The organism is Citricoccus sp. NR2 (genome assembly GCF_027594385.1).
GTDB lineage: Bacteria > Actinomycetota > Actinomycetes > Actinomycetales > Micrococcaceae > CmP2.
In genome coordinates this window covers 3200881-3258551 of sequence record NZ_CP115154.1, presented here as the reverse complement: position 1 = coordinate 3258551, position 57671 = coordinate 3200881, and the positions used below count along the sequence as shown (strand labels likewise).

51 protein-coding genes and 1 tRNA gene (2 of these 52 only partly in view) are annotated in these 57671 nt (G+C 63.3%); 28 read left to right on the top strand and 24 right to left on the bottom strand.

The window, feature by feature from the left end:
* The 4 genes from O1A05_RS15345 to O1A05_RS15330 form a co-directional block, all read left to right on the top strand.
* A protein-coding gene (locus O1A05_RS15345; protein ID WP_270106023.1) for a heavy metal translocating P-type ATPase crosses the window boundary here: on the top strand, positions 1 to 1576 show its 3' portion. Its footprint begins 641 nt before the window's first position; only the last 1576 of its 2217 coding nucleotides appear in the window; the start codon falls outside the window, past its left edge; it ends in the stop codon at positions 1574 to 1576.
* A gap of 16 nt (positions 1577 to 1592) precedes the next feature.
* Positions 1593 to 1904, top strand: coding sequence for a metal-sensitive transcriptional regulator (locus O1A05_RS15340; RefSeq protein WP_044494528.1), 312 nt, complete (start codon positions 1593 to 1595; stop codon positions 1902 to 1904).
* Between the two features lie 568 nt (positions 1905 to 2472).
* Entirely contained in the window at positions 2473 to 3510 is a 1038-nt protein-coding gene (gene glsA, locus O1A05_RS15335; RefSeq protein WP_333481990.1) for a glutaminase A, read from the top strand.
* A 430-nt stretch (positions 3511 to 3940) separates the two neighbouring features.
* A complete protein-coding gene (locus O1A05_RS15330) occupies positions 3941 to 4246 on the top strand; it encodes a transposase (RefSeq protein ID WP_270106022.1) in 306 nt (101 codons plus the stop codon).
* Here the strand turns inward: O1A05_RS15330 and O1A05_RS15325 are convergent.
* The 3 genes from O1A05_RS15325 to O1A05_RS15315 all read right to left on the bottom strand — a co-directional run bounded on the left by O1A05_RS15325 (position 4238) and on the right by O1A05_RS15315 (position 5318).
* A complete protein-coding gene (locus O1A05_RS15325; RefSeq protein WP_270106021.1) occupies positions 4238 to 4408 on the bottom strand; it encodes a hypothetical protein in 171 nt (56 codons plus the stop codon). The genes O1A05_RS15330 and O1A05_RS15325 overlap by 9 nt on opposite strands.
* A gap of 220 nt (positions 4409 to 4628) precedes the next feature.
* Positions 4629 to 4704, bottom strand: a tRNA-Arg gene (locus tag O1A05_RS15320).
* A gap of 8 nt (positions 4705 to 4712) precedes the next feature.
* On the bottom strand, positions 4713 to 5318 hold the full coding sequence (locus O1A05_RS15315; protein ID WP_270106020.1) for a hypothetical protein: 606 nt from the start codon (positions 5316 to 5318) through the stop codon (positions 4713 to 4715).
* 135 nt (positions 5319 to 5453) lie between these two features.
* Between O1A05_RS15315 and pcrA the strand changes: the two genes are divergently transcribed.
* The 3 genes from pcrA (at position 5454) to sucD (ending at position 10242) form a co-directional block, all read left to right on the top strand.
* Positions 5454 to 7967: a DNA helicase PcrA gene (pcrA, locus tag O1A05_RS15310; protein ID WP_270106019.1), complete on the top strand. Its 2514-nt coding sequence runs from the start codon at positions 5454 to 5456 to the stop codon at positions 7965 to 7967.
* Between the two features lie 166 nt (positions 7968 to 8133).
* Positions 8134 to 9297: an ADP-forming succinate--CoA ligase subunit beta gene (sucC, locus tag O1A05_RS15305; protein WP_270106018.1), complete on the top strand. Its 1164-nt coding sequence runs from the start codon at positions 8134 to 8136 to the stop codon at positions 9295 to 9297.
* A 24-nt stretch (positions 9298 to 9321) separates the two neighbouring features.
* Positions 9322 to 10242: a succinate--CoA ligase subunit alpha gene (sucD, locus tag O1A05_RS15300; RefSeq protein WP_270106017.1), complete on the top strand. Its 921-nt coding sequence runs from the start codon at positions 9322 to 9324 to the stop codon at positions 10240 to 10242.
* Between the two features lie 86 nt (positions 10243 to 10328).
* Here the strand turns inward: sucD and O1A05_RS15295 are convergent, their stop codons facing one another.
* From O1A05_RS15295 to O1A05_RS15285, 3 genes are read right to left on the bottom strand one after another with little or no spacing between them, the layout of a single operon-like run.
* Positions 10329 to 11093: a peptidyl-tRNA hydrolase gene (locus tag O1A05_RS15295; RefSeq protein WP_270106016.1), complete on the bottom strand. Its 765-nt coding sequence runs from the start codon at positions 11091 to 11093 to the stop codon at positions 10329 to 10331.
* Positions 11090 to 12124 (bottom strand): aldo/keto reductase, encoded by a 1035-nt coding sequence (locus O1A05_RS15290; protein ID WP_333481989.1) that lies wholly within the window; start codon positions 12122 to 12124, stop codon positions 11090 to 11092. The genes O1A05_RS15295 and O1A05_RS15290 overlap by 4 nt, the downstream gene beginning before the upstream one ends.
* 43 nt (positions 12125 to 12167) lie before the next feature.
* The gene (locus O1A05_RS15285) at positions 12168 to 13304 is read right to left on the bottom strand and encodes a VIT1/CCC1 transporter family protein (protein ID WP_270106015.1); all 1137 of its coding nucleotides are present in this window, start codon (positions 13302 to 13304) and stop codon (positions 12168 to 12170) included.
* Between the two features lie 141 nt (positions 13305 to 13445).
* Between O1A05_RS15285 and O1A05_RS15280 the strand changes: the two genes are divergently transcribed.
* Complete coding sequence (locus tag O1A05_RS15280) at positions 13446 to 13832, top strand: YidH family protein (protein ID WP_270106014.1); 387 nt, start codon at positions 13446 to 13448, stop codon at positions 13830 to 13832.
* Positions 13829 to 14155, top strand: coding sequence for a DUF202 domain-containing protein (locus tag O1A05_RS15275; RefSeq protein ID WP_270106013.1), 327 nt, complete (start codon positions 13829 to 13831; stop codon positions 14153 to 14155). The genes O1A05_RS15280 and O1A05_RS15275 overlap by 4 nt, the downstream gene beginning before the upstream one ends.
* 35 nt (positions 14156 to 14190) lie before the next feature.
* Here O1A05_RS15275 and O1A05_RS15270 read toward each other — a convergent pair whose 3' ends face one another.
* Positions 14191 to 14634 (bottom strand): pyridoxamine 5'-phosphate oxidase family protein, encoded by a 444-nt coding sequence (locus O1A05_RS15270; RefSeq protein ID WP_270106012.1) that lies wholly within the window; start codon positions 14632 to 14634, stop codon positions 14191 to 14193.
* Positions 14631 to 15548, bottom strand: coding sequence for an inositol monophosphatase family protein (locus tag O1A05_RS15265; protein ID WP_270106011.1), 918 nt, complete (start codon positions 15546 to 15548; stop codon positions 14631 to 14633). Before O1A05_RS15265 ends, O1A05_RS15270 begins: the two co-directional genes overlap by 4 nt.
* A 95-nt stretch (positions 15549 to 15643) precedes the next feature.
* Between O1A05_RS15265 and O1A05_RS15260 the strand changes: the two genes are divergently transcribed.
* The 4 genes from O1A05_RS15260 to O1A05_RS15245 are packed head-to-tail and all read left to right on the top strand — an operon-like array spanning position 15644 to position 19243.
* Positions 15644 to 16153: a MarR family winged helix-turn-helix transcriptional regulator gene (locus tag O1A05_RS15260; RefSeq protein ID WP_270106010.1), complete on the top strand. Its 510-nt coding sequence runs from the start codon at positions 15644 to 15646 to the stop codon at positions 16151 to 16153.
* Positions 16146 to 17585: an MFS transporter gene (locus O1A05_RS15255; RefSeq protein ID WP_270106009.1), complete on the top strand. Its 1440-nt coding sequence runs from the start codon at positions 16146 to 16148 to the stop codon at positions 17583 to 17585. Before O1A05_RS15260 ends, O1A05_RS15255 begins: the two co-directional genes overlap by 8 nt.
* Before the next feature lie 31 nt (positions 17586 to 17616).
* Positions 17617 to 18774, top strand: a complete 1158-nt coding sequence (locus O1A05_RS15250) for an App1 family protein (RefSeq protein WP_270106008.1) — start codon at positions 17617 to 17619, stop codon at positions 18772 to 18774.
* A complete protein-coding gene (locus O1A05_RS15245) occupies positions 18767 to 19243 on the top strand; it encodes an acyl-CoA thioesterase (protein WP_270106007.1) in 477 nt (158 codons plus the stop codon). The genes O1A05_RS15250 and O1A05_RS15245 overlap by 8 nt, the downstream gene beginning before the upstream one ends.
* Before the next feature lie 72 nt (positions 19244 to 19315).
* Here O1A05_RS15245 and gdhA read toward each other — a convergent pair whose 3' ends face one another.
* A complete protein-coding gene (gdhA, locus tag O1A05_RS15240; RefSeq protein ID WP_270106006.1) occupies positions 19316 to 20656 on the bottom strand; it encodes an NADP-specific glutamate dehydrogenase in 1341 nt (446 codons plus the stop codon).
* Between the two features lie 193 nt (positions 20657 to 20849).
* Between gdhA and O1A05_RS15235 the strand changes: the two genes are divergently transcribed.
* Positions 20850 to 22157 carry a cell division protein PerM gene (locus tag O1A05_RS15235; RefSeq protein ID WP_270106005.1) on the top strand — a complete coding sequence of 436 codons (1308 nt, stop codon included), beginning with the start codon at positions 20850 to 20852 and terminating at the stop codon, positions 22155 to 22157.
* 17 nt (positions 22158 to 22174) lie between these two features.
* Here O1A05_RS15235 and O1A05_RS15230 read toward each other — a convergent pair whose 3' ends face one another.
* Genes O1A05_RS15230 through O1A05_RS15210 form a run of 5 tightly spaced genes read right to left on the bottom strand, consistent with a single transcriptional unit; the run spans position 22175 to position 25891 of the window.
* Positions 22175 to 22588: a hypothetical protein gene (locus O1A05_RS15230; RefSeq protein WP_270106004.1), complete on the bottom strand. Its 414-nt coding sequence runs from the start codon at positions 22586 to 22588 to the stop codon at positions 22175 to 22177.
* 4 nt (positions 22589 to 22592) lie between these two features.
* Positions 22593 to 23648, bottom strand: a complete 1056-nt coding sequence (locus O1A05_RS15225; protein WP_270106003.1) for an ABC transporter substrate-binding protein — start codon at positions 23646 to 23648, stop codon at positions 22593 to 22595.
* Positions 23649 to 23694: 46 nt separating this feature from the next.
* The gene (locus tag O1A05_RS15220; protein ID WP_270106002.1) at positions 23695 to 24375 is read right to left on the bottom strand and encodes an ABC transporter permease; all 681 of its coding nucleotides are present in this window, start codon (positions 24373 to 24375) and stop codon (positions 23695 to 23697) included.
* The gene (locus O1A05_RS15215; RefSeq protein ID WP_270106001.1) at positions 24372 to 25022 is read right to left on the bottom strand and encodes an ABC transporter permease; all 651 of its coding nucleotides are present in this window, start codon (positions 25020 to 25022) and stop codon (positions 24372 to 24374) included. Before O1A05_RS15215 ends, O1A05_RS15220 begins: the two co-directional genes overlap by 4 nt.
* Positions 25019 to 25891: an ABC transporter ATP-binding protein gene (locus tag O1A05_RS15210; RefSeq protein ID WP_270106000.1), complete on the bottom strand. Its 873-nt coding sequence runs from the start codon at positions 25889 to 25891 to the stop codon at positions 25019 to 25021. Before O1A05_RS15210 ends, O1A05_RS15215 begins: the two co-directional genes overlap by 4 nt.
* Before the next feature lie 7 nt (positions 25892 to 25898).
* Here O1A05_RS15210 and purN point away from each other — a divergent pair, with 7 nt between their 5' ends.
* The 3 genes from purN to mgtE all read left to right on the top strand — a co-directional run bounded on the left by purN (position 25899) and on the right by mgtE (position 29761).
* Positions 25899 to 26528 carry a phosphoribosylglycinamide formyltransferase gene (gene purN, locus O1A05_RS15205; protein ID WP_270105999.1) on the top strand — a complete coding sequence of 210 codons (630 nt, stop codon included), beginning with the start codon at positions 25899 to 25901 and terminating at the stop codon, positions 26526 to 26528.
* Positions 26529 to 26589: 61 nt separating this feature from the next.
* Positions 26590 to 28290 (top strand): bifunctional phosphoribosylaminoimidazolecarboxamide formyltransferase/IMP cyclohydrolase, encoded by a 1701-nt coding sequence (gene purH / locus O1A05_RS15200; RefSeq protein WP_270105998.1) that lies wholly within the window; start codon positions 26590 to 26592, stop codon positions 28288 to 28290.
* Between the two features lie 28 nt (positions 28291 to 28318).
* Positions 28319 to 29761: a magnesium transporter gene (gene mgtE, locus O1A05_RS15195; protein ID WP_270105997.1), complete on the top strand. Its 1443-nt coding sequence runs from the start codon at positions 28319 to 28321 to the stop codon at positions 29759 to 29761.
* 65 nt (positions 29762 to 29826) lie between these two features.
* Here mgtE and O1A05_RS15190 read toward each other — a convergent pair whose 3' ends face one another.
* A complete protein-coding gene (locus O1A05_RS15190; protein ID WP_270105996.1) occupies positions 29827 to 30345 on the bottom strand; it encodes a DUF4190 domain-containing protein in 519 nt (172 codons plus the stop codon).
* A gap of 294 nt (positions 30346 to 30639) precedes the next feature.
* Between O1A05_RS15190 and O1A05_RS15185 the strand changes: the two genes are divergently transcribed.
* Positions 30640 to 32856 (top strand): NADP-dependent isocitrate dehydrogenase, encoded by a 2217-nt coding sequence (locus O1A05_RS15185; protein WP_270105995.1) that lies wholly within the window; start codon positions 30640 to 30642, stop codon positions 32854 to 32856.
* A gap of 150 nt (positions 32857 to 33006) precedes the next feature.
* Here O1A05_RS15185 and O1A05_RS15180 read toward each other — a convergent pair whose 3' ends face one another.
* The 4 genes from O1A05_RS15180 to O1A05_RS15165 all read right to left on the bottom strand — a co-directional run bounded on the left by O1A05_RS15180 (position 33007) and on the right by O1A05_RS15165 (position 36695).
* Entirely contained in the window at positions 33007 to 33150 is a 144-nt protein-coding gene (locus tag O1A05_RS15180; RefSeq protein ID WP_270105994.1) for a hypothetical protein, read from the bottom strand.
* 201 nt (positions 33151 to 33351) lie between these two features.
* Positions 33352 to 34158 (bottom strand): ATP-binding protein, encoded by an 807-nt coding sequence (locus O1A05_RS15175; RefSeq protein ID WP_270105186.1) that lies wholly within the window; start codon positions 34156 to 34158, stop codon positions 33352 to 33354.
* Positions 34159 to 34166: 8 nt separating this feature from the next.
* The gene (gene istA, locus O1A05_RS15170; protein WP_270105187.1) at positions 34167 to 35750 is read right to left on the bottom strand and encodes an IS21 family transposase; all 1584 of its coding nucleotides are present in this window, start codon (positions 35748 to 35750) and stop codon (positions 34167 to 34169) included.
* A 234-nt stretch (positions 35751 to 35984) separates the two neighbouring features.
* A complete protein-coding gene (locus O1A05_RS15165; protein WP_270105993.1) occupies positions 35985 to 36695 on the bottom strand; it encodes a GAP family protein in 711 nt (236 codons plus the stop codon).
* Positions 36696 to 37029: 334 nt separating this feature from the next.
* On the opposite strand from O1A05_RS15165, the gene O1A05_RS15160 reads away from it, so the two are divergent.
* The gene (locus tag O1A05_RS15160) at positions 37030 to 38013 is read left to right on the top strand and encodes a condensation domain-containing protein (RefSeq protein ID WP_270105992.1); all 984 of its coding nucleotides are present in this window, start codon (positions 37030 to 37032) and stop codon (positions 38011 to 38013) included.
* Between the two features lie 116 nt (positions 38014 to 38129).
* Here the strand turns inward: O1A05_RS15160 and O1A05_RS15155 are convergent, their stop codons facing one another.
* On the bottom strand, positions 38130 to 39530 hold the full coding sequence (locus O1A05_RS15155; RefSeq protein WP_270105289.1) for an IS1380 family transposase: 1401 nt from the start codon (positions 39528 to 39530) through the stop codon (positions 38130 to 38132).
* A 183-nt stretch (positions 39531 to 39713) separates the two neighbouring features.
* On the opposite strand from O1A05_RS15155, the gene O1A05_RS15150 reads away from it, so the two are divergent.
* The 6 genes from O1A05_RS15150 to O1A05_RS15125 all read left to right on the top strand — a co-directional run bounded on the left by O1A05_RS15150 (position 39714) and on the right by O1A05_RS15125 (position 48465).
* Positions 39714 to 42677: a non-ribosomal peptide synthetase gene (locus O1A05_RS15150; protein ID WP_270105991.1), complete on the top strand. Its 2964-nt coding sequence runs from the start codon at positions 39714 to 39716 to the stop codon at positions 42675 to 42677.
* 69 nt (positions 42678 to 42746) lie between these two features.
* Positions 42747 to 43894, top strand: a protein-coding gene (locus O1A05_RS15145; protein ID WP_270107484.1) for an IS3 family transposase whose coding sequence is annotated in 2 segments (ribosomal slippage) — positions 42747 to 43017 and positions 43017 to 43894 — 1149 coding nt in all. Because the reading frame shifts where the segments join, the coding sequence is not laid out codon by codon here.
* Positions 43895 to 43943: 49 nt separating this feature from the next.
* Entirely contained in the window at positions 43944 to 46973 is a 3030-nt protein-coding gene (locus tag O1A05_RS15140) for a non-ribosomal peptide synthetase (protein WP_270105990.1), read from the top strand.
* A 53-nt stretch (positions 46974 to 47026) separates the two neighbouring features.
* Positions 47027 to 47215 (top strand): MbtH family protein, encoded by a 189-nt coding sequence (locus tag O1A05_RS15135; protein ID WP_270105989.1) that lies wholly within the window; start codon positions 47027 to 47029, stop codon positions 47213 to 47215.
* Between the two features lie 7 nt (positions 47216 to 47222).
* Positions 47223 to 47753, top strand: coding sequence for a GbsR/MarR family transcriptional regulator (locus O1A05_RS15130; RefSeq protein WP_270105988.1), 531 nt, complete (start codon positions 47223 to 47225; stop codon positions 47751 to 47753).
* A 103-nt stretch (positions 47754 to 47856) separates the two neighbouring features.
* On the top strand, positions 47857 to 48465 hold the full coding sequence (locus tag O1A05_RS15125; RefSeq protein WP_270105987.1) for a 4'-phosphopantetheinyl transferase family protein: 609 nt from the start codon (positions 47857 to 47859) through the stop codon (positions 48463 to 48465).
* Between the two features lie 65 nt (positions 48466 to 48530).
* On the opposite strand, the gene O1A05_RS15120 is transcribed toward O1A05_RS15125, so the two are convergent.
* From O1A05_RS15120 to O1A05_RS15105, 4 genes are all read right to left on the bottom strand, one after another.
* On the bottom strand, positions 48531 to 50072 hold the full coding sequence (locus tag O1A05_RS15120; protein ID WP_442867642.1) for an IS1634 family transposase: 1542 nt from the start codon (positions 50070 to 50072) through the stop codon (positions 48531 to 48533).
* Positions 50073 to 50329: 257 nt separating this feature from the next.
* Positions 50330 to 52243: a glutaminase A gene (glsA, locus tag O1A05_RS15115; RefSeq protein WP_270105986.1), complete on the bottom strand. Its 1914-nt coding sequence runs from the start codon at positions 52241 to 52243 to the stop codon at positions 50330 to 50332.
* An 84-nt stretch (positions 52244 to 52327) separates the two neighbouring features.
* The gene (locus tag O1A05_RS15110) at positions 52328 to 53317 is read right to left on the bottom strand and encodes an NAD(P)-dependent oxidoreductase (RefSeq protein WP_270105985.1); all 990 of its coding nucleotides are present in this window, start codon (positions 53315 to 53317) and stop codon (positions 52328 to 52330) included.
* 18 nt (positions 53318 to 53335) lie between these two features.
* Positions 53336 to 54814: a glutamate-cysteine ligase family protein gene (locus tag O1A05_RS15105; RefSeq protein ID WP_270105984.1), complete on the bottom strand. Its 1479-nt coding sequence runs from the start codon at positions 54812 to 54814 to the stop codon at positions 53336 to 53338.
* Positions 54815 to 55036: 222 nt separating this feature from the next.
* Between O1A05_RS15105 and O1A05_RS15100 the strand changes: the two genes are divergently transcribed.
* The 3 genes from O1A05_RS15100 to O1A05_RS15090 form a co-directional block, all read left to right on the top strand.
* Positions 55037 to 56290: an extracellular solute-binding protein gene (locus O1A05_RS15100; protein WP_270105983.1), complete on the top strand. Its 1254-nt coding sequence runs from the start codon at positions 55037 to 55039 to the stop codon at positions 56288 to 56290.
* A complete protein-coding gene (locus tag O1A05_RS15095) occupies positions 56287 to 57249 on the top strand; it encodes a carbohydrate ABC transporter permease (RefSeq protein WP_270105982.1) in 963 nt (320 codons plus the stop codon). Before O1A05_RS15100 ends, O1A05_RS15095 begins: the two co-directional genes overlap by 4 nt.
* 71 nt (positions 57250 to 57320) lie before the next feature.
* Positions 57321 to 57671: the 5' end (the start) of a carbohydrate ABC transporter permease gene (locus O1A05_RS15090; protein ID WP_270107615.1), read on the top strand. It continues 471 nt past the right edge of the window; 351 of the gene's 822 nt are visible here — the first part of the coding sequence; it begins with the start codon at positions 57321 to 57323; its stop codon lies off the right edge, out of view.

Sequence of the window (57671 nt, the reverse complement as noted above, 5' to 3'; positions counted from 1 at the left end):
GCTGGCAGCTCTGCTGCCGGACGAGGCGGAGAAGGTAGACGGCGACGACATCATCAAGGTCGCTCCGGCAGACCTTCGGGTCGGCGATGTCGTGATCGTCCGGCCAGGCTCGTCGGTACCCGCCGACGGTCGGATCGTCGACGGCTCGGCCTCGATGGATGAGTCGATGGTCACCGGCGAGTCCAAGACCGTGCGCCGCGAGAGCGGCGACCACATCGTCGCAGGAACCGTCGCCACCGACTCCGGGCTGCGCGTGGAGGTCACCGCCACCGGCGACGACACCGCCCTGGCCGGGATTCAGAAGCTCGTTGCCGATGCTCAGGCGTCGTCGTCTCGCGCGCAGCGGATCGCCGACACAGCTGCGGCCTGGTTGTTCTGGTTCGCCCTCGGGGCCGCAGTGATCACCGCGATCGTATGGACACTCGTCGGGATGCCCGATGCCGCGGTCGTGCGCACCATCACGGTGCTGGTGATCGCCTGCCCGCACGCCCTGGGCCTGGCGATCCCGTTGGTCGTCTCCATCGCGACCGAGCGGGCGGCCCGTGGCGGGGTGCTCGTCAAGGATCGCCTCGCGCTGGAGTCGATGCGCACGGTGGATGCGGTGCTCTTCGACAAGACCGGCACGCTGACCAAGGGTGAGCCCACCGTCACCGGTATTGACCCAGTCGCCGACCGGAGCGAGGACGAAGTTCTCGCCCTGGCCGCAGCCGCCGAATCCGACAGTGAACACCCGCTCGCCCGCGCGATCACTGGAGCCGCGCGGGCGCGCGATCTGGACGTGCCGAGGGCCAGTGAGTTCTCGTCCTCGCCCGCGGTCGGGGTCAAGGCGACCGTCGACGGCACCGTGATCGAGGTCGGCGGCCCCTACCTGCTCGAACAGCATTCCGCCCGAGAGCTGCCGGTGGCGAACCACTGGCGGGAGGAGGGCGCGATCATCCTCCATGTGCTCGCCGACGGCGAGGTCATCGGGGCACTGCGGCTGGCCGACGAGATCCGGCCCGAATCCCGCGACGCCGTCGACGCCCTCCACGCACAGGGCGCGCAGGTGGTGATGATCACCGGCGATGCCCAAGCCGTCGCCGACACAGTCGCCAAGGACTTGGGCATCGACCGGGTCTTCGCCGGCGTGCGCCCCGAGGACAAGGCCGCCAAGGTCGCAGAACTCCAAGACGAGGGCCGCAAGGTCGCGATGGTCGGCGACGGCGTAAATGACGCCCCCGCCCTCGCCCAGGCCGACGTCGGCATCGCCATCGGAGCAGGCACCGACGTCGCCATCGGTTCCGCCGGCGTCATCCTCGCCTCCTCCGACCCGCGCTCGGTACTCTCGATCTACGAGCTGTCACGCGCCTCGTACCGCAAGATGAAGCAGAACCTGTGGTGGGCCGGCGGTTACAACCTCGTGTCCGTGCCCCTCGCAGCGGGTGTGCTCGCGCCCATCGGGTTCGTGCTTCCCATGAGCATCGGCGCAATCCTCATGTCCGCCTCCACCGTCGTCGTCGCCCTCAACGCCCAGCTGCTGCGTCGCCTCGACCTCACGCCCGAAGCGAGCACCAACCGCATCCTCGACCGCTCCTGACCCAAAAGGAAGAACTATGACGAATACGGCACCCGTGGCAACGACCGGCCACGGCTACATCAGCGACAAGAACCAGTACCTCGCCCGGATGAAACGCATCGAAGGCCAGGCCCGTGGCATCCACCGCATGATCGACGAGGACAAGTACTGCATCGACATCCTCACCCAGATTAGCGCCATTACCTCCGCGCTAAATACGGTCGCTCTGGGTCTGCTCGATGACCACCTCAAACACTGCGTCACCGACGCCATCCAAGCTCAGGCAGACGACGCGGAGCAGAAGCTCCGCGAAGCCTCAGCCGCCATCGCCCGCCTCGTGAAGTCCTAACCACAGGGACCACCGTCAATGAGCATCGCCACCCGCGTGCTCCCTACGTTGACCGATCGCTGGCACCTCGGGCTTCCTGCGCCGGTAACACCCTGGTGGACTCCCTTGACCGCCATGTACTGGCATAGCTTGCCGTGACCGTGCCTTTGACGGGCGTATCCGATGCGAAGCTTCGAGCCGCTCACAGCTCGGACTCGCACGGTGAAGCGCCCTGGGTCTGGCGGGACGTCACCGAGGTAGCCGTGGAGGCGCTGTCCCGAGCAGTTAGGGAAAATGCTTACGGATGCTACGAGTCGGCTTGGTGAGAGAATCCCACGTCGCCCGTCTAGCGGTAATCCACCAAGTTCACAGAGTCGGTAGGCTTTTCGGGCCCATCGAGGATAACCAAACTCTCGGGCAGGCGTAAGACGTCACTTATTAGAGGCGTTCTGGGCGAGCCGAGTAGGACTTCATATGCTGCAGCGGCAGTTCCTCTGTGTGTGATGTTCGCGATCGGAGACGGCGGAATTGGCGCGGCAATGCTGTCGTGCATCGTGTGGCGTGGCTGTGATCTCAGTATGCTTGAGCCATGTCGAATCATCCGAAGAATCCGGTCTTGTTCCCGTACGCGCGCGATCAAGGTCACTTGGAAACTGACGTGGTCTCCACGGGAGACCTTCCTGAGGCAGCGGTCGTTGAGGACATGATGCAGCAGACGTATGAGCTGCACGTGGATCTGTCGGAGGGGACTGTTGCGAGTTACATTCCGAAGCTGGCTGAGGCGGATCCTGGGTGGTTCGGTTTGACGCTGGCCTCGGCGACGGGGAGCAGGTTCAGTAGTGGTGATTCGCAGCAAGAGTTCTCGATTCAGTCGATCGCTAAAGCCTTCGTTTATGCGCTGGTCTGTGACGCCGTGGGCCACGAGGAGGTGCGTGAGCGAATCGGTGTCAACAACACGGGGCTGCCGTTTAACTCGGTGATGGCTATCGAGTTGAATGAGGGTCACACGATGAACCCGATGGTCAACGCTGGCGCCCTGGCCACGACGTCCCTGGTTTCCGGGTCGACCTGGGATGAGAAGTGGGAGTTCATCCTCCAGGGGCTTTCCGCTTTCGCCGGCCGTGATCTGGAGCTCGACGAAGGGGTCTACGCCTCCGAGATGGAGACGAATATGCGCAACCGCAGCATCGCTCGGTTGCTGCAGAGCTATGGTCATATCACCGTTGATCCGGCTCGCGTGATCGAGCTTTACACTCGGCAGTGCTCGCTGCGTGTTACTACGGAAGTTCTGGCGATCATGGGAGCGACGCTGGCAAACGGTGGTGTCCATCCGATTACCGGGACACAGGTGGTGGGTGCTGATGTCAGCCGGGACGTGCTCTCGGTCATGGCGAGCACCGGCATGTACGAAGCCAGTGGCGATTGGCTCTTCGAGATCGGGATGCCGGGTAAGAGCGGAGTGGCCGGCGGCATTGTCACCATCGCCCCGGGCAAGGGCAGTCTTGCGACCTTTTCTCCACCTCTTGATGCGGCAGGGAACAGCGTGCGCGGGATTCACGCGACTCGGCACCTTTCCCATAAGCTCGGCTTGAATCTGTTCTCCTCGGCAGCCCGAGCTCGCCAGTAGAAGATGTGGCCTCGGTATGAATCCGCTCATCACGGTGGGAGTGTTCTCACAGTGTGCATCTGCGGACGACAGGTTGGTGCCGGAGGACTGTAGGCCAGTCGGGGAGACTGGCGATCAAAGAGCGCGATGACGTGGCTCCGCTGGGAGTGGGGAGTCAGCGTCGGGGTGTGGGTGACGTACTCAAATGTCAATGCTAGCGGAGACATCGGCGAGATCGGCATAATATGGCACCATGCCGATCTCATCATCAGGACCGCGAAGTCTCAGCCAGCGTCTTCGCACGGAATCGGGTTCGGCGGTGCTTCTTGTTGCCGTCACAGTGATCGCCCTGTTGTGGGCGAACTCGCCGTTCTCGGACACATGGGGCTGATGCAGGGATAGGTGACATCTGATCTGGCTAGCCGATGGTTGGCCTGGAAGGATTGTCATCATGCCTAAGCCCTATCCCCGAGAGTTCCGCGACGATATTGTCCGGCTCGCTCAGAACCGGGATGAGAACACCACGATCTCCCAGATCGCCTCGGACTTCGGGATCCATGTCGGCACTTTGAACAAGTGGCTGCGCCAAGCCGACCTCGACGCCGGCAACACCACTGATCGCAAGCCCGGTGCCACCAGTGATGAGAAGGCGCAGCTGCGGGCAGCGAACCGCAGGATCAAAGTCCTCGAGCAAGAGTTGGAGGTCATGCGATGGGCCGCTGCCTACTTCGGGCAGGCTCAGATCCGGTCAAAATGAAGTACCCGCTCGTATGCGATCTGGCCGCCGGCCCAGGAAGCCGAGAAGATCATCGCCGTCGCCCTGGATCTGGCCGAGGACTGCGGCAAGGCCTACCGCCACGCGCCCGAGCATCTGAAGCGCGAACTCAATAAGACCTTCTTCACCAAGATTCTGGTGCATGAGACCGATCAGCCCGGTGACTTCGAGCTAGAGGGGCAGCTGGAGCCGCCGTTCGATGTGCTCTTCAGCGCCGAGACTCGCAAGGCTGTGGCCGAGATTCAGAAGGCCGAGAAGAGCCAGCGTAATAGCAAAAACGAAGCGCCGACCCCTGAGGATCGGCGCTTGGATTCATCTGTAGCGGCGGCACCCGAACGCACTATTACGTCGAATATCACGCTTATGGTGCCCCAGATAGGATTCGAACCTACGACCTACCCTTTAGGAGAGGGTTGCTCTATCCCCTGAGCTACTGAGGCGCACCGCACTAGTCTACAGAACCGCGCCGCTGGAAGCGCCGGATGAGCAGGAGCACGAGCCAGACCATCAGCACCGCGAGCAACACCCAGCGCAACTGCGTCAGCAGGCTGGCCGTGGCGACGGCGTCGGCCGTCAGCTCGTGCAGGGCCCGCTCGATCGCGATGTTCTCCCAGATATCGACGACGGCGAAAATCACGCCCGAAGCTAAGGTCACCCAACGCAGAGGAACGCTGCGCAAGGACCAGGCACCCACGACGGAAACAGCCAAAGCCACCGTGATCGGGAAGATCATGCCAGCCGTTTTGTGCACCCAATTCAACTGCCCGAGTGCGTCGTCATCCATCACCGCGGCCAAGGCGGTGACGTCTTCGAGGGAGTAGCCGGTGATCCGGTGGTCCAGCATGGAGAGTTCACCGGTCAGCTGGGTCATCTGCTCAAGAACAAGCCCGTGGTAGTAGAACGCGATGAACGCGAGGGTGCCCAGCAGTGCGATGATGAGCATTCCGGGACTGCCCTGTTGCTGGCCGGAGCGCTGAAGGTCATCCCGAGCCTGCGTGACCGACATGCGGGGCCGCTCGGGCCGGTTCGGTCGATTGTCCTTCGAGCGTGCCACAGTACCTCCGGATGCAAGATTCGCAACGTCATCCACATTGCCCCACCATTCTACGGGGGTGCGGTGGCGGGCTCCTGTGGAGAACTCGCCTGAGACGTTACCGTGTCCGTCGAGGGCACTAGACTGGTGGGCATCATGGCTCAGGATCATCAGACTTCATTGCCCGGTTTCTTGCCCGCTTTCACCTCCCGCCCGGGGACGGCGCTGGCAGACCCGGAATTCACCACGGACCCCGAAGCTGTGGATGCTCGGTCGACATCGGACGATGCCCTGGTTAATGGACTCAACGATCCTCAGGCCCAAGCCGTGCAACACACCGCCGGTCCGCTCCTGATCGTCGCCGGCGCCGGCTCGGGCAAAACCCGGGTGCTGACGCACCGCATCGCCTGGCTGCTGGCCACCGGAGCCGCGCGTCCGCATGAGTTCATGGCGATCACCTTTACTAATAAGGCCGCCGCCGAAATGCGCGAGCGCATCACCTCCTTGATTGGGGCGGCCGCCCAGCAGATGTGGATCTCCACTTTCCACTCGTCGTGCGTCCGGATTCTGCGCCGCGAGGCCACCCACGTGGGGCTGAAATCCAACTTCTCCATCTACGACTCGGCGGATTCACTGCGCCTGGTCACCACCATCGCCAAGCTGAACGATCTGGACCCGAAGCGATTCGCGCCCAAGGGCCTACTCAACAAGATCAGCGCGCTGAAAAACGAACTCATCGACGCCGACTCCTTCGCCTCTACCGCGGCGGCCGACCCGTACAACCAGGCCGTGGCGACAGTGTATTCGGAGTACGCCTCCCGGCTGCGCCAGGCCAACGCCATGGACTTCGACGACCTCATCGCCACCACGGTGCACATGTTTGAGGCATTCCCGGCAGTGCTGGATTACTATCGACGCCGCTTCCGGTTCGTGCTGGTTGACGAGTACCAGGACACCAACCACGCCCAGTACCGGCTGGTGCGATTGCTCACCGGCCCCGCAAACGAGCCACAGGGCGTGGAAACACCAGGCGGACAGCTCACCGTCGTGGGTGACTCGGACCAGTCGATCTACGCCTTCCGCGGTGCAGACATCCGCAACATCGTCGAGTTCGAACAGGACTACCCGGACGCGACCACCATCAAGCTTGAGCAGAACTACCGCTCCACGCAGACCATCCTGGACGCAGCAAATGCCGTGATTTCGAAGAACCCGGCGCGGACCAAGAAAAACCTGTGGACCGCCGAAGGCCCGGGGGAGAAAATCATCGGCTACGCCGCTGAATCGGAAACCTCGGAAGCCGACTGGATCGCCGGCAAGGTCGATGAACTCATGGACACCGACGGGATTCGCCCCGCGGACATTGCGGTGTTCTACCGCACCAACGCCCAGTCGCGTTCCCTGGAAGAGCGGCTGATTGCCAAGGGCATCCCGTATCGTGTGGTCGGCGGCACCCGGTTCTACGATCGTAAAGAGATTAAGGACGCGCTGGCCTACCTGCGGGTGATCGACAACCCCGACGACGACGTCAACCTGCGCCGGATCCTCAACGAGCCCAAACGCGGCATCGGCGACCGGGCCGAGGGCGCGGTGGCTGCCCTGCAGCAGCGAGAGCGCATCACCTTCATGGAGGCCCTGCGCCGTGCCGAAGAAGCCCCCGGGGTGGCGACGCGTTCGGTGAAATCCATTGTCGGATTCGTGCAGCTGATGGACGATCTCAGCGAAATTGCTGAGACGCAGGGGCCGGCCACCGTGCTGGAAGCGGTGCTGGAGCAAACCGGAATGCTGCAGAATTTGCGCGAATCCGAGGACCTGCAGGACGAATCCCGCGCCGACAACCTTGGCGAGCTTGTGGCCGTGGTGCGCGAATTTGAGAAGACCCACGTTCAGGGCACCTTGGGGGAGTTCCTCGAGCAGGTGGCGCTGGTGGCCGACGCCGATCAGTTGCCCAGCGCCCCCGACGCCGAGGGTGAACGACTGGCCGATCAGCTCGGCCAGGTCACCCTGATGACCCTTCACACCGCCAAGGGCCTGGAGTTTCCGGTGGTGTTCCTCACCGGCATGGAGCACGGTGTATTCCCCCACTCGCGCTCCATGACTGACGAGAAGGAACTAGCGGAGGAACGTCGCCTCGCCTATGTGGGGCTCACCCGCGCCCGGAAACGGCTGTTCCTCTCGCGCGCCGAAGCCCGTTCTCTGTGGGGGCAACACCAATTCAACCCGCCCAGTCAGTTCCTGGGGGAGATTCCGGAAGAGCTGATCGAATGGGAACGCGTGGGACGCACCAACCCCGGGTCCTTCGGCGGCGGTTCCGTCGGCGGTTTCGCCTCCCCGGGGTCGCGCTACAACCAGCGGTTCACCGGCTCGCACTGGGGTGCATCGACGTCGAATTCAAACTATGGAGGAGGCGGCCGCGACGAGGACGGCAACCGAGAGGTCATTCGCCCGGCAGCACGCTCCGGTACGGGTGGTCCTCGGCGTCGTGTGGACGAATCCAAGGAGCTGATTTCGCTGTCGGTGGGTGACCGCGTCAGCCACGCTAGTTTCGGCGAAGGCCAGGTCACGGCGCTGACCGGATCGGGTGATAAGACGGTCGCCACGGTGGTGTTTGGCGGTACGGAGAAGCGCCTGCTGCTCCGCTATGCGCCGCTGACGCGAATCGAGTCCTGAGAACAGCGTCTTATCACCGCCGAAACCCTGCAAACTCGGCGCGTCTGGTCTAAGGTTGGAGAGGACGATCCGGCGTGACCGGATCCTTCTTGAGCGCACAGGTTTCGGGGTGTCCTCGATCCACCGCTCATCATCCCTATAGTCAAGGCAGAAGGACTTAATTCCCGTGGACCTGTATGAGTACCAGGCACGCGATCTGTTCGAGGCACACGGTGTTCCCGTGCTGGCCGGCATCGTGGCGCAAACCCCGGAAGAAGCCAAGGCTGCGGCCGAGAAGATCGGCGGAGTCACCGTCGTGAAAGCTCAGGTCAAAGTCGGCGGTCGCGGCAAGGCCGGTGGTGTCAAGGTCGCGAAGACCGCTGACGAAGCCTATGAGCACGCGAAGGCCATCCTCGGCATGGACATCAAGGGGCACACCGTGCACCAGGTGATGATCGCCCAGGGTGCCGATATCGCGGAAGAGTACTACTTCTCCGTGCTCCTGGACCGCGCCAACCGCACCTACCTGGCCATGTGCTCGGTGGAAGGCGGCATGGAGATCGAGCAGCTCGCCGTCGAGCGTCCTGAGGCCCTGGCCAAGGTTCCTGTCTCCGCCCTGACCGGTATCGATGCCGACACCGCCGCGAAGATCGTGGCCGAAGCCAACTTCCCGGAGGAACTGCGCGGCCCGGTGGCCGACGTCATCGTCAAACTCTGGGACGTGTTCAAAGGCGAAGACGCCACCCTGGTTGAGGTGAACCCGCTGGTGAAGACCGGTGACGGTGCCATCCTCGCCCTCGACGGCAAGGTGTCCCTGGACGAGAACGCCGCGTTCCGTCAGGAAGGCCACAGTGCCCTCGTCGACAAGCGCACCGAGGACCCGCTGGAGGCCAAGGCCAAGGAGAACGACCTCAACTACGTCAAACTGGACGGCCAGGTCGGCATCATCGGTAACGGTGCAGGTCTGGTGATGTCGACTCTCGACGTCGTCGCCTACGCCGGCGAGAACCACGGCAACGTGAAGCCCGCTAACTTCCTGGACATCGGCGGTGGCGCCTCGGCTGAGGTCATGGCGAACGGTCTCGACGTCATCCTCGGCGACGACCAGGTGAAGTCCGTGTTCGTCAACGTCTTCGGTGGAATCACCTCCTGCGACGCGGTGGCTAGCGGTATCGTCAAGGCTCTCGAGATCCTCGGTGATTCTGCTACCAAGCCGCTGGTCGTCCGCCTGGACGGCAACAACGTGGAGGAAGGTCGGAAGATTCTGGCCGACGCCAACCACCCGCTCGTCACCCTGGCCACCACGATGGACGAAGGCGCCGACAAGGCTGCCGAGCTGGCCAACAAGTAAGCACGTAAGGACGGACCACACCCCATGTCTATCTACCTGAACAAGGATTCCAAGGTCATCGTCCAGGGCATCACCGGCGGCGAAGGCACCAAGCACACCGCCCTGATGCTCAAGGCCGGGACCAACATCGTCGGCGGCGTGAACGCACGCAAGGCCGGCACCACCGTGACCCACACCCACTCCGAGGGGTACGAAGTTGATCTGCCCGTGTTCGGTTCCGTGGCTGAGGCCATGGAGAAGACCGGTGCCGACGTGTCGGTGGCCTTCGTGCCGCCGAAGTTCGCCAAGGACGCTGCTGTGGAAGCCATCGAAGCAGGCATTCCGCTGCTCGTGGTGATCACCGAGGGCATCCCCGTCCAGGACACCGCCGAGTTCTACGCTCTGGCCGAGTCCAAGACCGACGCCGACGGCAATCCCACCACCCGCGTGATCGGCCCGAACTGCCCCGGCGTGATCACCCCGGGTCAGGCTCTGGCCGGCATCACCCCGGCGAACATCACCGGCTCGGGCCCCATCGGCCTGGTGTCCAAGTCGGGCACCCTGACCTACCAGATGATGTACGAGCTGCGTGACTTCGGCTTCTCGACCGCCATCGGTATCGGCGGCGACCCCGTCATCGGCACCACCCACATTGACGCCCTGGCTGCGTTCGAGGCGGACCCGGAGACCGAGGCCATCGTGATGATCGGTGAGATCGGCGGTGACGCCGAGGAGCGCGCCGCAGAGTTCATCAAGGCCAACGTCACTAAGCCGGTTGTCGGCTACGTGGCCGGCTTCACCGCACCCGAGGGCAAGACCATGGGCCACGCCGGCGCCATCGTTTCCGGTTCCTCGGGCACCGCGGAGGCCAAAAAGGAAGCCCTCGAGGCCGCTGGCGTGAAGGTCGGCAAGACGCCGTCCGAAACCGCACAGCTGATGCGCGAGATCTTGCAGAACCGCGGCTGATCCCCGCACCACGCACCGGGCGCCCGGGACTGGCTCATTGCGAGCCGGACCCGGGCGCCCGGTCGTTTAACCCAGTGGTTGTTGGATTACCAGAAGGCTCGGGCCGTCTCCGTGGGCCCGTTCACCTCGGTGAGTCCAGCATCGACGACGCGGATCGGCAGATCCTGGCGCACCCACAGCGGATCCTGGGCGCTCTCCGGCTCCAGGATTGCCACCCGGAACCCGTCGGCCCGCCAAGCGTCGAGTAGTGCGGTCGCGGCCGGGGAATCTGAGCTGGGTTCGGTGGCGACGACGCAGAGCCGCTCATAGGCCAGCTGGGCAGCATGGCCCGCCTGGGCTGCTGCCTTGCCGGTGGACAGTTCCAACCCAGGAGCCATCACCACGGTGACCACGGCGTCGGCTTGAGACTGTGCAGACACTGCTGGTTCGATACTGCGCGGAAATTCGGTGCCGCCCACCTGCAGTTTCTTCACCTCTGGAGGCAACGGTGTCAGTGGACCGGGCACCAGCGCACGCACCTCGGCCGCAGACGTGCTGTTCTGCGTGTGATTCACCGTGACGGTGAGCCCGGGCAGGTGCTGCACGTCGTCCCAACGCTTGTTGTCGGCCCGGCGGGTGACCTTGCGGATCCAGCCCGCGCGCCAGTGCCGTACGGCTGAAGCCCAGTCGCCGTCGCCGTGGGAACGAGGATCATCGAGCAGTCGCACCACCGCGGTGGTGGCGGCGGCCAGCACATCCCGGTGCAGTGCCGGGTCAGCCTTCACCCGGTGGACCACCAGCTGCATCGCCCAAGGATCCTTATGGTCCGGGTGGTCGGGTCCCGAGCGCTGGGGCTGACGCAGATCGCTCACGCCGGGGCGTCCTCGGTGTCGATGGTGGCCCGGGCTTTTTCTGCATAGCGGTGGCCGTACACGGTGGCGTGGTTGATGATGTCGCCCCAGCGTAAGACGTCCACCGGGCTGATCCGCAGTTGTTCGGCGGACTGATCCTCGAGTAGGTGATCCCAGCTGATGGTGCCCGGAATCGCCACCACGTTCTCGCCCTGGGCGAGTACCCAGGCCAGGGCCAGGGCGGCGACGGTGGTGCCGTGGGCGCGGGCCTGCTCAGCGAGCTTCTCGCGCAGGCGCAGATTCTCCGGGTAGTTCTCGGCGGAGAACCGGGGCATAGTGCTGCGCACATCGGAAGCGGCGAGGTCTTCAGTGCGCGGGGGAGTGTCAGAGAGGAAGCCTCGAGCGACCGGGGAGAACGCCACCAGGGTGGTGCCGGTCTCGCGGCAGGCCTCCAACAGTCCCCACTCCGGGTTGCGGGTCCACAGCGAATACTCGTTCTGCACGGCGGCCACCGGATGCACAGCGTCGGCGCGGCGCAGCGTCTCGGCGGAGATTTCGGAGAGCCCGTAGGCGCCGATCTTGCCTTGCGTGATCATCTCGGCCAGGGCGCCGGCCGACTCTTCTACCGGAACCTCTGGGTCCAGTCGGTGGAGGTAATACAGGTCGATGTGGTCGGTCTGCAGGCGCCGCAGGGAATCCTCTACCTGGGCGCGCAAGGTCTCGGGACGACCATCGATACGCCGATCCCCGGACTGGGTCAGCCCGCATTTGGAGGCTAGCAGCACTCGGTCGCGCAGTCGACCCTGCGAGGTGGTGGTGGACAGGGCGCGGCCGACGACTTCCTCATTGCGCCCACCTCCGTAGAGGGTGGCGGTGTCGAGGTGGTCGATCCCCGCTTCGGTGACGGCACGGACCAGCAGGTCCACCGCGGCGTCGTCGTCGAGAAAGTGGGTGTAGCCGTGGTTGAGGTTCATGCAGCCCAGCCCGATGGGGCGCACCGGGCGTCCGGCGAGCAGTCGCGGCGATGACAGTTCGGTAATCATCATGGTCATGCGATCCACTCTAGTGCGGCAACGTGGGGGACGTGACGCGGGATTACGCCACGGAGACGTCGAAGATCAGCCCCAGCACGTAGGTGACGCCGGCCGCGCCCAGGCCGATGAGCAGCTGACGCAGGGCGCGCTTGAGCGGGGAGGCTCCGGAAAGCAGTCCGACCACGCCGCCGGTGCCGAGCAACGCCAGGGACACCAAGCCCATGGCCCAGAGCAGGGCGGTGAATCCGGTGGCGCCGAGCAGGAAGGGCAACACCGGGATGATCGCACCGGAGGCGAAGAAACAGAAGCTGGAGGCGGCCGCACCCCAGGCGTTGCCGATTTCAGCGTGCTCTTCGGAGTAGTCGACGGGGCCCTGGGAGCCGTCGGGGCGGGCGGAGTAGCTGGGGTTGCAGTCGCAGGTGAAGTAGCCGAGGCGTTCCTGGGCGCGGTGGTGAGCTTCGGCCTCGTCCATGCCGCGGGCCCGGTAGACCAGCTCGAGCTCGTTCTGGTCCAGGTCCAGATGACTGGCCGCGTCGAGGGTGACCTGGGTGGGGGCGGAGGCTTCGAGCAGTTCACGCTGGGAGCGCACGGAGACGAACTCTCCGGCGCCCATGGACAGGGCTCCGGCTAGCAGCCCAGCCAGGCCGGTGATCAGCACGACCTCATTGGAGACGCTGGTGGCACCGATGCCCATGACCAGGGCCAGGTTGGAGACCAGTCCGTCATTGGCGCCGAAGACGGCGGCGCGGAAGTTTCCGGCGAGCTGTTCGCGGCCCCGTGCGGCCAGACCCCTGACCACCTCCTCGTGGATGGCCTCGTCGGCGACCATGCCTTCGGGGGCGTCTTTGTCACGGGCGTAGGGGGAGTCCGATTCGGCGCGCTGGATCAGCGCCAGTACGAATACGGAGCCGAACATGCGGGCCAGCCAGCGCAACAGCACCCGGCGCAGTGACGGTCGCGGTGGATGCTCGGCGTGGGCTCCCAGCAGGCTGCGCCAATGATTTTCGTGCCGTTTTTCAGCCTCGGCCAACCCGAGCAGGATCTCCCGGTCGGGGCCGGTTTTGCGGGCGGCAATGTCGCGGTAGATCTGACCTTCGACGATTTCGTCTGAGAGGTAGCGGCGCCAGCGCTTGATCTGCTCCGGGCTTGGCGGTTGCCCCGGGGCGGCGTTGACTGCGGGAGAGTCGGCGGTAGACATGGGCCTCACGGTGTTCGGTGTGATCTGGGTGGGTCGTCAGGTGGAGCGTCGCGGCGACGTCGTCCACCCAGGGAGTTTACTCTGGGGTCGTGGCCGGACCCAGTTCGGGTTCGGATGCTGAGATACGAGTACGCTGATGCCATGACTACGCCTCCTGATACGCCCGAACCACGGTCCACCGTGGCGCGTCGGCTGCTGGCCGGCGGTCGGGAACCGGATCCGCGCTTCACCCTGGCCAACGAACGGACGTTTCTGGCCTGGATCCGCACCTCGCTGGCACTGTTGGCCGGCGGCGTGGCGGTGGAAGCGTTCACCGGCGGGCTCTTTGATGAGCTGACACGCCGGGTACTGGGCTCAATTCTGCTGGTGCTGGCCGCGGTGATTGCGTTCAGCGCGGTGTTCCGGTGGATTCGGGTGGAACGGGCGATGCGGCGCGGGCAGGCGTTGCCGTTGCCGGTGTTGGCCCCGCTGCTGGCGTTGGGTACGGCCACGGCTGCTGCCGTCGTGTTCATGATGGTGACGATGTGAACACCCTCTCGCTGCATGCGGATCCGGGGCTGCAGCCCGAGCGGACCGTGATGAGCTGGTCGCGCACGCTGATGGCGTTGTGCGTGACGGCGCTGTTTTTTCTGCGCTGGTACCCGGAGCAGGGCTTGGTCACCTTCGCCCCGGCGGTACTGTGTGCCATAGCTGCTGGTGGTATTCATTTTTCGCAGCGGGTTCGGTACACCACCCAGTCCACCGGGATCGCCGCGGAGCGGGTGCGCGCCGATGTGTGGGCGGTGCTGTGGATGGCCACTCTGGTGGTGGTGCTGGCCCTCACCGCTCTAGTGGCCGTGTGGGTGCTGTGAGTAGCTGTGAGTATCGGGAGGAGAGCCCGGGGTGATCAGCCGTTTTCGCGTTCGGGGTGTGGGCCGAATTCGAAGTGCCGCCCGCTGATCTCGGTGACTTCCACGGCCACAATGTGATCTTTGAAGGTGGGCACCCACGGGCTGAGCCCGAGCAGGCGGACCCGGCGGATGTCTTCCTCGTCGGTGAGTTCGCGGGCCAGGCCGCGGGCCACGACCGACCAGCCCTGATCGGGTAGCATGCCATCGGCTTCCAGCGCGACGGGCAGGCCCACTTCTGCGGCCGTGAGCTTGGACCCGGGAGCGGTGCGGAAGTAGACGACCGGTTGCTCGGTGAGGATATTAACCGGGAAGATCTCCAACCGGTCGTCGCCTTGAAACGCTACTCGGGCGTGGCGGGTGTGGGTGAGGAGCTTCCAAGAGCGCTCGTCGTCGAGCACCAGCACCGGCTCCTGATCGGGGTGGGGGAACATGAGGTTCATCGTGCCTCCGTGGGTGGGGTGGTCAAAACGGTGAGTTCAGGGTCGACGGCGGCCACGATCTGCTCGAAGAGCTCGCGGGACCGGGCTATTTCCCGGCCGGGGGCCACGCCCAGTAGGTGAGGTGCCCAATGAGGTGCCGCCTGCGCTACCGGGTGAGTCGAGCTGTCCGGGCCGCCGCGGGGGATCACGGTGCCCCCGGCCCGGCGCAGGACCAGTTGTCCGGCGGCGACGTCCCAGGGGTGGGTGGCCAGTGCCATGGTGACATCGGCCCAGCCAGCCGCGGTGAAACACAGCTCGAGGGCCCCGGACACCACGCGGCGCACGGTGGCGTAGTCCTCGACCAGGGTGCCGAACAGCTGCAGGCTGCGCTCGGGGGAGCGGGCGAGATTCTCCGCCGAGGGGAAGGAGGTGACCAGGTTATACCGGGATTCCACGGTCGGGGTCGGGCGCGGGGCCAGTGGCGCGCCATTCAGGTAGGCGCCGTCGTCGTCGGCCGAAAACTCCAGCTGATTGACCGGATCCAGCACCACCCCGGCGCGTACGGTGCCCTGCACGGCGGCGGCAATGGAGATGGAGAACATGGCGAAACCGTGCACGAAATTGGAGGTGCCGTCGATGGGGTCGATGATCCACTCGATGCCGGTGGTGCTACTGGTGCCGCCGTGGCGGGCGCCGCGTTCTTCACCCAGCACGCCGGATCCGGGCACCGCCTCAGTGAGCAGGCGCGCGAGCAGGTCCTCGGTGCTGCGGTCGAGATCGGTGACGAGATCGTGGTGGTTGGCTTTGGTGGTGACGCCGAGAGTGTCCTGGTCTGCGCGGAACGCCGAGGCGAGCGCGGCTCCCGCCTGGCGTGCTGCCGCACTGGCGACGCGTCGCAGCGTGGCGGCGTCGGGGAGGGGTGCGTCGTCGGTCACAGGGGTCAGTCTACGCGGGCAGACGGGTGCGCGGGCTCGGTGACATCTTGTCACTTCGGCCGCTTCATCCTAGGATTAGTTGCCATGAGCAACCAATGGCCGAGCTTGGCGATCCGTCGATGAGTGTCTCCGAGTCCACCGCTGACGAGCTGTTCACCACGCTCTCCCGATTCCATCGGTTACTGCGCTGGGGTTTCCGCACCGCTCAGCAGGAGGGCGATCCCGGACCCGCCGCCCAGATGACGCTGCTCTTCCTGCGTCGTCAGGGCCCTAGCCGGGCCAAAGAACTGGCGTTGTGGCTGGGCATCGACAAGGCCCCGGCCTCGCGGTTGGTGGCGGACTTGGAAGCCAAGGGGCTGCTGCGTCGGGAGACCGACCCGGACGATGCCCGCAGTCAGCGGTTGAGCCTCACCGAGGACGGGGTGGAGCTGGCCCTGCAGCTGCGCGCCCGCCGGGTGGAGGTGGTGCGCTCTTCGCTGACCGGGTTGGACGACGCCACCGTGCACGCCACCGTGGCGGCGATGGAGGAGCTGATGACCACCATCCAGCAGAATCTGTCCGGGGACGACGACCGGACTCCGCCGTCGAGGGCGCTGCGTGGCTGACGCGGTTGCCAGTGCCGATGAGCCGATGAGCCACCGCGAGGTGCTGCGGGCGCTGACGGGGCTGCTTGCAGGATTCTTCGCGGCCATGCTTTCGATCAATATTGTGGTGACCGCGCTGCCGGTGATCGTCCGTGAACTCGACGGCACTCAGCTGGAATACTCCTGGGTGCTCACCGGGACCCTGCTGGCCAACGCGGCGACGACGCCGATCTGGGGCAAACTCGCGGACCTGTTCGACAAGAAGCTGCTCTTCCAGATCGCGCTGGGTGTGTTCACCCTCGGTTCCTTCGTCGCCGGGGCGGGTGGCACGATGGGGATGCTCATCGTGGGGCGTGTGATCCAGGGCGTGGGTGTGGGCGGGCTGGCCGCGCTGACCATGGCGATTCTCGGGACGATCATCGCCCCGCGCGAGCGGGGCCGCTACGCCGGATACATGGGCGCCACCATGGCGACGGCCACTGCGGCCGGCCCGTTGATCGGCGGACTGCTCGTGGAGACCGCTGGCTGGCGCTGGACTTTCTGGTCCGGCATTCCGGTCGCCCTGGTGGCCATGTTGATCATCGCCAAGACCCTGCAACTGGCCCCACAGCAGCGTCGACGGGTGCGCATCGACTGGTTCGGCGCCACCCTGCTCGCCACCGCGACGATCGCGGGAATGCTCTGGCTCTCCTTCGCTGGCAATCCCCAGTTCTTCGACGTCGTCTCCGTGCCCTCCGCCGCGCTGGTGGCGGTGGTGGTGCTCGGCATACTCGGGCTGATCATGGTGGAACGGCGGGTGTCCGAACCGGTGATGGACCCGCGCATTTTCCGCTCCCGCACCACCTTGCTGGCCATCATCGCTTCGATGACCATGGCCGTGCTGATGATGTCGATCCCTGCATATCTTGGACTGTATTTCCAGAACGGCCGCGGGCTGGGGCCCACCGCCTCCGGGCTGCTCACCCTGCCACTGATTTTCGGGAACCTGATCGGCACCACCGTGACCGGGCAGCTGATCACCCGCTACGGGCGGTGGAAGATCTACCTGGTGCTGGGCTCGGCGCTCGGCATCGCCGCAGCTTACTGGCTGGCCTTCGTGGATGACACCACCCCATTCTGGCTGATCGGGGTGAAGATCTCACTCATTGGCCTCGGTGTGGGCATGGTGATCCAGAATCTGATGCTGGCAGTGCAGAACACGGTCACGGTGCATCACATCGGCGCCGCCTCGGCGGCCATCGCCTTCTTCCGTACGGTGGGCGGGGCGCTGGGCAACTCGGTGATGGGCGCGGTGATGGCGGTCCACCTGGCGGGCGCGGTGACGGCCAGCCAGCTGATGGATGGTTACGCCGCCGGAGCCTCACCCATGTTCTTGGCGGCGGCGCTCATCGCCACCCCGGCCCTGGTGGCCGTGCTCCTCATCCGAGAGGTGCCACTGCGGCGCACAGTCTGAACCTGGCCCGTGATCACGCTAAGCTGGGAGTATGCCCGGACCCGATCAGCTTCCTGCCTGGTTGCATGGCCATTGGCAGCGGCATCGTCGTCGCCGCCGTCAAGCAGCAGGCGATGAGCCGACCATCCTCTCGTTTACCGGCTACGGCACCACCACCTGGGTGCGTGTGCTGGCCCGCGTCATCCTGGCCCCGGGGGAAGAATTCGTCAACGGTCGCCGATTGGCACCCGTCATCAAGGACGGCGTGCGTGGCTGGCGCAACTTCATTTCCCCGCCCCTGGCCTTCCATCAAGTGGACGTTGAGGTGGCGGGGCAACGGCACACGGTGCGCGCGGACCGCAACGGCATTATCGACGCCGTCATTCCGGCCCAGCTCGAGCCCGGGTGGACCACCGCCGAGGTGCATGTGGCCGGCGGGGACAGTTCCAGCGTGGACGTCATCGTCGTCGACGAGACGGCCCGCCAGGGCGTGATCTGCGATATTGACGACACCATTGTGGTAACCGCCCTGCCGCGCCCGCTGCTGGCCGGCTGGAACTCGTTCGTTCTCGATGAGCATGCCCGCATTCCCACCCCGGGAATCTCGGTGTTGCTCAACCGGCTGTTGGCTCGGGAAGAATCGTCGCCCGCGTTCTATGTGTCCACCGGTGCCTGGAATGTCGCTCAGACCCTGACCCGGTTCCTGACCCGCAACCTCTACCCGCTGGGCCCGCTCCTGCTGACCAGCTGGGGGCCCACCGAAGATCGGGTGTTTCGTTCAGGCATGCAGCACAAACACCAAGCCCTGGAACGGCTCAGCGTGGATTTCCCGGACATGCAGTGGATTCTGGTGGGCGACGACGGCCAGCACGACCCGGAAATTTACGCCTCGTTCGCCCGACGTCACCCGGGCAAGGTGCGCGCCATCGTGATCCGACAGCTGACCCCTTCTGAGGCGCTGCTGGCCGGTGGCCGCGCCGCCGAAACCCGGCATACCACCCCCGGGGTGCCGTGGATTTACGGGCCCGACGGTGCCGCGCTGACCCTGCAGCTGGAGGAACTGGGCATCCTCAACCCCGAGCACGGCACCGGTTCGCCCCAGGCCTGGCCGCAGAGCGTGCGCACCGAGGAATCCGAGTCGGTGGAACGGTTGCAGATGGACTTCCCGCTCTTCACCCAGGACTTCTCCGAGGCGGACGCCGATGGCTGAATCAGAGTCGCCCACCGCTGAGCAACAGTCCATCACGGTGAATGTTCCGCTGCGCTGGGGCGATATGGACGCCTACGGGCACATCAATAACGCCCGAATTCTCTCCGTGTTGGAAGAGGCCCGCATCGCCGTCTTCGGTGTGCCCGGCGGCACGGGGGCGCCCGGGGGAGACTCGGCGCCGATCGACCTGCTCGCCGGGGTGAGCCCCGGAGTACTGACCCTCATCGCCGAACACACGGTGAAGTACCGCCAGCAGCTCGAATACCGCGCGACGGACGTACAGATCACCGTGCGCGTACTCGCCGTCAAGGGCGCCTCCGTGGTGATCGGCTACGACCTGGTGGATCCGGTGGCCCAGACACTGTGCGTGAGCGCGAGCACCACCATGGTCTTCGTCGACGGCGCGACCGGCCGGCCCGTGCGGCTGAGCCCTGAACAGCGCGCCGCCCTGGAACCGTACTGCGCCTGATTAAACGGCGACGTCGCCGCCTCCCGTGTCCAGGAGCACAGCGACGTCGCGCAGTGGTCTTGCAGGGAGGGATCAGACGATGCCCTGGGCGATCATCGCGTCGGCCACCTTGAGGAAGCCGGCGATGTTGGCGCCTACGACGTAGTTACCGGGCGCACCGTACTCGTCGGCGGTGGCCATGCAACGGTCGTGCACATCGGCCATGATCGCCTCGAGACGGTCGTGGGTGTAATCGAAGGTCCAGGAGTCGCGGCTGGCATTCTGCTGCATCTCCAGGGCGGAAGTCGCCACGCCACCGGCGTTGGCTGCCTTGCCCGGGCCGAACAGAATACCGGCGTCGAGGAAGAGCTCGGTGGCCTTCTGGGTGGAGGGCATGTTCGCGCCCTCGGAGACTGCCTTCACGCCGTTCTTGATCAGCGTGCGGGCTGCGGCGTCGTCGAGCTCGTTCTGCGTGGCCGAAGGGATAGCCACGGTGCCGGGTACGTCCCACACGGAACCACCCTCCACGTAGCGGGAACGGCCGCCGCGGCGCTGGGCGTACTCGGAGATGCGTCCGCGCTCGACTTCCTTGATCTGCTTGAGCAGGTCCAAGTCCAGTCCGTCCTCATCCACCACGTAGCCGGAGGAATCCGAGGCGGTGACCACGGTCGCACCCAGCGACTGGGCTTTGGCAGCCGCGTAGATGGCGACGTTGCCGGAGCCGGAGATCAGCACCTTCTGGCCGTCCATTGACTCGCCTTTGGTGCCCAGCATCGAGTTGGCGAACATCACCGCGCCGTAGCCGGTGGCCTCGGTGCGCACCAGCGAGCCGCCCCAGGTGAGGCCCTTGCCGGTGAGCACGCCGGCCTCGAACCGGTTGGTCAGGCGCTTGTACTGGCCGAAGAGGTAGCCGATTTCGCGAGCACCCACGCCCACATCGCCGGCCGGAACGTCGGTGTATTCACCGATGTGGCGGTAGAGCTCGGTCATAAAAGACTGGCAGAAGCGCATGACTTCGCCGTCGGAGCGTCCGGCCGGGTTGAAGTCCGAGCCGCCCTTACCGCCGCCGATCGGCATGCCGGTCAGCGCGTTCTTATACACCTGCTCGAAGCCGAGGAACTTGATGATGCCCAGGTACACCGAGGGATGGAAGCGCAGGCCGCCCTTGTACGGACCCAGTGCGGAGTTGAACTCGACGCGGAAGCCGCGGTTGATTTGCACTTCGCCGCTGTCGTCGACCCAGGGCACCCGGAAGATGATCTGGCGCTCGGGTTCGCACATGCGGCGCAGAATCCCGTGCTCCACGTACTCGGGGTGGCGGTCCACCACCGGCTCCAACGCTTCCAGAACCTCCGTCACGGCCTGGTGGAATTCCGTCTCGCCCGGGTTGCGATGCAGGACTTCTTCGCGCAGCTTCTCCAAGCTTGCTTCCATCGTGGAGTTCCTCACAATCAGTTGGTCGATCGTGTCTCGCGTCGAGGAAGGCGCCACAATGGTCCCTTCCGGGCGGAGACAACCATTGTCACAGCGCTCCTACATTACAGCACTGAATCCGCTCTCGCGATGGGTATGACGAACCGCGCGCCCTTCACCCGCTCACGCGTACGCTGGTGGCACGATGGACGTGATGAACCGACCAGCCCGTACCCCCCGTGCCACCCTGCCGATGCCCCTGTGGTTGCAGGGAGGAGTCGAAGCTCTTTTCGTCGTGCTGTTTCCGATGGTGCTGATCGTGGTGCCGCTATCTGCCATGTGGTGGCTGGGCGCCTTCCGCGATATGCCGCTGGAAGCCGTCGGCGCACTGGCCGGCCAGATGTGGCTGGGCACACACGGGGTGCCCTTGGAGCTGAGTATTGCGGTCGACGGGGCGGACCCGATCACCGGCACCTGGTGGTTCCTGGGCTGGGCCGGGGTGCTGATCCCGCTACTCTTCGGCTACCGCGCCGGGCGTCGACTGTTGCGCGCGTGCACGACAGCGTCGCAGTTCTGGCAGCCACTGGTGGGGGCGGTGCTCACCTGGATGTTGGTGGGCTTGGCCCTGACCTCGCTGGTGTCCACGTCCGAGGTGATGATTCACCTGGTGGCCGGGGCGCTGATTCCGGCCGCATGGATGACCGTGGCCCTGCTCGTGGGCGCCCGCCGCGAAGCCGGCTCCTGGACGGCCCTGTTCGGTCAGGACACCACCGGCTGGATCGCCCGAACCTCGCAGGTCTCCCGTTGGACGGGGAGCTACCTGTGGTCGGTGGTGCGCTGCGCGGTGGTCGGCGTCTTCGCGGTGTACGCGCTGGCCTCGGTGCTCCTCACAGTGCAGCTAATGCTGCAGTGGGCCAGCATCACGGACGTGTACCAGCGCTTAGGCTCCGGGGTGATCGGTGGCGCCAGTCTCACGGTGATCCAGCTGGGAATGCTGCCCAATGTGGGGATGTGGACGGTGGCCTATCTCACCGGTGCCGGGTTCACGGTGGGTGCCGGGTCGCTGGTGGCTCCGGGTGGGACCACGGTGGGTGCGCAGCCGGCGATTCCGCTGCTCTCGGCCATTCCGACCGGGCAGTCGTTGGAGTCGGCCTGGTGGTTGCTACTGGTGCCGGTGGCCGCCGGTATCGTGGCCGGCTGGTGGCTGTTCCGTGAGGGGGAGAACCACCTAGAAGACTGGTTCCGCAGCCGGATCACCCAGCCGCTGGTGGCCCTCGGCGTGTCCACGGTGGTGCTGGGGTTGCTGGTCGGCGTCGCCGTCGCCGTCGTGTCTTTCGTACCGCTACTGCTGTCGGGCGGATCCTGGGGGATCGGCAAGTTCACCGAGGTAGGGCCGGTGGCGTGGGTGGCCGCGCTACTGCTCGGCGCGCAACTGGCGGTGGGGTCGATGATCGGCTATCTGGTGGCACCCTGGGGCGAACGCGACCGCTATGTGGGTCCCGAACCCGACGACGAAGACTGAAACCGAGCGCGCCTGAATTAGGGTGTGCCGATGCCGAGCCTGGTGTTGTACTCGGCGGAGCACTGATGCAGGGCACGATCGGTGAGGGCCCCGCTGACACACGACTCGTAGGCCACGGTGGCATCCCAGAACACCATTTGCGCGGCAACGAGGCCGGCGAAGAACAGACAACCCAGCATGCCGACGGTGGCGGCGGTGGGCAACAACATGGACAGTCCCGCCTTGCCCACGCGGCGGAGCGCCAGGATGCCGAACACCACACCGGCCAGCGCGAACGGGATCGCCAGGGCTTTGGCCGGCAGAGTCAGCGTGGAGGCCACGTAGGTGCCGATCAGACAACCGAAAAGCGCGAGTAACTGGCTGCGCGCACGGCGCAGGGCCTCATCGGTGGGCGTCGCGTGGTCCGGTCTGGTCGGCGCGGGAGACGTCATTGACTCAGCTTATCCCCTGATCCTCCAACCACTGGGACGCAAGGTCTGCGGAGGAGGCTTGCTCGTTGACCGACTGGGTGTTGAGCTCAATCAGGTCTTCCACCGTGAGACGGCGCTGCACATCCTCGATGATGGCGGCGGCGTCGGTATCCAGGTCGGAACCGGTCACCGGCACCACGTTCTGCGGCAGGATCAGGCTCTCCGGATCCTCCAACACCACCAGGTTGTTCTCGGCGATGGCGGGGGAAGCGGTGTAAATATCGGCCACCTGCACGGTGCCGTCGGTGAGGGCCGAGACGGTGAGCGGGCCGCCGGAATCCTCCACCGGGGTGAGCTCCAGCTGCACCCCGTAGACCTCCTCGGCGCCGGCGGGTCCGTACGGCCGGGACTCGAACTCGGAATTCGCGGCAATGGAAACTGGCTGGTCGAGTTGCGCCAGATCGCCGATGGCGCTCAAGTTGTGCTCCTCGGCGGTCTCGGCGGTCACCGTGTAGGAGTCCTGGTCGGTGGCCTCGGCGTACTGCAGTACCCGCAGATCCTCGGGCAGGGCATCGTCGAGCGCGGCGAACACCTCGTCGGCCGAGCCGGCCTCGGCGGCGGCGTCCTCGGCGGCGGCGTCCTCGTCGTAATACTGCAGCAGGTTGCCGGTGTAATCGGGGATGACGTCGATCTCGCCGGACTCCAGCTCGGGCAGGTACACCTCGCGCTGGCCGATCTGATACTGCCGGTCGACGGAGAAACCGTTGGCCTCCAGCGCCTGGGCGTAGAGCTCGGCAATGATCTCGTTCGAATAGTAGGCCTGCGAACCGATGGCAATGGCCTCCGGATCAGCGCTCGCTTCCCCCGAGGCTTCGGCCGAACCGGAGGCGGAAGCGTCGTCATCAGCCAGGGGATCGGAGCCGGACCCACAGGCGGTGAGCAGGGCGGTGGCGGCCACCCCGGCGGTGATCAGGTGCCAGGCACGCAGCCGACGTCGCGGGCGCAGGGTGCTCTGTGGTGTCTCGGCTGTCTCGGCAGATCCAACGGTGTCGGCGGTGTGAACGGTGCGGCGAGGGTTCATGGTGCACCACTGTACGGTTCAGTGCGGCACGAGCGCCATGCTCGGGTCACGCAGAATCTGGTGACGCCGCGGCGAGGCGTTGCCCGTGCGGGACGGCAGCGCGCTGCACCCCGGCCAGCGCCAGATCGATGAGCAGGGTCAGCACGATCACCATCACCGAGGCTCCCAGCATCATCGCGTACTGCTGGGTGTTCAGCCCTAAGAACACGAACCGGCCCAGGCCCCCGGCACCCACATAGGCAGCCAGGGTAGCGGTGGACATGACCTGCAGGGTGGCCGTGCGGATTCCGCCCAGCAGCAGGGGCAACCCCAGCGGAATCTCGATGCGCGTGACGATCTGCGCCGTCGTGAAGCCCTGGGCACGCGCGGCGTCGACGACCCGTGGATCCACCGTGTCGAACCCGCTGAACGCCCCGGCTAGGACAGAGGGGATCGCCAGAATCACCAGGGCGGCCAGTGGAGGCACCACCCCGATGCCCATCAGCACGGCGAACAGGGTGATCAGGCCCAGGGTGGGCAGGGCGCGGGCGGCAGCGGAGACCCCCACGACGATGCCGGAGAAGCGGCGGGTGTGCCCGATCCACCAGCCGAAGGGCACCGCAATGATCAGGGCGATCAGGATGACCGTGCCGGTGTACTGCAGATGCTCGAGGCTACGCCGGGCAATACCGCCGGTGCCCTCCCAATGGCCGGGGTCGGTGAGCCAGGCCAGGGTTTCTGCGATCATGCCCGAGCCCCCGAACCAGTCCGTCGCCACGGGGTCAGCACCCGTCCGAGCGCCACCAGCAGGGCGTCCAAGACGGCGGCCAGCAACAGCGTCATCACGATGCCGGTGAGCAGCTCCGGGATGATGGAGCGCTGGAACCCGTCGGTGAACAACATGCCCAGCGACGGGATACCCAGCACGGCGCCCACGGTGCATAACGACAGAGTGGACACCGAGACCACGCGCAGCCCGGTGAGGATCACCGGTGCCGCCAAGGGCAGCTCCACGGTGAGCACGCGGCGCAACGGGGAATAGCCCAGCGCGACGGCGGCCAGGCGTGCTTCGGGCGGCACCGAGTCGAACCCCTCGGCCACCGAGCGCACCATCAGCGCCACCCCGTAGAGCGTCAGCGCGATGATCACATTGGTGAGGTCGCGCAGCCCGGTGCCCAGAATCACCGGCAGTGCAATGAACAGCGGCAGCGAGGGGATGGCGTAGAGCAGCCCGGCGGTGGTGAGGATCCCGGAGTTCAGTGGGCGGACGCGGTGGGCCAGCCAGCCCAGCGGCAGCGACATGATCAGGGCGGCGAAAATGGCCGGCAACGAGGTCAACAGGTGCACCCAGGTGCGCTCGCCGATCAGCCCCAGATTGTCGAACACCCAGGTCATGAGGTCTCCGGGTGCTCTGCCAGCACGCCGGCCGGGCGCCCGTGCGCATCGACCACGACGACCGACCCGTCCGCGCCGGTGCGGGTAAACAGCTCGCGCCCGCCGCCCTGCAGCCCGAGGAACCCGCGCACAAAATCATTGGCCGGGGCGGTGACGAACTCTTCGGCCGTGCCCTGCTGCTCGATCTGGGCGGAGGCCCCCAGCAGCACAATGTGGTCGCCGAGCCGCAGCGCTTCGTCCATGTCGTGGGTGACGAAGACGACGGTGGTGCCCAGCCGGGACTGCAGTGACCTGAGCTGGGTTTGGAGCCCGGACCGAACCAGCGGGTCGACCGCACCGAAGGGCTCGTCCATCAGCAGAATCTCGGGTCGCCCGGCCAGCCCGCGCGCCACGCCCACGCGCTGGGCCTGCCCGCCGGAGAGCTCACTGGGGTACCGGGAGGCCAGGACCGGATCCAGTTCGACGAGCTCCATCATCTCGGTCACGGTCTCGCGTTGTTCCGCCCGGGAGACCCCGTTCAGCTGGGGCACCACGGAAATATTCTGCGCCACGGTGCGGTGGGGGAGCAGCCCGGAATTCTGCATCACGTAGCCGATCCGGCGGCGTAGACGCACCGGGTCGACACCGGCCACGTCGTCGCCGTCCACCACCACCCGGCCGGAGGTGGGTTCCACCATGCGATTCACCATGCGCAGCAGCGTGGTTTTGCCCGATCCGGAAGACCCGGCCAGCACCGTGATCGCGCCGCGTGGGATGTCCAAGCTGACGTCATCCACCGCGGGACGATCAGCCGGAGGGGAATTCTGCGCAGCCTTCCGGGAGCCGCCCCGGGTGGGATACCGCTTGGAGACGGCGTCGAATGAGATCATAGGGTCCATGCGTATCGTGATTCTGCTCTCGGGTTCAGGCAGCAATGCCCAAGCGGTGTTCGACGCCGTCTCCTCCGGCGCTCTGCCGATTCAGATCAGCGCCGTCGGGTCGGACACCCCGGACGCCTACGGTCTGGTGCGCGCCCGCGACGCCGGTCTGGAGACCTTCGTCCTGGACTACGCAGATTACCCGAACCGCACCGCGTGGACGGTAGCCCTGAGCGACGCCGTCGCCGGATACGATCCCGATCTGGTACTCAGTTCCGGACTGATGCGGATTGTCGGCCCGGAATTTATTGACCGCTTCGCCGGGACTTTCATCAACACCCATCCCGCCCTGCTGCCGTCGTTCCCCGGCGCCCACGGGGTGCGCGATGCGCTCGCGGCCGGGGTGAAAATCACCGGGACCACCTTGCACCTCGTCGACGCCGGGGTGGACACCGGGCGCATTCTGGACCAGCGTGCCGTGCGGATTCACCCGGGCGAAGACGAAGCCGCCCTGCACGAGCGGATCAAGGTGGAGGAACGTGCCATGGTGCTCGACGCCCTCACCGCGCTGTACCGGGCGCGCCAGCAGAACCCCGACGTCGTGATCGGTGATCTGGACCTGGCGCCCGGCACGGCTGACATAGACTGAATCACGCACCCGCGGACCCGACGGCCCGTACGCACCCGTTCACCCCACAGGAGAGTCTTTCGTGAGCATCACTCTGGATCACGTCCCCTTCAAGCGCGCACTCATCTCGGTGTACGACAAGACCGGGCTGGAACCGCTGGCCCGCGGCCTGCACGAGGCCGGCGTCGAGCTGGTGTCCACGGGCTCCACCGCCAAGCGCATTGCCGACGCCGGGGTGCCGGTGACGGAGGTGTCCGAGGTGACCGGGTTCCAGGAGTGCCTGGACGGTCGCGTCAAGACGCTGCACCCGCGCGTGCACGCCGGCATTCTGGCCGACCGTCGCCGCGAGGATCATGCGGCCCAACTGCGCGATCTCGACGTCGCCCCCTTCGACCTGGTGGTCGTGAACCTCTACCCGTTCGTGGACACGGTGGCCTCGGGCGCCGCCCAGGACGAGGTCATCGAGCAGATCGACATTGGCGGGCCTTCCATGGTGCGCGCGGCCGCCAAGAACCACCCCTCCGTGGCGATTGTGGTGGACCCGACCCGCTACGACGATGTCGTCACCGCCGCGCAGCAGGGCGGATTCTCGCTGAAGACCCGCCAGCGGCTGGCCTCCCTGGCGTTCGCGCACACCGCCGCCTACGACAACGCTGTGGCGGCCTGGACCGCCGCTCAGTTCGGTGACATCGAGGAGACTGACGGAGCTGAGGGTGCCGCAGCCCCGGCCTTCCCACCCTACGCAGGGGTCTCCCTGGAGCGCGCCGAGTCGCTGCGTTACGGCGAGAACCCGCACCAGCACGCTGCGCTCTACGTGGAAGCCGCTGCCGCCCCCGGGATCGCCCAGGCCGAACTGCTGCAGGGCAAGCCGATGAGCTACAACAACTACGCCGACGCCGACGCCGCCCTGCGCGCAGCGTACGACTTCGCCGACCCGGCCGTCGCCATCATCAAGCACGCCAACCCCTGCGGTGTGGCGGTGGCCACGCCGGGCGCCGAGGACCCGCTGGCCGACGCCCACCGCAAGGCCCACGCCTGCGACCCGGTCTCCGCTTTCGGTGGCGTGATCGCCGCTAACCGTGAGGTCACCGCCGGCATGGCCGCCACCGTGAAGGACATCTTCACTGAGGTCATCATCGCCCCCGGGTTCTCCGCCGAGGCCCTGGAGATCCTGTCCGCGAAGAAGAACCTGCGCCTGTTGCGTCTGCCGGACGGCTTCGCCCAGGATGACGTCGAATACAAGCAGATTTCCGGCGGCATGCTGCTGCAGACCCGCGACGCACTCAACGCCGCCGGCGATCAGCCCGCGAACTGGACCCTGGCCGCAGGTGCCGCCGCCGACGAGGCCACCCTGCGCGACCTGAGCTTCGCCTGGCGCGCGGTCCGGGCCGCCAAATCGAACGCGGTGCTGCTGGCCAACGACGCCGCCACCGTGGGCATCGGCATGGGCCAGGTCAACCGCCTCGATTCCTGCCGGCTCGCCGTCGAGCGCGCCAACACCCTGGGCGCCGCGCAGACCGGAAGCCAGTCCGCGGAGATCACCAGCGCCGGTGGCGCCGAGAACGTCTCCGGTGCCGGCGCCCCCGAGCGGGCCCGCGGTGCGGTCGCCGCCTCGGATGCGTTCTTCCCCTTCGCCGACGGGCTGCAGATCCTTATCGACGCCGGAGTGCGCGCCGTCGTCCAGCCGGGCGGCTCCATCCGCGATGAAGAGGTGGTCGCTGCCGCCGAGGCAGCCGGGATCACCATGTACTTCACCGGGGCGCGCCACTTCTTCCACGGGTGATGAAGCCCAGAAAAGACGAAGTCCAGAAATGACGATGTCCAGCGGTGACGATCCGACCGTCCAGCCTGCCGGGGAACCGGCTGAGCAACCCACGGTGAGCCTGCACACCGGGGCGCTGCCGAGTCTGGACTCCCAGGAGCTCGGCGTGCGCGAGGCGTTGCGCAAGGGTGACTGGTCGCGCGCCGGAGCCCTGCTGCGCGAATTCAGTGCGCCGCACGTCGAGCGGTTCCTGGATCGCACCGACCCGAAGGACGTTCCGGTGGTCTTCCGACTGCTGGACAAGGACGTCGCCGTCGACGTGTTCGCCGCGATCGAGCCGCGCCAGCAGCGCGACCTCATCGAGGGACTACAGGACGACGACGTTCAGGAGCTGTTCGGTCAGCTCCAGGCGTCCGGCCAGGCCCGTCTGCTCGATGAGATGCCCGCCGAGGTGGCTCAACAGCTGCTCGCTAGTCTGCCGGGCAGCCAGCGGGACAGCGCGGGCACCGTGCTCGGCTACCCGGCCGGGTCCGTGGGGCGGCGCATGCGCCCGGTCCTCATCGAGCTGCGCTCCGAGTGGACCGTCGCCGAAGCACTGGACGCCATCCGGGAGGCCGACATCCCCGAACGACGTCAGCGGTTCATTGCCCGGCTGCCGGTGGTCGCCCACGCGCATCAGCTGCAGGGCATGATCGAGCTCTCCCGTCTGGTCACCGCGGACCAGGGCGCGACGATCGAGTCATTGATGGACGCCGACGTGTTGGCGGTGCTGGCCACCGAGGACGACGAGACGGCCGCCCGCCTGTGCGCCGAGCACGATCTGCTCGCCCTGCCCGTTACCGACGAGACACACCGCATTGTCGGCCTGCTCACCGTGGACCAGGCGTTCGACATTCTGGAAGAGGAGGAATCCGAGGACTCGCAGCGCGCCGGTGGCTCCACTCCGCTGGCGCAGCCCTATCTCTCGACGCCGGTGAAGCGCCTCTTCCGGGCGAGGATCGTGTGGCTGCTCGTGCTGGCCATCGGCGCGATCCTGACAGTGCAGGTCCTGGAGGTCTTCGAAGAAACCCTGGAGACCATGGTGGTGCTCTCCCTGTTCGTCCCTCTGCTCATCGGCACCGGCGGCAACACCGGCAATCAAGCCGCCACCACCGTCACCCGCGCCCTGGCCCTGGGGGATGTGCGACCCCGCGATGTCGTGCGGGTGCTGCGCCGCGAGCTGCTGGTAGGCCTCTCGCTCGGAGCCACCCTGGGTTCCCTGGGGCTGCTCGTGGCCGGGCTCGTCTACTCCTGGTCGCTGGGTGCGGTCATCGGCTCCACTCTGCTCGCCGTGTGCACGCTGGCCGCCTCGGTCGGGTCACTGATGCCGCTGCTGGCGAAGAAGATCGGGGTCGATCCCGCCGTGTTCTCCAACCCGTTCATCTCCACCGTGGTGGACGCGCTGGGGCTGATCGTCTACTTCCTCATCGCCCGGCTCATCCTCGGCATCTGAACCCAATTACACTCACCCGAGCACACTCGACCCGGGGAAGCTCTCGCCTCGGAACTCGACGCGTGTCAGTAGCTGTAGCCTACGCCGGACCCGGCGAGGAACAGACCGAACACGATCGAGAGAATGATGAAGACGACGCCGAGAGCCCACAGAATGGTCACGATCCAGCCGATCACCTTCCCCGCCGTGGCCGGAACACCATTGCGCTCGGCCTTGCCAGCGAAGAAGATCGCCAACGGGCCGAGAATGATGCCGAAAGCGAAGAGGCCGATAATGCCGAGTACCAGCGAGGTGGTGGCTGCGGACTGTCCCTCCTGAGGGTTGCCGTACTGACCGTACTGGCCAGTCTGGCCGTACTGCCCGTATTGTTCGGGCTGCCCCGCCGCGTAATTCGGGGCGGCGTACCCATCGCCGGGCTGGTTCCCGGCGCCCTGGGAGGTGTACGGCGGCACCGACTCATACGGGTTCTGCTCCGACGAGCCGCCCGTGCCCGACGTCGAGTCGTACCAGCTGGGCGTGCCGGAGGCGCCGTCAGACGGGGTCGGGTCGGACTCTGAACCGGAAGAGTATGGAGGCTGTGTCATACGGATGAGCATAACGACGACGACGGCGGATTTCGAGGGCGCCGTCCCGGCTGGTCCCTGATCGTACTTGTTCGTCCCTGTGTGAACTCGCTCGGACAGGTTCGTCCCGGATTCGCTTCGCCAGTTCCCGTCCTCTCGGATACCGCTGATCACTCTCGCGCACTCCGCTCACCGCAGGATCTGTGACGATCCCACGACGCAGATCGCGTGGATCGCCGCGCTCAGGTAAATTTGACGGTGACTGTGACCCCGCCGTGCTGCACGGATCCCCAGCGAATAGAGGAGAACCGATCTATGTCGAAAATCATCTACACCCACACCGACGAAGCACCGATGCTGGCCACAGCGTCGCTGCTTCCGGTGGTGCGGGCCTTCGCCGCCACCGCGGACATCGAGCTGGAGACCGCTGACATCTCCCTGGCCGGCCGCGTTCTGGCAGCGTTCAAGGATCTCCTCCCGGAAGATCAGCGCGTCATCGATGCCCTGGGCGAGCTGGGCGAGCTCGTGAAAGAACCGGAAGCCAACGTCATCAAGCTTCCCAACATCTCCGCCTCCGTGCCGCAGCTGTTGGCCACCGTCAAGGAACTCCAGGCGGCAGGTTACGACCTGCCCGCCTACCCGGAAGAGCCGAAGACCGACGCCGAGAAGGACATCCGCGCCCGCTACGACTCCGTGAAGGGGTCCGCTGTGAATCCGGTGCTGCGCGAGGGCAACTCGGACCGCCGCGCCCCGCAGTCGGTGAAGAACTTCGCCCGCAAGTTCCCGCACTCCATGGGCGCCTGGTCGGCCGACTCGAAGACCAATGTGGCCACCATGTCTGACCGCGATTTCTTCTCCAACGAAAAGTCAGTCATTATTCCTGACGATGACGTCCTGACGATCCGTCACACCGACGCCTCCGGCACCACCACTGTGTTGAAGGACGGGCTGAAGGTCCTCCGCCACGAGATCATCGACGGCACCTTCATGTCCGCCGCCGCCCTGGACGCTTTCCTCGCCGAGCAGGTGGAGCGCGCCAAGCAAGAGGGCGTGCTGTTCTCCGCTCACCTGAAGGCCACCATGATGAAGGTCTCCGACCCGGTGATCTTCGGCCACGTCGTGAAGGCTTACTTCCCCGGCCTCTTCGAGAAGTACGGCGAGCAGCTGGCCGCCGCTGGCTTGTCCGCCAACAACGGCCTGGCTGCGATCGAGGGCGGTCTCGACCAGCTCGACGCCGAGGTCGCCGAGGGCGTGCGCGCCGAGATCGCGAAGGCCTACGCCGAGGGTCCCGCCCTGGCTCAGGTGAACTCCCACAAGGGCATCACCAACCTGCACGTTCCCTCCGACGTCATCGTCGACGCCTCCATGCCCGCCATGATCCGCAGCGGCGGCAAGATGTGGAACAAGGACGACGCCGAGCAGGACACCCTGGCCGTGCTCCCGGACTCTTCCTACGCCGGTGTGTACCAGGTCGTCATCGACGACTGCCGCGCCAACGGCGCCTACGACCCGACCACCATGGGCACCGTCCCGAACGTGGGCCTGATGGCGAAGAAAGCCGAAGAGTACGGTTCGCACGACAAGACCTTCATCATTGAGTCGGACGGCACCGTCGAGGTCGTAAACTCCGCCGGTGAGGTGCTGTTCAGCCACGACGTCGAAGCCGGCGACATCTGGCGCGCCTGCCAGACCAAGGACGTTCCGGTCCGCGACTGGGTCAAGCTCGCCGTCAACCGAGCCCGCGCCACCGGCACCCCCACCGTGTTCTGGCTCGACGAGAACCGCGCCCACGACGCCAACCTGATCTCCAAAGTCAACGAATATCTCGAGGACCTGGATACCGACGGGCTGGACCTGCGCATCATGGCGCCGAAGGAAGCCACCCAGTTCTCGGTGGATCGTATCCGCCGCGGCGAGGACACCATCTCGGTGACCGGCAACGTGTTGCGCGACTACCTCACCGACCTGTTCCCGATCCTGGAGCTGGGCACCTCGGCGAAGATGCTCTCCATCGTTCCGCTGATCAACGGCGGTGGCCTTTTCGAGACCGGCGCCGGCGGCTCCGCTCCGAAGCACGTGCAGCAGTTCTTGGAGGAGAACCACCTGCGCTGGGATTCCCTCGGCGAGTTCCTGGCCCTGGCAGTGTCCTTCGAGCACGAGGCTGCTTCGAACGGCAACCAGCGCGCTCAGGTGTTGGCCGACACCCTGGATCGTGCCACAGGCAAGGTGCTCGAGGAGGGTCGTTCCCCCTCGCGCAAGGTCGGCGAGATCGACAACCGCGGCTCGCACTTCTATCTGGGCCTGTACTGGGCCGAGGAACTGGCAGCACAGTCCGACGACGCCGAGCTGGCAGAGCGGATCAAGCCTGTTGCCGAGCAGCTGCGTGCCAACGAGCAGCAGATCGTCGAGGAGCTGAGCACCGTTCAGGGTGCGCCTGTCGACATCGCCGGGTACTACTACCCGAAGCAGGAGCTCGTCTCCGCAGCAATGCGCCCCTCGGCCACGCTGAACGCCATCATTGACGCGCTCTGAAACACCGCGCTGACCAATCTGGCCAGCATCTAGAGTGCAGTAAAACAATAGGACGCACTGCCCTTCGGGGTGGTGCGTTCTGTTTTGTTGAGGGAAGTGCTCTTCGGCGCGGTCATAGCCGGTGCAGCCCCATGCGGTGGACCCCGAGCTTCATGGTTCGGCGACGTTGCGGGTTTTCGCTCGCCAGATATCGGCTTGCTGTGTTTCAGCGTTCACAGTCATGGTGCCGGCTACCGGGATCCAGGCGCCGCCTTCGATCTGGTAGTCACCTTCGTAGGTGGTCGTCAGATTCACCGGGAACGTCCCGGTTTCGATGACGGAGACTGTGGCGGACAAGTCAAGGAAAAGACACCCGGAACAGTGTCAGAGTTTTATTGAGTCATATCTGGCGCATAGCCTTAGATGAAAGCGCTGGTCTGGGTAAGTGGTAGCGGAGTTCTGACGACCGGGAAGCACCTCTATGATGCTTCCCGGTCGTCGGTTTCTCGAGTTTTTCTACTCCCAGTAGCCAGGGGCAGCTCGTGTCTGTTCACCTTGGTGGCGCCGCATATCAATGTCGCCAAGGTTTATCGTCCGGGCATTATTCGCCAGTCGATTGACGATACTATCCGCAGCGATTCTGTCAGGGAGAGCTGAAGCCCAGTACGCGGGCCCGGTTTGAGAAGCGATCATGGTGGCTGCCCGGTGTTCTCGGTTTGCCAGTATCGCGAAAAGATCGTTCGCGGCTTCAGGGTCAATACCGACGGTCAGGAAATCGTCGATGATGAGTAGATCCGCATCAGATAGCCGGTTCAACAAGGCCTGATGAGCGATGCCATCGCCTCGAGCGATGACGAGACGACGAGCGAGCTCGTCCATGCGGGTGTAGAAGACTTTATGCTCGTTGTGACATGCCGCTACGGCAATCGCGCAGGCAATATAGGTCTTTCCTCCTCCTGTGGGCGAGGTGATCAACAGGTTAGCGGTCTCATTGGCCCAGTCATGTGCGGCGTAGCGGGCCATCCTGGCTGGGGTAATGTTCCGTCCTTCTTGATAATGGATCTCCGCGATCGAGGCCCGCATGATCGGTAGCTGAGCAGCCAGGAGCAGTTTCTGAATGTTCTTCACTCTTCGCTGGTCTAAAGCGTCATCAACGGCCGCCAGGAATATTTGCTCCGGGGTCAGGTGGTCGTTGCTCTCATCGATGATGAGTTCTTCGAACTTCGCAGCCAAGTGAGTGATCCGTAAGGTACGAAACTTCTCTTTGTCCTCGGTAGTGAACACTGAATTCATCAAGGCCGGGCTCGCCGGTGTCGTGGTCATGGCGCTGTTCACCGTCCCTGCTGGTAGTAGTCAGCTCCACGCACGTAGATCTGTGCTGGATCGAGGGTATCGACGGCCGGCTGGGGCTTGATGGTGGCGGCTGCTGGCCTGTGTGGCCGAGATGTTTTCGTATCAGAATCAATGGCAGCCATGAGTCGCTTGAGTCCGGAATAGCTGGCATACCCACCCAGGTTGGCTAACTGCGTGCACGCAGCCTCGAGGCGTTGCTTATCGCGCTTGCCCAGGGACTCGAGAATGTTCTGGCACTCCAGATACCCCTGAGCCTCGATCTTATGGCGGTCTAAGACCGCGGTGATGATCTCCACGGTGGCCGGCCCAAACGCGGCCGCCCGACGGATAAACCAATCACGAGACCACAACCCCGCAACGTCTTGATGCTGGGCCGGTACATGCGCGGAATCAGTGGAGTACTGGCCCCGGCGGCCGTGTTTTCGTCGGTGCTCTGCAACGATGGCATCGCCATCGAAGATACTGACCTGTTGATCCGTCAGTCGTGCTCGCAGCAATTGACCTGCGAGTCGGTGAGGCACTGAGTAGTGCTGATAATCGCAGGTCACATGATAATTCCGTCCCACTTTGACCTGCCGGTATTCAACATCTTCAAACCCCTCAACAGGCAAGCCTCCCAAAGCAGATGCCTCTTCTGCCATGAATCGTTCGGCCCTGGTGGTCCCATCAGCCCGGCGGATCTCTTCATTGATTTCCCTCATCCGAACAGCGATCGCGGTGTTGAGCTCGGTAACGGTCGTGAAGACGTCTTCGCAGAGATATCCGATGACTCGCTTGTTGATCACCTGAACGGCAGATTCTACGGCGGCTTTGTCTCGAGGCTTGCGCACCCTGGCAGGCACGATCGCCGTTGCGTAGTGATCGGCTAACTGCTGGTACTTCGGATTCACGACCCGGGCAGACTCACCTTTGGTAGGGCGGTGAGTAGCAGTGGGCGCGTTATCAGGGACCACAATCTGGGGCACCCCGCCGAAATACTCGAAAGCTGCCTTGTGAGCGCTCAACCACGCGTTCATACGCATATCAGTGCACCCCGTGCAGTACACCAACCCCGAGTACGGCAACACCGCGACGAACAAGTAGACCTTGGTGATTTCACCGGTGACCGCGTCGCAGACCTGGAGGGTGTCACCGGCCCAATCGATGAATACCGCCCGCCCCGGTTCATGGTGCAAAGTGGCTACAAGATCGTTTCTTGCCGCGTAATCGCTGAAGAGGTGGCAGTACTGAGAATACGAGTATTTCCGCAGTTCGGAGGCCACACCGAGATAAGTTCTCCACCCCTGGAGCAAAGTGAAGTGACGGTTCGAACGCATCGATGCCACGACCGGGCCGAATTCCGGCGCTAGATACTCACCTGCAACTCGTCGGCGCCGATCGGGGAAGAGTTCCTCTACCCGTTCTACGGTCATGACAGCTACTTGATCACCTGTGAGGCCGTGCTCCTTGATCACCGCACGGGCTTTAGCGACGTCTCGTTGAGAACATCCTAAGGACTCAGCGATATCTCGATAAGACCGCGACTCCAGCAACAGAGACATGATCTTCTTGTAATCAACCACGATGAAGGCCTGCTTCCATGAATCTAGAAGAGAAAGCAGCGCCGGACGACGCCGCTACTCCTCAGCAGACCACAGTGCTACCACATACCCAGAACAACGCTTCCAGGTACCCAGACCAGCGCTTTCATCTAACGCTATGCGCCAATATCCTCAGCAGTCAATCATCGACCTAGCTAGACAGCACTATGCCAAACACTACCCATTTGAGAGTCTCTCCGCGGTGGTTTCGTGATGCTAGGCTGTCAGATTGCTGAGTGCAATGCCTACGATGAGCGCGCCCAGAAGTGTCAGCCCGGTACCGCTGACCGTGCCCATATGGCGTTCGAGCCAGGCGTCCAAGCGTCGGAGAAGTGGATCTATCCGATGTCCCAAGCCCAAGCGGAACACGGTTAAAATCCCGGCCGGAGCCATCATGACTGCACAGTAAATGAAGATCCAGAGAACGATCGACTCCGCGGTCATCTCAGCGTCAGTCATTGCAACGATTGCTCCGACGTAGGGGACCATCGTGGCGAACTCAATGCCGAACACTAGAAGGGCAAGCCGGACAAGACCCCGAGAAGAACCAGCTGTCATCGCTTCGTTCCGCCACCGAAATAGCGAGTTGCCGGAATCCATTTCTACACCCCGAAGGTTGCGGATGAGCAGGGTGAGTCCGAACGCGATGATAAGGGCGCCGATTGTTGTCTGACCACCGACAAGCAATGCGTCGGGTGCGGACGAAATCCAGGATTGGAATGCGTTAAAGAGGGATGCTGCTCCGGCCGCCACGGCCAAACCCATAGCAAAGTATGCCAATGTCAGTGTCAGCAGGTAAGAGCCGATGCGTGTCTTGCTGAGACGCCCCGGAGACAGCAACAACCACAAGGGTATGAGGGATGTGCCGAGACTAGTGCTGTCGATCAGTGCCAGGCCAATTATAAGGAAGGCCAGGGGTGCAGTCATGCCAAATGTCCTCGGGTCGTAGTCATACCGAGGTCGATAATATCACAGCTGACATGCATAGCAGAAATAACAGATATAACTGTGATCTCTGCTATTTATTATACTGTTGAAGCTCATTCGGGTCAATAGTTCTGGGAATGTTTCATCTAATAGTTATGACATATTTACGTGTTATTCCTGGTATCCTATTTACTGACTGACGGTTAACGTTCCCGGTGTATTCCCTGGGTGAACCAGAATCAACGCACCGGACGGCGTCAATGCACATGAGTTGACGTTCAGTTGAGATCCGAGAGTTCAGTTCCGCTACGAATCAGATGTCTACGGAGATGCTATGGAACACAAGAAGTTGACCCTGACGGGTGCGCAAGAGGAGTTCTGGTACAGCCAGTTACTTGCCGGCGGCAGAGACGGACGATACGTGAGAGAATTCGTCGACATCTTTGAGGACGTCAATCTAGCGAAAATGGAGGAGGCTCTGCGTCGAGTCGTCCTTCGAACTGAGTCACTTGGCCTGGTGATCGACATTGCAAACGCTTTGCCCCAGCAACGCCTTCGGCGGACTCGCCCGAATGTACACGCATTGGATTTCTCCGGTTCGTCTAACCCGGAGGGCGCGCTTGATCAGTGGCTTGTCCCGTGGCATGATCAGCTATCACCGCTAGACTCAGGCCATAGTCACGTCTTCGTCGTCGCTCGCCTGCGGCCCGACCACTATCGCGTTGATTTCGCGGCACATCACTATCACCTCGACGGTTATGCCGGTGCACTTATCGTGCGTGAAGTCATGCTCGCCTACCAGGCGCCTACCAGTGAATCACCAGCTGCCTCAAACTCCAGCATCGGTGACTTAGAAGGGTTTATTGAGCGAGACCATCAGTATCGTGAGTCAAATCATTTGGCTAGGGACCGAGAGTACTGGTGGGGTCAAATGGAGCGACTCAGGCGACGCGCAAGCTTGAGCGGTGCCCCGCCGATCCGCGCTACGAGCAATCATATTGTTCGCTCTAATATGCCCAGCGATTTGCTCAATAGAATCAAGGGCACTGGAAAATCAATTCCTGCAACCTTACTTGCGGCTGCGGCCGCCATGTTGCATCCGCTAGTGGGTGACGGAGATATACCCGTTGGTCTGGCGCTTGCTGCTCGATTCTCCAGAAAAGATCGTGAGACGTCAGCGACTGCCGCGAACATCCTCCCGGTTCCGATTCATGTCACTGCTGCTATGACCTTCGAAGAGGTTGTGGTCGCTGCTGAAGTTGGACTGGCTGGAGTGCTAAGCCTCGATCCACCGACGCGGGTTCAGGCCGGAGTGTGATTCCGGAAGCACCGGGTGAATCGATTTTGGGCGTGAGGAAGTAACCGGCCTCGCTGCCGGTGGTGTTCCACTGTTGGTCCTTCGGTCGTGCCGGGGCGCAGCGTTCGGTCGGTTGGCTATGCCGATTGTGGTGGCGGGTGGATGGCGGTGAAGAGCCGTTCGAGTCCCTGTTGCCAGGGCCAGGCCTCGGGCAGTCTGATTCGAATTTTGCGGGCGCTGGAGGCGATTCGGGCCGGGATGTTCACGAGTCTGGCCCGGATGGTGCCGGTGCGGGCTTTGGTGAAGGTGCCGGCGGCGAGGATCCCGGCGGTGCGGGTGAGGTTGTAGGCCATCACCGCGCAGACCAGCCAGGCGCTGTTGGCCCCGAAGTGGCCGGAGGGCAGGTGGGCCAGGGCGCTGTCTTTCAGGTCGGCGTTGACTTGCTCGATGATCGCGTGTTGCCGGTGGGTCCGGTCCGCGGCCACCGTGTCCAACACTTCCGGATCCACGGTGGTGAAGAAGGCGTGGAACCGGTGCGTGTCGAACAACGTCGGCTGCCCGTCGTCCTGCCTGAGGTTCAGTTCTGGGATGCGGCGCACCACCAGCCGTCCGGGGATCCGTTCGGCTTTCTTTCTCGAGGTGAACGCGGTGAAGGACACCTCGGCGACCTCGGCTTTGGAGGCCCAGGTGCCGGTGGTCTCGTCGTAGATCGCCTCGGGGTATTCGATGCCGGTCCAGGCATCGTCGGCGATGGTGGCGATGGCGGCCTTGACCGCCAGATTCATCCGCACGGTGACCGAGACGTCGGCACCGGCTTTCAACGCGGTGGCCACGGTGGCGTGCCCGTAGAAAGCCGAGTCGGCACGGACCAACATCCGGGCGCCAGAGTCCGGAGGCAGTCGCTTGAGCGTGGCCAGCGCGTCGGCGATCAACCGGCAGGCCCCGCGTGGGGAGCCCACCGCTCCGCGACGCAGACGCTGACCCAAGATCACCGGGGCCGCAGTCTCGGTGCTCGCCGTGGCCAGCAAGGCGTTGAGTCCACGCACGCCCGAGTATCCGTACCCGGAGCCCTGCTTCTGATAGCCGTGGACCTCGATGATCGTGTCGTCCACATCCACATAGACGAACTGTCCGGCGCCGGGGCTTCCCAGCACCGATGCCCTGACGGAGAGGTTGGCCAACAGTCCGGAGGCGACCGCGTCGAGCTGGCGGACGTGCCCGAAGGTGAACGCACGCAGGAACGAACCCAGGGTCGAGGGCGCGTAGCAGGCGTTGAAGATTCGTTTCATCGCCCCGTGGCGCAGGATGGCCATGTCGTCGATCGAGTCGGCTCCGGCGCACATGCCGGCCACCAGGGCCGCGATCTTGGCCCCGGCGTTGGCGCCCTTGTCGGTCGGCACCGTCAATCGCCCCTTGGCCAGCTGGTGCAGGCCGGCCTCGGCGGCCAGCTCCATCATCGGGACCAGTCCGGCGGAGCCGATGAGGTTCGGCTCGTCGAAGGAAGCTGACAGTGCGGAACGGGTGTGGGAAACTTGCATCTGCGAGATGCCCTCTCATCGCGGTGGAACGGAACCCTGAACAAGTGCCATTCTTCCCGGTCAGACGGGCATTTCGTTCTTAATTACGTACCAGTACCAAGCATGCTCATCGGTGGATCAAGGCTAAGGCATCAGCGTTACCGAGCATCGCGCCTTGGCCGGGATCTATGCCTCGAGTCAGGGGTGACCGAACTAGCAGGTCTTACGGTGAACTATATGGGTTCGTTTGATTCGGGACTCGAAGGAATCAAAAGTCGGCTCACTGTTGTAAACAACGGCTTGACTGACGACGCCTTCGTCTCTGTGTACCACCCGGAAGGTGACACTACTGAAGCTCTCTGGTATACAAATGATCAGATGCACGGCGAGCCAGGAACACGGCGACAGCTGCAACAGTTCATCAGGTCGTTGGTTGCTGTGGTGGATGATCCGCATCAGTTTGTCGGCAATGTGGATTTGGTCGGTGATGAGTTACGCGGCCAGCTGGAGTCGTTCAATGAGACCGGGGTTGCTGAGGTCCCTGTTGTGTTGCCGGATTTGTTTGCTCAGCAGGTGTCTTTGCATCCACATCGGCCGGCGGTGAGTGGGGCTGATGGTGGGCTGACGTATGAGCAGTTGGATCGGGAATCTAATCGGGTTGCTCGGTATTTGATTGATCTTGGTGTTGGGCCAGAATCGATCGTGGCGATTATGTTGCCGCGGGGTGTTGATGCTTTGGTCGCCATTTTGGGTGTGATCAAGGCTGGTGGTGCGTATCTGCCTGTGGATCCGGAGTATCCTCTGGAACGGATTGATTACATTCTGAATGATGCGTGCCCGAGTTTCGTGGTGGCGAGTTCGTCGAGGGGTTCTGGTCGTTCCGGCGAGATTCTGGTTGAAGATCGTCCGTGGCGCGATGTTTCTGACAGTGCTGTTGAGCAGCAGGACCGGGTTCGTGCTTTGGGCGTGGACGATCCGGCTTATTTGATTTATACATCCGGGTCAACTGGTAAGCCCAAGGGGGTTTTGGTCACTCACCGCGGCCTCGCCGATCTTGCTGGTCAGCAGCGGCGTTCGCTGGAAGTAGGTTCGAATAGTCGTGTCCTTCAGTTCGCATCGCTGAGTTTTGACGCTGCGGTGTATGAGATTGTCATGGCTTGGTGCAACGGTGCATGTCTGGTTGCAGTGGGATCTGCAGAATTGGTTCCAGGGACGACTTTGGCCGCAACGGTGGAGCGAGAAGGCGTGACCCACGCATTGCTGACGCCGAGCGTTCTGAAAGTATGCGACCCAGACCATTTTTCGACGCTTCGCTTTCTCGCGGTTGGCGCTGAAGCCTGTTCTGCGGAGCTGGTTCAAGAGTGGGCGCCAGGTCGGCTTATGGTCAACGCCTATGGCCCTACTGAAGACACCGTCAACTCCACGATCACGGGTGCGTTGGTGCCGGGGGAGGATGCGCCGAGTATTGGTCGGCCGTTCCCGGGAACGTCGATTTATGTGTTGGATGGGAATCTGAATCCGTGTCCGGTCGGGGTGACCGGTGAGCTGTTTATTGCTGGTATCGGGTTGGCGAGAGGTTATTTCCGTCGGCCGGGTCTGACGGCTGAGCGGTTCATTGCTGATCCGTTTGCTGGTGATGGTGCTCGTATGTACCGTTCGGGCGATCTTGCTCGTTGGAATGAGCACGGTGAGGTGGTCTTTGAGGGTCGGAATGACGATCAGGTGAAGATCCGTGGTTTCCGTGTGGAGACTGGTGAAGTAGAAGCTGCGTTGCTTCGGGTGCCGGGGGTGGCTCAGGCGACCGTTATGGTGCGTGAGGATATGCCTGGGCATCGTCAGTTGGTCGGGTATGTGGTTGCTTCGGGTGCTGATGTTGAGCCGGCATTGGTTCGTGAGCAGTTGCGGCAGTGGTTGCCGGATTACATGGTTCCTGCTGCGGTCGTTGAGTTGGAGAAGATTCCGTTGACGCATAACGGCAAGACTGATTTCCGGCAGTTGCCGCGACCGGAGTTGGATGATGCTCGGCTGATTGTGGAGCCTGAGTCAGAGACTGAGCGGGTTCTGGTGCAGTTGTACTCGGAGGTCTTGGGATTGGACTCGGTGAGTACTGATGAGTCGTTCTTTGCTTTGGGCGGGGACTCGATTACGGCGATTCAACTGGTCAACCGCATACGGGCGCGTGGTCTATCAGTGAAACCTGCCGATGTCTTCTCTTCCCCAACTGTGAGGGATCTGTCGTCTCACATCAGTGAGGCGGACGCCGAGGGACCAGATTCCGCGGTCGTATTAGGAGGTACTTCAACTGAGGAGACCGGTGAATCTATCTCCACGTCTGAGGCATCGTCTGGCGATAAGACCGAGCTCTTGCCGCTAACCGGCCTGCAGGCGGGCGTCCACTCGTTGAGCCTAATTGAAAGGGACTCGTCGCCCGGCGTTTACAACGTGGGACTCGCTATCGGGCTGAGTGGCAAGATGGACATTCTTCGACTGCGGGAGGCGTTCAAGGGCATAGTCAGTCGACATGATTCGTTGCGAGCAACTTTCGTTGCTGATGAAATTGGTGTCATTTCACAGCGAGTGGCAGCACGCAGCAATCTTGGTGACGAGTTTTCTCTGGCATGGGAACCAGTGAAGTCTGGCCAGGAGGCATGGCTTTCGGCCGAAGCCCAGCGTTTGGTTCCTTTTGATTTGGAGAAGGGGCCATTGATCCGTGCTGGCTTGTTCAGTCTTCCTTCTGGAGACGAGCATGTACTTTCTCTAGTGATTCATCACATTGTGATCGATGGGTGGTCTATACCGATTCTTCTGCGTGATCTGTTTGCGGCTTATGCTTACGGACCGGAATCATTCACGACCCCGTCTGTTCCGTTGCGGAAGTTCTATGAGTGGTATTCCGGCTTGGATAAGGACGCCGCTCGAGATCGTTGGATGCGAGCATTGGAGGATGTTGATCAGCCTTGCCTCGTTGCACCAGACGCTGGGGCTGACAAGTCTTCCCTGCATCAGCTAACCACAGTGGAGTTGCCAGATGAGCTTACGGCTTCGATCCGTGGGACTGCTCAGAAACTGGGCGTCACGACGAACATCATCCTAGAGACTACGTGGGCGATGGTGCTGTCACACATCACAGGTGAACCCACTGTTGTGTTCGGAGAGCCAGTGGGCTGACCCCGTTTTCTAGGTCCATTCGTTATGTGAGTCCTGACCCCCGCGCTCGCGGGGAGAATGGATCACACGATGAGCAAACAAAGAAGGCGTCACACCCCGGAGCAGATCGTCCGGAAACTCGGGCAAGCCGACCGGCTCCTGGGCGAGGGCAATACGATCGCCGATGCCTGCCGCGAGCTCGGGGTTACCGAGCAGACCTATTATCGGTGGCGAAACCAGTACGGCGGCATGAAAGCCGACGACGCGAAACGGCTCAAGGAGCTCGAGAAGCAGAACGCGACCCTGAAGCGGTTGCTTGCCGAAGCAGAGCTCGAGAAGGCTGCTTTGAAGGAGTTGGCTGAGGGAAACTTCTAGGCCCGGGTAGGCGTCGCGCCGCTATCACGCACCTGATTCGCACCTTGCAGATCAGTGAGCGCATGGCGTGCCGCCTGGCCGGGCTTTCCCGCTCCGCATGGCGGCGGCCGCTCCGAGGCGACACCCCGGCAGACCCTGACCAGGCGCTGCGCGACTGGCTCCGGAAGTTTGCGAAGAACCACCCACGTTGGGGGTACCGACGTGCGTACCATGACGCGCGTGCTGAGGGCTGGAATGTGAACCACAAGAAGGTACAACGCTTGTGGCGTGAAGAAGGGCTCCGGGTGCCGCAGAAACGTCGGCGGAAGCGGGTGGGGTCATCAACTGCTGACGCCCCCAAGGCGGCTGCGCCGGGCGTGGTGTGGGCGGTTGATTTCCAATTTGATGTCGATGAGCGCGGCAAAGCGATCAAGATCTGCTCCATCGTGGATGAGCACACCCGCGTGTGTTTGGGTGGTCTTGTGGAGCGGTCGATCACCGCAGAGCGATTCATCGAGCATCTCGAGGAACTCGTCGCTGAGCATGGGGCACCGATGATGCTGCGAAGTGACAACGGGCCGGAGTTCATCTCGGATGCCGTTGCAGACTGGGCTGGCACGAGAACCGGGTTGTCGTACATCCCGCCCGGTCAGCCCTGGCGAAACGGATACGTTGAGTCGTTCAACTCGAGGCTCCGCGACGAGTGTCTGAACATCAACAGCTTCTACTCGCTGCTCCATGCACGGGTCGTGATCAGCGACTGGAAGCACGAGTACAACCACGAGCGCCGACATTCCTCGCTGGGGTACCTGGCCCCGGTCGAGTACGCTCGATCCTGCACCCACACGTTCGAAGAAACCGACTCGCATACTGAGCGGACCTAACTACGGGGGCGGCCCACCAGTCTCTGGACGCGAAGGAGACTTCGAGGGCGTGCATGATCTTGTTGGCATGCTTCTCAATACTGTTCCGGTAAGTCTCACCGTTCGAGGTGACGCGACCCTGGCCGAGCTGATTCGGGAACGTTTGGATCGGCATATTAGTACTTTGGACCATCAGCATCTTCCGTTGACGGAAATAGCTCATGCGATTGGGAAGAAGACTCTGTTTGATTCCCTGTTCGTCTTCGAAAACACACCAGGACGGGACGAATCGTATCCGAGTATCCCCGGGGTTGCCGTGGGGGAAGTCAAATCCCTTGATAGCACGTCATACCCGTTAACGGTCATGGTCGTACCTGAAGGTGGTTTGTCGATCGTTGTTGATTATCGGTCGGATGTGTTCTCTGCTACGGAAGTTGCTGCGTGGATGTCTGCCTGGCAGCGGGCGTTGGTTGCTGTGGTGGATGATCCGCATCAGTTTGTCGGCAATGTGGATTTGGTCGGTGATGAGTTACGCGGCCAGCTGGAGTCGTTCAATGAGACCGGGGTTGCTGAGGTCCCTGTTGTGTTGCCGGATTTGTTTGCTCAGCAGGTGTCTTTGCATCCACATCGGCCGGCGGTGAGTGGGGCTGATGGTGGGCTGACGTATGAGCAGTTGGATCGGGAATCTAATCGGGTTGCTCGGTATTTGATTGATCTTGGTGTTGGGCCAGAATCGATCGTGGCGATTATGTTGCCGCGGGGTGTTGATGCTTTGGTCGCCATTTTGGGTGTGATCAAGGCTGGTGGTGCGTATCTGCCTGTGGATCCGGAGTATCCTCTGGAACGGATTGATTACATTCTGAATGATGCGTGCCCGAGTTTCGTGGTGGCGAGTTCGTCGAGGGGTTCTGGTCGTTCCGGCGAGATTCTGGTTGAAGATCGTCCGTGGCGCGATGTTTCTGACAGTGCTGTTGAGCAGCAGGACCGGGTTCGTGCTTTGGGCGTGGACGATCCGGCTTATTTGATTTATACATCCGGGTCAACTGGTAAGCCCAAGGGGGTTTTGGTCACTCACCGCGGCCTCGCCGACTTCGTAAACGCTGAATCCGCGGCTTTCGGCGTTGGTCCTGGTCAGCGGTTCATGCACATGGCATCAACCAGCTTCGATATCTCCGTCGAGGAAATTTTCGTCACCCTCTGTTCCGGCGCGGAACTGTCAATTGTCGAAGGGGCCAAGTCTTCTGTAGATGCAGATTTGACCACGACCATTCGCAAGGTCAAGCCCACCCACATGTCTCTAACCCCCGCCCTGTTGGCAACCGTCGATCCTGACGAGGTTCCTGAAGGTTTGGTCGTTGTCGTTGGCGGAGAAGCCTGCACTTCGTCCCTAGTCGACGACTGGTCGAAGCATCACTCACTTTTCAACACATATGGTCCGACGGAGAATTCTGTGGTGTCGACATTGACGGGTGCGTTGGTGCCGGGGGAGGATGCGCCGAGTATTGGTCGGCCGTTCCCGGGAACGTCGATTTATGTGTTGGATGGGAATCTGAATCCGTGTCCGGTCGGGGTGACCGGTGAGCTGTTTATTGCTGGTATCGGGTTGGCGAGAGGTTATTTCCGTCGGCCGGGTCTGACGGCTGAGCGGTTCATTGCTGATCCGTTTGCTGGTGATGGTGCTCGTATGTACCGTTCGGGCGATCTTGCTCGTTGGAATGAGCACGGTGAGGTGGTCTTTGAGGGTCGGAATGACGATCAGGTGAAGATCCGTGGTTTCCGTGTGGAGACTGGTGAAGTAGAAGCTGCGTTGCTTCGGGTGCCGGGGGTGGCTCAGGCGACCGTTATGGTGCGTGAGGATATGCCTGGGCATCGTCAGTTGGTCGGGTATGTGGTTGCTTCGGGTGCTGATGTTGAGCCGGCATTGGTTCGTGAGCAGTTGCGGCAGTGGTTGCCGGATTACATGGTTCCTGCTGCGGTCGTTGAGTTGGAGAAGATTCCGTTGACGCATAACGGCAAGACTGATTTCCGGCAGTTGCCGCGACCGGAGTTGGATGATGCTCGGCTGATTGTGGAGCCTGAGTCAGAGACTGAGCGGGTTCTGGTGCAGTTGTACTCGGAGGTCTTGGGATTGGACTCGGTGAGTACTGATGAGTCGTTCTTTGCTTTGGGCGGGGACTCGATTACGGCGATTCAACTGGTCAACCGCATACGGACGGAGCTAAACCTCGACCTAACGGCTCGGCTTGTCTACAACAGCCCAAGCGTCGAGGCCTTGGCATCTTCATTGACTGCTGGTCTCGACGATGTAGATGAACCGCATGTATTGACGCTTCAGGATGGAAAAGGCGCACCCGTCGTCGCGATTCATCCTGGAGCCGGTACCGGGCACGTATATTCACGGCTACTACGGGTTATCCCACCGGACCGCCCCTTCTACGCGGTACAGGCACCGGAGTACTTCGGGGAGGCCTCGGACGCAAGTATCGAGATGCTTGCTCGACGCCATATGGATGGGCTTTCTGACGATGTGCAAAACTGGAACGAAACGACGCTGGTCGGATGGTCCAGCGGCGGAACGATTGCCGCAGAGATCGTTCGCCAGTTGGAAGAGCGTGGTGAAGCGATTGCGTCGTTGGTGGTTATTGATTCGGTGGACCCTGCCGTTTCTGGTGCGAACCAGACGAAAGTGACCGAGGCAGATATCGTGACTCTGCTTGCCCGGCACGCTGAAATCGGCTTGAGGGATCTTTCTCCTTCCGTGCTCAGCGGAGTCGACAGCTTCTATGCATGGGTAGAACAGAGTGGTGCAGCCGACATCCTTCCGCCTAAGGCAGATGCCCTCCGTATGGGCCGTTGCTTGGATGGAATGGAAGCGTTGCTAAACGGTCATGTGGATCCCGCCCATATCTCCGCTGACGTCATGGTCATCGTTGCGTCAAAGGGTGCTACCGCTGCACTTGACACAGAAGCCCATTGGCGTTATCGCGTTAACGGCGAGGTGAAGTCGGTCTCGGCCCCGACAACACATGACGAGCTACTGACTGAAGCTGGCGTTAGCAGTTTCGAAGATTCAATGCGCGCATGGCTCCAGTCTCACTAGATACAGAACCGATTTGAAGAACCATACCCCTAAAAGTGCGAGGAGATACTAAGATGAGTGCTCTAGACAACGAAAACGGATCCTTCTTTATTTTGGCGAATGAGAAGCTGGAGAAGTCACTCTGGCCTGAATTCAAGAACGTGCCGGATGGTTGGCATGTGGCCTTTGGTCCAGGTACTAGAGACGAGTGCTTGGCTTGGGTTGAAGAGGGGGCGCCAGTTGCTCAGAATGCCGATCGCTAGGAGCTCAATGACAGACCAGGTGCAAGCGTTGAAGTTCGTCGATAAAGCCGGTGCTTACTACGCGGAAAGCCTGGGATTTCCACCCGTGGCCGGCCGGACGTTGGCATACCTAGCCGTGAGCTCTCCGGCGGAACAGACGATCGCCGGACTAGCAGACGCTCTACTAGCCAGCAGAAGTGCAATCACTCAGGCCGTGTCATTGCTCAGCGAAAGAGGACTAGCCCGGCGCTATCGCGGTCGCGGGCAAAGGGTCGACTTCGTAGTCGCAAATCTTGACATCCAGCAATTCACCAGGGACTTGGACGGTGAGGCTTACGCCGATCAAGCCCAACTACTTGAGCAAGCTGCGCAACTCCTCGAAGCTGATGAGTCAGGTAGAAAACAGGCGCTTCAAGAGCTGAGCGAACTGTATCTCTTTCTCGCCGAGCGACTTCCAGAGTTAAAAGACGAATGGCTCGCTGTTCGAGCTCGTTTGCGGGAGCGGGATGGAGCCGCTGAAGGGAATCTTGACTCGACTGTGATTGTTGATTCTTCATGATCACTTCCACTTCAGTCGTTCTTCGAGCTATGCAACGAGATCGGGGAGAGTCCTTCGCTATTCTTAGGTCGCCGTGCAAGGGCTAATATCCCACGGGGTAGTCGTGTATGAATCGTTCGGAGACTTGGACGGCTTGTTGTTTGACGACGAGCTCGAATACGCGCAAGGTATGCTCAAGAAGCGAAGGTCGGAATTCGCGACGGGACGAATTTGCGCGCGGCGTGCACTCCAGAAGCTAGGGGTTCAGCCTGTGCCGATTCTGAAGGATGCTTCGGGCGCACCTCTATGGCCGGCGAACGTCGTTGGCAGTATCACGCATTGTCGCGGTTACCGAGCGGCTGCGGTCGGTACTGTTGGCGAATTCATGTCAATCGGAATCGACGCCGAGCCAGCTCAAGCACTTCCGGACGGCGTTCTGGAGCAAATTGCTATACCGAGTGAAGTATCTCGTCTCAGGCATGTTCAGCAAGAACTTGGTAGCGTGCCGGCAGGCAGGCTCCTTTTCTGCATCAAGGAAGCAATCTACAAAGCATGGAGTCCGGTGGAAAACGTCTGGCTTGACTATGACCAGGCCGAGGTGTGCATCTCGAGAGACGGATCCTTCGAAGCACTGATCGATCGAGGCCATTCGAAAGTCCAGATCTTTCCTGAGCTGGTCAAAGGGCGATGGAGACCGACGAAGAGTCACCTCTACGCAGCACTGATCCTCTAAGGAATTTTGACCGATGCTTACTCAAAGTTGAGACTACTCGGCATTAGGCCTGAGTCGTGCCAGATTTAGTGCGCAGTTTTTGAGACCAACGAGTCGAGCAGTTTCTGGGCGTCTGCGGGGATGGACGGAGCCGCGGTGAGCTGTTGCCCATTGATATCAATCGTGACCGTCCGCAACGGTCGTAGTACTTGAACAAGCTTCTTGATACTCACCCCAGTCACGTGTTGCAGATGACGAGCTACGGCCAGCGCGCAGAACACGATCGTCAAGTGCGCCTCGATCGAATCACGCTGATGATGGAACATCGGCCGAGCCCGGATATCACTCTTAGCCATCCGGAACGACTTCTCGACCTTCCACAGATCGTGATACGCAGCAACCACTGCGCCACCCTCCAAGACCTGCGGGCTAATATTCGTCACGTAGCCTTTCAAACCCAGTAGCTGTCTGGCTCGCTCGACCAGCGCCCAATCCACCCCGGGTTTCTTCCCGGTGAGTTTCACGAACCGGTCCTTGCGCACTGGCCGGGCCCCGGAGGCGACTTTCTCTGCTTTCTCGATCTGCTTATTCAACGAGTAGTTATCGCGCTTCTCACGCTGGAACGAGTAGTGATACACCACCCTGCGCGCCCTGGCATTAGTGCCGGTACCCATGGTGCGTGATGATTCCAGGACCTGCCCGTCGGTGAAGTAAGTGCCATGACGGTCGAAATGCTCCGCCAGGTCATACGGGGCTTTCGTGATCCTCGAGCCGACAATGAAAGAGAACCCCGCATCCTCCAAAGCATTGAGGTTGGCTGCTGAGAGCATCCCCGCATCAGCGACGACCACCAGATCCTTGACCTGGTGACGGTCTTGGAAAGACCGCAGCACCGGGACCAGGGTCAAGGTCTCGGCCTTGTTGCCTTCGAAACAGTGGATCTCTAAAGGGAACCCCTCACGATCCACCAGTAACCCGACCACGATCTGTGGATCGACTCTGCGTTCTTTACTCATCCCGACTTTGCGTAGCTCGTCTTCGTCATTGGCGTCGAAGTACAAGGTCGTGACGTCATAAAGCACCACAGACAAGCCAGCATGGCCTGCGGTCTTCAGGGCGTGCGCGTAGGCTGCCCGGCTGAACCCATCCCGCCAGTCCTGGCTAATGGATTCAGCCAGGGTACGCCAGATCGTGCGCAATGACGGGGCCTTCACGCCGAGTTCTTCCAGGACACGGATCGTGTCCGTTTTCGAGGTCGGCTCGATCAGTCGGGCTAACACCAGCTTCTGGAACACCGTGTTCCCCACCCCGGTGAAGCCCAGATGCTGATACGCGTCCTCCAACACGTTCCACAGCAGTTGAGCTGAGGAACCCGTCACCCTCGGCCCGATGAGCGCAACGCTGGGCTGAGCACCCGGTTGGTCCGGGGTGCTGGGAAGTTCGAGGTCGAGTTCTTCTTGATCCCCTGCGATCTTGGTTTTCGCGATATGAACCAGTGCGGCGATCTCGGCATCAGTATGCCCGGAGCCGATGTGTTCTACGATCTTCTGGATCCCGCGCTTGGTATGAGCAATCTGGACCGCGGTCGCTCCTGAAGCGGTCTTCACTTTCCGCACGAACAAGCCCACCTGCACAGTCTAGTCGGCACACGATTAGTGCGTAGATTCAGGAACCCGAACCGCGGAATATCAACGATCTACACCCCTCGACCACTTATTTTCAACAAACATGGCACGACTCAGGTTAGGGGTCCCAAACGGGCAGGCTTCGGGAAATCTCGTAGGCCAATGGGAGTGCCAGCACGTGCTTAAGTAGTGCCGCCTGTCCAGGGGATCATCGCATCCGCGCTGGGCCTGTGGCCTACTCAGAGCAAACACCATGCTCGTCAGTCGTGGCGAGCGCCAGCCTCGCGGCTCGACTGCTCCAACAGGGTGTAGGCCTCGCGGGAGATCGCCGTCCAGAGCTTGATCGCCAGCTGGGGAGCTGTTTCCTCGAGCGAAGCGATGATCTGGGCGGTCAGCACCCGGCACACCACCGCGTCGACAGCACGAACTGTGGTGAGCTGACGTCCGGTGCGACCCAGCGCGATCTCACCGAAGGTCATGCCGGGGGAGAGGAACACCGGTCGGTATCGTCGCCCGCCGGAGCCCTGCGAGGTGAGCTCCACCTGTCCGGACTCGATGAAGTAGATCCCGGCGAAGGGCTGGCCGGCACGCCGGATGACCTGGCCTGCTTTGAATGAGCGCCGGTCCATGAACGCGGTGAGCAGCTGGACGTCGTCGTCGCCCAAAAAGGCGAAGAGTTGCGACTGGTCGGGGCGCTGACGCCGATTCGGCAGCAGCTTGGGCTCGAACCGCTGCAGCACGCGCAGCTCGGCCCACTCCAGAGCGCGCGGCCGGGTATGGAACAGCCGGAACTCCCCGGTGACCTTGCCTGAGCGCACCAGTTGGGCACCACGGGTGGACTCGGCGGATTCCTCGCGCGGATCGGGCAGGGGATCGCCGGCGCGTTCGGCTGCCTCCACCATCAGGCCGGTGAGTCGATCGTCCTGGTCGATCAGCGCCAGATCGCGGTTCTCGGCCAGGAACTGCCGCACCAGGCGCACGAGGAGGTGAATGGCGGAGCGACCGAATTCGTCCACCGCGCGCAGATCCAACAGCACGGTGGTGATGTCCGGGTCGATCTCGGCCACCGTGTGCGCGAGGATCTCGGTCTCGGCGAAGCCCAGGTCGCCGGAAATCTCGATGACGTGGCCGTGCTTCCCCAGCCGTTCCAGGGCCTCGGACATACGGTGCGGCCGCGGCACACCCGAGGTCGATTCCGACAGCGCGTAGGAGGCGCGCAAGGTCGAGCGGCCCACCGGCGGTGCATCGCCGTAGTGGAGGCCCAGGTCAGCGGTGAGTTGCTTGACCGCGGCGGATCCGCGCACCGAGGTGCCGTGCTCATCCAGTGGTGGGGAATAGACGGCGATGCCGACCTGACCGGGGATCACCACGAGTAGACCACCGCCCACCCCGGATTTGGCGGGCAGGCCGACCTCGATCGCCCAGTTTCCGGCGTCGTCGTACATTCCGCAGGTGGACATCACCGCGAGGAGGCGGCTCGTGGTCGACGGCGAAAACACCCGATGCCCCGTGGCCGGATTCACGCCGCGATTGGCCAGGGTCGCCGCCATCATGGACAGCTGCTCCACCGTGAGCATCACAGAACAAGCCCGGAAGTAGTCCTGCACCACGGGCTCGGGGTCGGACTCGATGATGTCGAAGGAGCGCAGCAACCAGGCCAGCGCCCGGTTGCGGTGCCCGGTACGATCCTCCGCCTTGTAGATCTGGTCGGAAACTTTCAGCTCCCCGGTGCTGGCCGACCCGGCCGCGGCCTCGTTGTAGGTGTTCAGCAGCCGTCCCATGCGGTCGCGCCCGCCGCGGCCCTTGATCAGCCCCACGGTGGCAATGGCCCCGGCGTTGATCATCGGGTTGTCGGGCCGGCCGTCGGGCTGCAGGGAGATCTCGTTGAACGGGTCGCCGGAGGGTTCGACGTCAACCTTTTCCACCACGCGCTCGGCACCGAGATCGTCCACGGCTAGCCCGTAGGTGAACGCCTTGGAGATGGACTGGATGGCGAAGGGTACCTGGCAGTCCCCGGCCGAGTACTGGTTGCCGTTGATCGTGGTGAGGGTGATGCCGACGTGGTCGCGGTGCGGTTCGGCGGCGCTCAGCGTCGCCTGGTTGACCTCGCCGTCATCAATGGGACGAAGCCGGTCGATCAGTTCGTCGAGGTACTCCTGCAGCGGTGATTCCATTGGGTGGCGTCTCCATGGTCCGGGGCGGGCGGATGGTCGGTTGGTGAGACAACCGGGGCGTAGATTCCAGCCTAGTCGGTTGCGTCAGTATCCGGCGTCGGGGTCGACGACGCCGACAAGCTCAGCCGCATCCACCCTGGGCCCGGCCAGTCGTGCCTCGGCACGGCGCACCAGGTTCGCGGTGATCCTGTCCTGTAAGAGCGGGATGCACATCTGCGGGGTGTCGGCGGAGTGCGGGGTGATCAGCGCGTTCGGCTCCGCCCACAGCGGGTGCCCCTCGGGCAGCGGTTCCGGGTCGGTCACGTCGGTACCGACGGCGCGAATCTGCCCCTGCTGCAGCGCGGTCACCAAGGCGTCGGTGTCCACCAGGGACCCCCGGGCAATGTTGACCAGCACCGCGGTCTCTTTCATGCGTTCGAACTGGGTGGCACCGATCATCGCGCGCGTCTCATCGGTAGCGGCAGCGGCGAGCACGACGACGTCGGCGTCGGCCAGCACCTCATTCAGTCGCTGCGTGGTGACGGTGCGGTGCGCACCCTCCACCGGCTCATCCCGGCGCCGCACCACCGTGATGTGGGTGGTCCAGGCGCCCAGCAGCCGCACGATTTCGGTGCCGATGCCACCACCACCGACGACGACGGCGCGGGCATCATTGAGCGAAAACCCGGCTTTGCCACCCCACCGGGTGGCGCGGATCCGCTCGGGCAGCCGCCGCAGCAGTGCCAGGGTGAGCGCCAGCGCGTGTTCGGCCACCGGGCCGGCATAGCTGCCCTTGGCGGACGTAAACGTCACAGCGCGGTGGCGGCGGATCACCGGCAGGTAGGTCTCGATTCCGGCGGAGGGCAGTTGCACCCAGCTCACCTGCGGATTCGCGGCCAGCACCTCGTCGATGCGCTGCGGGTCGAGATGTTCAATGACGACGACACCGGTGGCCTGTCCGCTCTCGGGTGCCACCAGTTCGGCGTCGTGTTCGGCCACGGCCTGCACTAACAGCCGGTGCGCGTCCTCGTACACGGTGCCGGCAACCTCGTCCGAGCCGGGCAGGGAGATCAGGCGCTCGATGGGGGTGGTCATGCGCTTCATCGTGTCATATCACTGGGGCAACGGCCACGTGTGCACGGCGGCCGAGGAGACGGCGTGCTCGCGGTACAGTCCGACCAATTGGCCCAGCGCATCCGGACGCGCCAGTCCTCCCTCTTCGAGCCGGGCCAGCGTGCGGGTCATCCAGGTGGCACCGTTCTGGCCGTTGCGGGTGCGCCCGGTGAGCACCCCCAGATACCGGTCGATGCAGTGTTGGTCCACACCCAGGCTGATGAGCCCCTGTTCCGCGGCCGGCAGTAGGTGTCGGTCCAACAGCTCGGCTACGGGCACGTCCCCGAACCCGGGCCAATACACACTGGCTTCCAGACCCTGCCGCGCGCACCGGTAGAACCCGTCGGCCGCCGCCCTGAAACTCATGCGCTCCCAGGGGTTCTCCTCCGAGTCCACCAGGTAGCGCACCGCCCCAAAAAAGAACGCTGTGTTAGCCGTCATGTCCAGCACCGTCGGTCCGGCCGGCAGTAGCCGGTTCTCCACGCGCAGGTGTGCCTCGCGCTGATCGTTACCCGGATCATAAATGGGCCGGTTCCACCGGTAGACGGTCCCGTTGTGCAGGTTCAGCTCCGGCAGCAACGGCGCTCCGCGCCCCGTCGTCGTCGCCCCCTCCGATTGCTCCGGCAACAGGGCGGGGAAGTAGTCCACGTTCTCCGCGAACAGCTCCTCGATCCCGGAGATCCAGCGTTCCCCGAACCACACCCGCGGCCGCACTCCCTGGCGGGCATACTCCGGGGCACGGTCATCAATCGCCTGCTGAAACACCGGAATCCGAGTCTCGTGCCACAGCCGGGATCCGAGAAACAGTGGCGAGTTCGCGGCCAGGGCGATCTGCGCTCCGGCAATGCACTGCGCCGCATTCCACACCGCCCCGAACCGCTCGCGGGTGACCTCGAGGTGGATCTGCATCGAGGTGCAGGTGGCCTCCGCCGCAATGTCCTGGGCGTAGTAGGAGAGGTGCTCATCGGCGCCGTGAATGTCGATCAGAATGTCCTCGCCCCGGGCGGTGAGAATCGCATCATTCAGCGCGGCGAAACGGTTGCCGGGGCTGATCCATGCGTCTCCCACAATGTCGTCGCCGAGCACCGACGGCAGAATCCCGACCGGCACCACGAAGGCTCCATGGCGCGCGGCGTGTTCGTGGGCCACCAGTAACTTCTCGCGCAGGGAATCTTCCAGTTCGCGTAGCCCCGTCCCGGCGATCTCCACGGTGGGATGGTTCAGTTCGATGGTGAACCGTCCCAGCTCTGGGTCGAAACCGTGCTCGCCGAGAGTCTGGAGCACATCGGCGTTCACCATGGCTGGACGGTTGGCCTCATCCACCAGGTTCAGCTCCAGTTCCAGGCCGATCATCCCGCGTTCGGAAAACCCGTCCTGGGCCAGGTAGGCACGTAGCTGCTCCGCGGAGTCCGCTAGCAGCTCTCGGTACCGGCTGCGGGCCGAGCGCGAATAGGTTTGTGCTTCCACTTCTGCTCCCATGTCCACATTCTGAACCACATCAGCCTTCGCCGTCTCCGGTTGGAGGACTCGGGGAAGCGGGTCGTTGACCTCCGACGTCTAGGGGGTTACAAATGAACGAACCTGAGAATATGCTCAATCCATGATGATGGTGGTCACATCGTCGTTAAACCGCCAACAGGGGAAGTGTTGCCTGTGAAGAACCCCGCTTCGACACGACGTCGGTGGCTCACGGTCTCGGCCGTGCTAACCACGTCAACGCTGCTGCTTGCCGGGTGCTCCGGCGACGACGGCACCCCGGTGCTCACCTGGTACACCAATCCCGACGACGGCGGACAGGCGGAAATTGCCGCCCGCTGCACCGATGCTGCCGAGGGCCGCTATCGCATCGAAACCTCGGTGCTCCCGAACGATGCAGCCTCTCAGCGCGAGCAGCTCACCCGCCGCTTGGCCGCCGGCGACACCACCATGGACATCATGAGCCTGGACCCGCCGTTCATCCCGGAACTCTCCGAACCCGGATTCCTGGCGCCGGTGCCCGACGATGTGGCTGCAGCGACCACCGAGGACACGCTCGACGGCGCGCTGGCTGGTGCCATGTGGAAAGACGAGATCGTCTCGGTGCCGTTCTGGGCCAACACCCAGCTGCTCTGGTACCGCAAGTCGGTGGCCGAAACTGCCGGCCTGGACATGGATCAGCCGGTCACCTGGGAGCAGCTGATCGACGCCGCCCGCGACCAAGAGAAGTACCTGGGCGTGCAGGGCGCGAACGCCGAATCGATGACCGTGTGGGTCAACGCGCTGGTGGCCTCGGCTGGCGGGCAGATCCTGCAGAACCCGGAGGCCGGCGCTGATGAACTCGTCACCGACCTGGACTCCGACGCCGGGCGCGCCGCTGCGGATGTTGTGGGCACCATCGGCTCGGAAGGTCTCGGTGGCCCCGGCTTGCCCACCCAGGCGGAGAACGAATCGATGCTGCTGTTCCGCGGCGACAACGGCTCGTTCATGGTGAACTGGCCGTTCGTCTGGCCCGCCACGAACGCGGCCGCCGAGGAGGGCGCGGTGCCCGAAGACCTGATCGACGACATCGGCTGGGCCGTCTACCCTCAGATGAGCGAAGGCCAGGAATCGGCGCCTCCGCTGGGCGGAATCAACCTCGGCGTCGGGTCCGAATCACAAAACCAAGACCTGGCGTGGGACGCGATCCAGTGCATCGTGGAACCGGAAAACCAGTCCTACTACTTCATCTCCAACGGCAACCCGCCCGCCTCGGCGTCAGCGTATGACGATCCGGAGATCGAGGAGATGTTCCCGATGGCGGACACCATCCGGGAGTCCCTGGACCAGGCGGTGCCGCGCCCGCAGACCCCGTACTACAACGAGGTCTCGACGGCGATCCAGGACTCGTTCACCCCGCCCAGCCAGGTTGCCGAAGGCACGGCCGTGGAGACGGGGAACTTCATCGAGAAGGTGCTCAGAGGGGAGGCCCTGCTGTGACGACCGAATCGACCGCGCAGCCGGCGGCATCACGGAAGAAATCAGTGCGACCGGTCAAATCCAAGCGGACCAAGGCCGAGGCCCGACTGGGCTGGTGGCTGGCCGGACCGGCGTTCTTCATCATGATCGCTGTCATCTTCTATCCGCTCATGCAGGCGCTGTGGGACTCCCTGTTCTCCTACCGGCTCACCGCCCCTGATGACCGCGAGTTCGTGGGGCTGAACAACTACCTCACCATCCTCACCGATTCGGTGTGGTGGTCCGGCTTCGCCGTCACCGTGCTGATCACCGTGGTCACCGTGGCGGTCGAGCTGGTGCTCGGCTTCGCCCTTGCCCTGGTGATGCACAAGGCGATCACCTCCACCCGCGGGTTCGTACGCACCGTGATTCTGGTGCCGTACGGTATCGTCACCGTCGTCTCCGCCTACGCCTGGTATTACATGTTCTCCATCGACTCGGGGTACATGAATAACTGGATGGGGTGGGTGCCCGGCGTGGATTCCGATCTGAACTGGTTCGCCCAGGCCGGATCCGCGTTGACCGTGATCATGCTCTCCGAGATCTGGAAGACCACCCCGTTCATCTCGTTGCTGTTGTTGGCGGGTCTGGCCCAGGTGCCCGAGGAGCTCAGCGAGGCCGCAGCCGTTGACGGCGCGACCTGGCGTCAGCGCCTGTGGAAGGTGATCCTGCCGAACATGAAGGCGGCCATCATGGTGGCGGTGCTGTTCCGCGCCCTGGACGCCTTCCGCATCTTCGACGCCGTGTTCATCATGACCAACGGTGATTACGGTACCGAGGTGCTCTCGCTGTTGGCCTACCGCACCTCGATCGTCCGTTTGGAGATCGGGCTCGGCTCCGCGGTCTCTGTGCTGCTATTCCTGTGCGTGGCGTTGTTGGCGTTCATCGCAGTCAAGGTCTTCAAAGTCGACCTGGCCCGAGGTCAGGGAGGGAAATCATGAGCGCAGAAGTGACGACGACGTCTGGCACCGCACAGCAGGGCGGCAAGCCGAAGCGGTCCGGTCGCGGCAGAATGGTGGCCGGCTGGTGGATCCTCACCGCCTTCATCACCGTGTGGTGCCTGTTCCCTGTCGCCTCGATCCTCACCACCAGCTTCAAGACGCCGGGGGATCTGTCCAACAACCAGTTCCTTCCGACCAGCTGGTCGACCATGAACTACGAGGAGATCATTACCGGCGCCTCCCGTGAGCTGTTCCTCACCGCGCTGTGGAACTCGATCGGGATCTCGGTGATTGCCACCTTCATTGCCGTCGTGTTGGCCACCCTGTGTGCCTACGCCATCGCCCGGCTGAACTTCCCGGGCAAGCGCGTAGTGCTCACCGTCTCGCTGATGGTCTCGATGTTCCCGGTGATCTCCCTGGTC

Bases quoted from the DNA above. Each gene is read 5' to 3' on its own strand.
- O1A05_RS15340 (WP_044494528.1), top strand. From the start codon at position 1,593: ATGACGAATACGGCACCCGTGGCAACGACCGGCCACGGCTACATCAGC.
- glsA (WP_333481990.1), top strand. From the start codon at position 2,473: ATGTCGAATCATCCGAAGAATCCGGTCTTGTTCCCGTACGCGCGCGAT.
- O1A05_RS15330 (WP_270106022.1), top strand. From the start codon at position 3,941: ATGCCTAAGCCCTATCCCCGAGAGTTCCGCGACGATATTGTCCGGCTC.
- O1A05_RS15325 (WP_270106021.1), bottom strand. From the start codon at position 4,408: ATGCACCAGAATCTTGGTGAAGAAGGTCTTATTGAGTTCGCGCTTCAG.
- pcrA (WP_270106019.1), top strand. From the start codon at position 5,454: ATGGCTCAGGATCATCAGACTTCATTGCCCGGTTTCTTGCCCGCTTTC.
- sucD (WP_270106017.1), top strand. From the start codon at position 9,322: ATGTCTATCTACCTGAACAAGGATTCCAAGGTCATCGTCCAGGGCATC.
- O1A05_RS15290 (WP_333481989.1), bottom strand. From the start codon at position 12,124: ATGACCATGATGATTACCGAACTGTCATCGCCGCGACTGCTCGCCGGA.
- O1A05_RS15285 (WP_270106015.1), bottom strand. From the start codon at position 13,304: ATGTCTACCGCCGACTCTCCCGCAGTCAACGCCGCCCCGGGGCAACCG.
- O1A05_RS15280 (WP_270106014.1), top strand. From the start codon at position 13,446: ATGACTACGCCTCCTGATACGCCCGAACCACGGTCCACCGTGGCGCGT.
- O1A05_RS15270 (WP_270106012.1), bottom strand. From the start codon at position 14,634: ATGAACCTCATGTTCCCCCACCCCGATCAGGAGCCGGTGCTGGTGCTC.
- O1A05_RS15260 (WP_270106010.1), top strand. From the start codon at position 15,644: ATGGCCGAGCTTGGCGATCCGTCGATGAGTGTCTCCGAGTCCACCGCT.
- O1A05_RS15250 (WP_270106008.1), top strand. From the start codon at position 17,617: ATGCCCGGACCCGATCAGCTTCCTGCCTGGTTGCATGGCCATTGGCAG.
- O1A05_RS15245 (WP_270106007.1), top strand. From the start codon at position 18,767: ATGGCTGAATCAGAGTCGCCCACCGCTGAGCAACAGTCCATCACGGTG.
- gdhA (WP_270106006.1), bottom strand. From the start codon at position 20,656: ATGGAAGCAAGCTTGGAGAAGCTGCGCGAAGAAGTCCTGCATCGCAAC.
- O1A05_RS15235 (WP_270106005.1), top strand. From the start codon at position 20,850: ATGAACCGACCAGCCCGTACCCCCCGTGCCACCCTGCCGATGCCCCTG.
- O1A05_RS15230 (WP_270106004.1), bottom strand. From the start codon at position 22,588: ATGACGTCTCCCGCGCCGACCAGACCGGACCACGCGACGCCCACCGAT.
- O1A05_RS15225 (WP_270106003.1), bottom strand. From the start codon at position 23,648: ATGAACCCTCGCCGCACCGTTCACACCGCCGACACCGTTGGATCTGCC.
- O1A05_RS15220 (WP_270106002.1), bottom strand. From the start codon at position 24,375: ATGATCGCAGAAACCCTGGCCTGGCTCACCGACCCCGGCCATTGGGAG.
- O1A05_RS15215 (WP_270106001.1), bottom strand. From the start codon at position 25,022: ATGACCTGGGTGTTCGACAATCTGGGGCTGATCGGCGAGCGCACCTGG.
- O1A05_RS15210 (WP_270106000.1), bottom strand. From the start codon at position 25,891: ATGATCTCATTCGACGCCGTCTCCAAGCGGTATCCCACCCGGGGCGGC.
- purN (WP_270105999.1), top strand. From the start codon at position 25,899: ATGCGTATCGTGATTCTGCTCTCGGGTTCAGGCAGCAATGCCCAAGCG.
- mgtE (WP_270105997.1), top strand. From the start codon at position 28,319: ATGACGATGTCCAGCGGTGACGATCCGACCGTCCAGCCTGCCGGGGAA.
- O1A05_RS15190 (WP_270105996.1), bottom strand. From the start codon at position 30,345: ATGACACAGCCTCCATACTCTTCCGGTTCAGAGTCCGACCCGACCCCG.
- O1A05_RS15185 (WP_270105995.1), top strand. From the start codon at position 30,640: ATGTCGAAAATCATCTACACCCACACCGACGAAGCACCGATGCTGGCC.
- O1A05_RS15175 (WP_270105186.1), bottom strand. From the start codon at position 34,158: ATGACCACGACACCGGCGAGCCCGGCCTTGATGAATTCAGTGTTCACT.
- O1A05_RS15165 (WP_270105993.1), bottom strand. From the start codon at position 36,695: ATGACTGCACCCCTGGCCTTCCTTATAATTGGCCTGGCACTGATCGAC.
- O1A05_RS15160 (WP_270105992.1), top strand. From the start codon at position 37,030: ATGGAACACAAGAAGTTGACCCTGACGGGTGCGCAAGAGGAGTTCTGG.
- O1A05_RS15155 (WP_270105289.1), bottom strand. From the start codon at position 39,530: ATGCAAGTTTCCCACACCCGTTCCGCACTGTCAGCTTCCTTCGACGAG.
- O1A05_RS15135 (WP_270105989.1), top strand. From the start codon at position 47,027: ATGAGTGCTCTAGACAACGAAAACGGATCCTTCTTTATTTTGGCGAAT.
- O1A05_RS15130 (WP_270105988.1), top strand. From the start codon at position 47,223: ATGACAGACCAGGTGCAAGCGTTGAAGTTCGTCGATAAAGCCGGTGCT.
- glsA (WP_270105986.1), bottom strand. From the start codon at position 52,243: ATGGAATCACCGCTGCAGGAGTACCTCGACGAACTGATCGACCGGCTT.
- O1A05_RS15110 (WP_270105985.1), bottom strand. From the start codon at position 53,317: ATGACCACCCCCATCGAGCGCCTGATCTCCCTGCCCGGCTCGGACGAG.
- O1A05_RS15105 (WP_270105984.1), bottom strand. From the start codon at position 54,814: ATGGGAGCAGAAGTGGAAGCACAAACCTATTCGCGCTCGGCCCGCAGC.